Here is a 51,606-nt window from a genome sequence, read left to right on the forward strand (position 1 = left end):
GTAGCTGCTCAACCAGAAATCGTTGGCGTTGTTGGCAGCGCGCTCACCGACGTAACGCGCACCGGCGCCGGCATGCCAGGACCCGAACTCTGAAGGAATATTCAGGTGATGCGTCAGGTTAAGGCTTGCGGTGTGCTTCGGCGCGTCGGCAAGGCGGAACAGCATCCAATTGCGGTGCAATTCGTCGGGCGTGCGGCCAAGTCGTGCGACCAGGGCGTCGTCGAGCGTTGTCTGGATGACAAGCGCATCTCGAATGAGCGGCGAGCCCTCGCACGTGAAGCTGCTAAGAATGGTGTCGATAGTCGCGCCTGGTATGAGCGCCGCCATCATATGGGGCTTCTGGCGCAGGATCTCCGTTAGGGCGTCGGAAATCGTCGGATGGGCGAAGGTCCATTTTGATCCGGAAAGCTTCAGGAACGAGCCCTTCAGCTCAGCGAAACAATCCTAAACTTGGTGAGAGTGTACCCAGTCAGCTCAGCGACCGCCTGTGCGGCCGAAGCGTCATGATCGCTAGGATCGAATCCGGCCTGATGGACATACACGAGGATGAGCGCGGCCTGCAGCTGATCATCTAAGGCGTTGACGGTATCAATCAGATGCTCTGTCGGCTCCTCCATCAGGCGTACGAGTGAGCTTTCGCGCGGAGCTAGAGCCTTGGTGAAGTTTGGGTCGCCGAGACGTTCGGCGATCCCAAGGAGAAAGTCACGAACCTCAGCGACGGCGGCTAGATGCGGTTTGATGCTCGATCGCCAGCTCTGGCTCTGCTCACCGAATTTACATGATTATTGAGAATCTGCGTCTTCCCTTCGAACGTCAACTCGCCGACATCCGCTACGGCGCTGCCGTCTGCGAATTGGGCAAGGTTGCGCTGCCTAAGCCTGCGCCGCGCCGCTTCATAGATATGTTTTCGTGAAGTTAAAAGAAATCGATTGCCATGCTTGATCGCGGCTCGCAGTTTGGAGAAGGCAGACGTCCAGTCCTGCACATAATCGTCGCGGAGCACATTGGAGCCGAAGGCATCGTCGATCCAGAAGAAGCGCCCCGGATCATTAGGATTCCAACCGGCCTCAAAGTCGCGTGGGCTGGTCAGAGCAAGTACGGTGTTGTCGGGATTTTCCGATGCTATGGTCGACACGATGGCGCCAATCGCCGATTTACCGCTTGAGGGATTACCGAGTAGCAGCACTACGCCGTGCTCAGAGATCGCGTTGACAGCATCGCGATGAGCCTGGGTAGGCAAATAGGTACGAAGCTTTGGAATCCAGCTGTCTAGCAACGCCCGACTCTGCTCGCTGAGCCGCTCATCTACGATCGAGGTGAGGTCCCCCAGGCCGTAGACCTGTGAAACGAGGGCCCGGAGGCGGGCACTGCTCCTGATAACACGGACGATATACTGGCGCCCGAGAATGTGCGGCTTACGTACGCCAAAGCGCGCGAAGTTTGGCACGCATTGCGGCTGCGACGGGCGCATCTACGCTCATGTTCGTCATGAAGGCGTAGGTCTCTGCTTGGCCGGCTTTGACCAGTTCCTCGACATGAGCAATCTCGGCGGTGAGATCACTGAGCTTCAACGCCTTTGCGGCATCGGACGTATGCTTGCATTGCATGGTTCCGATCAGCAGAGCGTCGTTTTCTGCAGAAATGAGGAAGACCGCGTCCTGACCGCCGTCTTGAGCTTCGCGGAAGATTTCCACGGGCCAGCCAAGCACGACCTCGCATACCTGCGAGCATAGATCCTGAAATGCGCGCCAGCCGATGGTGTAAAGCCCTAGATCGCTCCAAGGGCCGTTTGCTCTACCTCCGGGCAGCACGGAAGACTCGATTAACACAGGCTCGTCCTTCATGCAGTGGCAACAACACGTGGAACGTCGACCGGCGCAGGAGGAATCTCTGCGTCTGTGAGGTCGCAATTTGTATCCAAATCAAGACGGTATTTATAGAAGCAGCACTTTGCCACCTATCTAGCTGACGGCAGACTATTAGGAGGATTCATGGAAAGCCCAGCGCTGCACATCACTGGGAGGCTGGCGGCGTTCATAGAGGCTAGTAGTCGAGTGATTGTCTCAGGCGTCAAGCAAACCCCCACGGAGAAATATCTCGCCTACCTGATTCAACTGCGATTTCGTCGATCCAGTTGATCGAATTAGTAGCACTCACCGTTGTTCCTCACTTTGGCTTTCTCAAAGCCCTTCTTCCCTGATCAGTGATCGAAGGAGTCATGCCGCAGCGCGTCACTCCTTGGTCTCCTCAAATCTATCCTGTCCGACCTTGATCGCATAGCCTGACTTCGGACTGCTAATCAGCAGGTACCCGCTGCGCGCTCAGAAAATCCGTTGAAGGTCGCCCGATATGCGGCATGTAAGCCTCAGGCGCAGGCGGCGGAACGCCGACCTCTAGTGCATCTAATAAGTCCGCCCAGTATTGCATCATCCTACGTCTCGGCTCGACGTATTCTGCATAATTGTATGCAGCCCGAATTTGGTTGGCATCAGCGTGTGAAAGCTGCGCCTCAATCCACTCTTCGACAAAGCCAACCTCATTGAGCGCCGTTGATATGGTGGCTCTGGTGCCATTACCGGTGAACCCTCCTTGTAACCCATCCGGCTGATGGAGGTGTTGAGGGTATTTTCGCTGATCATTTCCTGCGGTTCATATCTGTGAACCAGCAGATACCGCGCACCGCGCGCCCTTAACTGGAAAGGGTCCCCTGAGATACCAAAGCTACCTAGATCCAGAATATCCGTGGGAGTAAATGTGGGAGTAATTTTTTCGGGCATGAAAAAGCCCAACCTTTTCAGATTGGGCTAAGTCATTAAAATATGGTCGGGACGGAGTGATTCGAACACTCGACCCCTAGCACCCCATGCTGGGGACTATGGACCTGCAAGCCTTTGATTTTCTTAGATAATTGAGTCTTAACAGCTTCGCAAAACACGAGCTTTTTTGTGATTTTGCAAACGAAAATACGCCGCCTCCAGGGGAGGTTTTGCGCATCGTAATTACACGTCGACACCTCTACTGCGATCAACCTGACCCACTACAAATTCCAGCGATCAAATGTTCGGGGCCATGCTCTGCTGGGTCAATTCGGGGTCGTCGCGGCAGGCTTCAACAGGTTCGCTCGAATTAGATGAAGGCGTGCCTGATCGAACTTGCCGGAGCGCTCCAACTCAGCCGCGATCTCAAGATGCCAGTCCACCATTGCCTGAATCCTCGCTATTTGGCTCTGACTGCGTCCATTTACTTGGGGCATCCTGCCCTCCTTTATAATGTGTGATCTTGTTGTCTAGAGCATAGCCGGCGGCCTGCTGAAGCCTGGATTGGACTTTAGTCTTACGCGGAAAACTTCTCACACATGGCGCTACAGCAGCTAGAAAACGGGTGACCACCACAAGCACCGACGCGGTTTTCAAGACCGTTACGGAAAACCCAGCGGGCCGCATCCTTGGAGGTGATTGACGTTCCCATACTTTTTTAAAACCACTGGGCTACAGACCGCATTCCACGCGGGGCGAGCGTTGAGTTTCGGAACGGATTCAGCCCACTTTCAAACCCTATTTCATGTGACGCCTCGTTGAGGCTTCACCCCTCCCCGGCGTCCTGCCGATGTTCACAAAACCCTGACGAGCTTTCCTTTACAGAAACACTGCGTCCCGGGCTCAAGATTATGCTCGGGCGTACGGAACATTCCCAGAAAGTGGCCGTGCTCCAGCTCCAACAAACCCCACTCCCGCGCGGCGTCCGTAACCTCAAGCATGTCCGACAGCTCATCGGCATCAACCTGATACCGTTGATAGGCAAGCATTGCCAATTGCCGCAGCTTCGCCCGCTGGCCGTCAGGGTCGGTGACAAGGTCTTGCATGTCCTCGACCATGAGCCGCCATGTAGCCAGAGGGTCGGCGACGTGCTCATTCAAAGCGGCACCACCATGACTGAAAGTAGAACGCCTCTCCGATCTGCTCGATGCCGGAGATGGTGAACCCGTTGGTGCCCATGCTCGTCACGCCAGCGTCCAGCAACCTTGGCAGCGGATCTGGGGTGTGGCTGGCACTGTTCAAAATGAAAGCTTCACGGGTGATCCGGCCAAGGGTTGAGCATTGAGATTCGACAATCTGCACGTCGCCCCTGAACGGGGTGATTTTGCTGAGCTGGTCTTTGGGGACGGCGACGCCGAGATTGCGACGCGGGGTGATGAGGACATACATGCTTGGTCGCTTGGATTAACTGTATATATATACAGTTAATCGCAGCGCCGCCGCCGACGTCAATTACTGCCGACCGGAGGCCATCAGACCTTGCGGATGCCGAACTGCGCAACCTTCACTCTGGAGTCCTGAGCGATGCCGGCAGCCAGGTACAGCCCCATGCGTGAGGTGATGACGGTTTCCGTGACGTCGCCTGTGTAACGTTGCGTCTCCAGCACGCCCTTCCAGTTGGCCGGTAGAGTGAACGGCTCCTGGTATTTGTCCATCGAGCGGTAATAGATGGTGGTGGAAGCGCTGGACACCGGCTTGGTGATAATCAGCTCCGCTTCCCAGCCGAGGATTCCACGGCTGTTGCCTACAATCTCCGGCGCCGAAACCATCTCGATCATATCCCCTGCCAGCACATTCGACAGCGTAACGTTCGCAGCTGGCTGCACATAGATGTAGCCGCCGGCGGCGGCCATAGCACCGACCAGCTCTATGCACTGTGCCTCGCCATATGCGGCCGGCTCCTTGTACCACCGAGTAGTGATTCCGTTCAGGCCTGAGCCGGAGGCTTTATAGTTGTCCGCCAGCACCGATCCGGCCACCGGGTTTACCGATGCGCTGATGACACCGGTCGAGCCCGCCATCAACGGGTTGGCGTTCAGACAGCCGAACGGGCGAATCGCCGAGTAGAGGTCGGCGGCGTCCGTCGGCAGTGGCACGCCGAAGAACTCGAAGTTGGCATTGATGACCGGCACGCACTTAGACTGGATGAAATCTGCGCCGATCAGATTCGGGTGCAAGTCATCGACGGTCATGGCCTGGGTGAAGCCATCCCAGATGTTCACGACTGGCACGAACTGTATGACGTAGGTCAGCACCCAGTCCTTGTAAGCAATCGCGTCCGCCAGCGCCTGGCCGGTCAAAGCCTTCGCGCCGAAACGCGGCGTGCCGGTGCCGACAATCAGGTACTTCCCGGGCGTGTTCTGGAACGCCGTGATGGCCTTCATCACGTTGGCCTTGCTGTCGGCGAGCGTCATGCCGGGCGTCGTGCTGTCGTTCGTGCGCGACAGCAGCATCCACAAATCAGCCGTCGCTGAAGTCAGGCAGGATGGCAGCCTTGGCATGAACTGCCCAGAGTGGTCGCCCACCTTCCCCTGATTGTCCAGATAGCTGGGAAACAGACCTGTTTTTGCAGCGATAGCGCCGGCGTAACCGTAGGCTTCTGTGCCGTATGCCTTCGGATCAATCGTGTGGCAGTTCGCGCTGAAGCTGTCGCCCAGCAGGCCCAGCCCACGGCGAATACGTCTTTTGCTGGTAGGCGCAGCGCCTATTATCAAGGTCACTTAGCCACCTCATAAGCCGCGCCGCCTTTAGGCGTGAAGCGTGTGGGCGAGTTGCCCAAATCCAGACGCCAAGCGCCATCAGTGGCAAATGTGTCTGCGGTAACCCAGTCAGTGCCCACAGCCTTTTCCACAAGCACGCTTCCGCCATTTGCTTTCACGGACAGCGTGTGCGGTCCGTAGCTGTACTTCATCACAAATTGATCTGTACGCACTGCGCCTCCGGGGCCTTCATAGATGGGTAGGTGGTTGGTGCTGAGTGCGCGAGGCGCCAGCATTCGCCGAATGCTTAGGGCACTTCCTTAAAAAAGACGTGGTTGCCGAGCCTCAGCGTGCGTTTCGCCTTCGCCGCCCAGTCAGGCGCCTTTGGCATGGTGGTCGCGTAGTAGTGAGTCGCGCCGCCGGTGGGGTCCGGCACCTTGCCGTCGATCACCTGGTCAGCAGCAATGCGGCACTGCGCCAGTTCGCGGAATGGGATCGCACGCGCGCCGCTCAGGAACTGATAGTTGGGGTCGTTCCGGTTCCAGCAGCTGAACTGGTACGGCTTCTGGCAGACGCCGGCGTAACCCTCGCCCCACCAGGACTTGTCCCTGCCATCGTCCACGCGGTTGCGGATCGTCCACGCCACGGCCACCATCCCGGCCAAGCCCTCCCCGCGCGCTTCACCCCACAGGGTGCGCGCCAGCACGTCACGATCTCTCTCGATCACGGTCATCCAATTTCTCCAGGCAAAAAAAACCCGCTCATCGCGGACCTAACGAAACTATCTTTCTGAGGGGTTTCAATCCGCTGGAATAGGCGCGTAACCTAATGCTCCAGTCGGAGATCACAATGTCGCTGCACTTCCAAAGAATCACAGGTTCCGAGAGACCTTCGCACTTCAAAGATCGCCGTGTGGAAGTGGTCTTTAGGGTGACGTCCAGCAATGGAAACCATTTCTTTTTCGATTCGGTCTCGGAAGCTGCGCGCTGGGCCCGACAGTTACATTTCTTAGACCTCGACCCGGACTCACCAAGGCAGAAGCACCCGACAAGGGCGCGCGCCTGATAAGCCACTGCGCAGTGCAACCTTTGCGTGGTATCCGGTTTACTTGCTAAGCGTCAGGGCTGGCAATTCGGCGAGGAAGGCTTCCGGCGTCGGCTTAGGACGTTGCTTCGTCGCGATCAGCGGGATCTGAACCTGAGCATACTCCCAGACCAGCGAGCGCCATTTCCGGAAGGCGAGACCATCGTTTTGGAACTTGGCAACAACCGGCTCATCTGCGTAGCTGATGACTTCCAGCATGTTCAAATAGCCGTGAGCCACAGCGGTGTTGTTCATATACAGTTCAACTTGGCCTTTATATTCGGCAGTGATTGCTGCAATCAACTGATCAGGGTCGGCAGGAAGGACAATCCATGCTTGGTGATACTTGCCATCCTCCCTTTTTTCAATGGCGCCGGGAATTGCAGTTTCCAGCATCTGCAGGTCCGGATAGACGTCCTCGTAGATCCGAAATGCCCCATAAGGAGCCAGCATTTCGTCATCCCAGTCACTCTCAAAAGGAAACGAAACGTTTGGGTATCGCATTTTGAAATCCCAACCACTAACAACTTCCTGAGTTTCTTCGATAATTACGGCCATTTTTAGCGGTCCTTATATTTTGATCATCCGAACAGCACGGACAAGCAATTGAGTAATTTTGTTAGCGGAGCTTTGTGCCCCGGTTAGAAACTCTTGAGTGCCATTAATGTTTGTGCCTAGCTGGGTAGAGGTCCAGTAGGTCTGACCGCTACCCGCAAGAAATGCTTGAGGGCCATATGTGCCAGTGGCAAGCGTATATAAAAAATCATCAGATGCAGTCTGCGCGGGGTTGGCTGTTGTATATACAGCCCCAACAGGATCGGAGCTTGCGTTATAGCCGGATGCGGTATCGTTAGGATTGGTTTTAGGTTTCAGATTCCGATAGCAAAGTTCGAGTTGATCTTTGGCCGGGAGGAACCAGTCGGCATATCCGTTTATAGCAAGGCCGGCGCAGAACTGGGCAGCAGGATGGGTCGCGCTATCTGAAACCATCGCCGCTGTATTGCCTTGGCCGTCCCAGGCACTGGTCGCGTTCAGCGTCGGCCCGCCTGAAGGCTTTACCGCGAGCGTTGTTTCGCCTTGCGCCTTCGGTGAAACGATCAGGGCATAGCTCTGGCCACTGATCTTGATACGACCAGCATAGTAGCCACCAGCATAAGGAACGCCGGGCTTGGTCGGGACTTTTTGCTGCGATCCCAGAAGCGCCGCAGCCAATCTCATGTCGAAGCCCCCACTCGACCATACCAGTTAGCGGGTGAGCCAACAGTCGAAAAAATATACTCAACGATTTGACCAACAGTCGGCGTCTGAGGGCTGATGCCTTGCGGAGTCAACCAAGTTATATTCGACGGCCATGTAATCAGGCGAGCGGTAGAATCTTGCCGAATTCTGACCACCACCGTGATGGTTTCACCAGCAAGACTAGGGACGTTCGCAAAACTGAAAGTTGTCGCAGCGGCCAGCAAGAAGTCGAATATCGAGTAAACGCTGACGTCCAGTGTTTGCGCAGCCGCCGCGGTGCCGGTAAAGCTTCTGTCGAGATAGTTAGCAATGCTGAGGATGTTTGACCATTCATCGCTAACACCATCGGCAGACGCAACCAGTGGTTTACGAGCGTTTGCCGCGCCCGGAACCGGGCGTGTGAGTTCGCGCCAGCCAGCCCAGGAGCCACCACTGTTGCGACGAACCCATACGCGTGTCGTTGTTTCAGAAAAGAAGAACTGATTGACCCGCGCATCAGTCTGAAACGCTCGACCGGACACAAGAAGCGTGCCCCATGATTCTCCCGGCGGCCTTGAACCGGTCGAAGTATTTGCAACCCCATACCAACCATTCGTCAAATTAATAAACTCGTCCATGTTTGCAATGGTTGGCAAAACCGCAGGCCCAGCAGTCATTCCTCGCGCAAATATGGAAAGGTTATCAACCAGCGACAGACCGAGGTCGGCCTTGTTCAGAGTTACAACGCCGGTCTTGCTGTTGACGCTGGTCACCGGGCCGCTAGAAATGCTGTCCGCCGCCTGTTTGGCGCGCACGGCAGATGCCTCGGAGTTAGTGGCGCTGGTGGCCGCCGCCGTCGCGCTGTTGGCCGCTGCGATCTTCGAGGTATTCGCAGCGGTCGCAGAGTCAGCAGCGCTCGTCGCGCTGGTCGCGGCATTCGTTTTCGAGGTGTTAGCGGCACTGGCCGAGTTCGCGGCATTGGTTTCGCTGGTCTTGGCATTGGTCGCGCTGGTTCCGGCGGCGTTCTTTGAGGTGTTGGCAGCATCCGCAGCGCTCTGCGCATCAGTGGCAACCTGGTTCACCTGCACAGAAAACGTGGGCAGCTTGGTGGCGAAGAAAGCATCGACGTCGTTTTTGAACGTTGCCGCGGTCCGGTCAAGGAGCGGGAGTGGAGTAACTGCCATCAGATGAGGCCCTCGATATCAAGCGAGCAGAGGTGGTAACTGGGGTAGGAAATGTCGATGTTGAAGCTGGTGAAGAATCCGTAGATCAGCAGCGGCTCATAGCCGGCCGCCTCCGTGCCGATGTAAACGCACGGCGTTGCCCGCAGGGCCGCCAGCGTTCGATAGATCCGGTTGAAGGTGCCCAGCGTGGTCAGCATCGTGAAACTGCCGCGCTTGCTGTAGGCGCGCTTGGTGATGACCGTGTTGCCGAACGGGTCTCGCTCCTTGCGGCTGTAGTCGTCGATGCCGACCCGGGCGCCGTATTGGGTTTCACCCAGGTCGCTGATCAGCCCCGGCTTGATCACGCCAACGGACGCGCCGCCGCTGGTTGAGGTAATCGTTACAGAGAGCTCAGCGCTCGCGTATTGGCCCGGTAGGTCGGTGATGACGATGTCGGTCCGCAGATCCAGATCGCTGAAGAACCAGTCGAAGATCGTCTCGATATCGGTGACTTCGAGGTCGATCCTCTTTTGGTACACAACGACACCGCCGGTGCCGTCCTTCATCACCACATCCACGTACCGGCCGCTCAGCTCAAACAACGCCAGGCTGTCGGTGAACCCGACGCTGAGCACATAACTGAGCGGAGACGGGCCAGTCGCGAGCGTGCCCACCACATCATCGAAAGGCGCCCACTTGTTTGTCGGGCCGACATCCATCCACACCGGCGGGCTGGTGGTGTCCAGCTCGGGGGCGACTGTCCCCGCCCCCGCCACCAGCCTTTCATAAACCCGATGCACGCTGGTCCGGATCACCCGCGCGCCGAGGGCGTAGGTGGTGCCCGATGCCCACGCCGGATAGTCGTTCTCCTGAACTGACGAACTCAGCATCATCATGTCCGTGATGACGTGCGGCTTAATCACCTTCATGCAAGTTCCTTGGTAAGCATGGCGTTCCCGCCGTCAGTCACGCGATCAACGATCCTCACAAGCTTGCTGCTGTTCACCGCGCCGGCCTGGGTGTTGGCTTTGATCATCTCCAGTTCTGCGCGAATAGAGCGCAGCTCTGCCACGACGCCAGCGTCTGAGCCGCCACCGTTGAGCATTGCTGCCGTCGTGCGAGCATCGAAGATCCGGCTCGGGCCCGTTACTTCAAGCTCCGGGCCGTTCTCACCAACCAGGCGCAGACCACCGCCGAAGTTGCCGCCGGCGGCGTAGCCTGGGATTTTCACGGTTTCGCCGTTCGCCTTGCCGCCCTTGGCGATCATGTCGACCAGGTTGGCGTAGGTGACCGTCCCGTTAGCCAGGCCCGCCGTCCAGGTCGCAAGGCCGTTCCCATCCAGATCCCGACCGAGAACCTGCTTGTAAACCGATCGGATCAACGCGACGTTGTTGTCGTACGTGTTGCCGGCAGCCGCTCCCGTTTCCTGCGCCTGGAGCGCAGCCACAACGGCGGCGTTCATTTGTTGGATGGCAACGGCCACCGACTGCACCGATGTGTCGACGCCGTTCAACGCATCCAACTGCGACTGAGCAAATGCCAGTTGCGAATCGAACTGCGCGACCTGCGCGTCATACGTCTTCTTCGCCTGATCGAGCTGATCTTGCAGCGCCTTTGCCGATTTCTCGGCGCTGGTCAGCTGCTTCCCGTTCAGCAGGCTGAGCTGCGCCACCACATTGGCCGTGCGGCCCTGATCGCGGTTGAAGTCCTCAAGCGATGAATACAGGCCGGTGGTGTTGCTGGTGACCGCATTCAGCGCGTCGTCCAGGCCGCTGAAGTTCGCCAACGACCCGCCAGCTCGCGCCGTTGCCAGCGCACTTTGCAATGTCGCTTGCGCCTGGCGTCGAAGCATCTTCACTGTGTCGTCAGAAGTGCCGCGCAACGACTTCAACGCGCTATCGAGCGAGTTGCTGATCGATGTGAGATCCGAAACACGCGTGTTCGCGGTGCTGAGCATGTCGTTCAGCGATGCGACGCGAGCGTTGTAAGCATCCTCGGCCGCTTTCTGCTGGGCAGTGATTGCGCGCTGCAGTGCGGAAAAGCCATTAGTGACCGCGAGATTCAAAGCGTCCTTGATGGCTTGCGCGGCTGACTCTGCTGCCTCTTTGGCCGCCTGTGCCGCAGCGGCGGCAGCTTCGTTGGCCGCTGCGGTCTGTGCCTCAATGATGTCGAAGGCGGCATCAGCGTTGGTCGCCAGCCCGAGCAGCGAGGCAAACATCGCCTTGCCCTTCTCGGTCGTCTGGTCAATAGACGCCACCATTGCGGTGAAGCCGTCCCGGGTTGCAGGCATCGCCAAGCCCAGCGCGGCGAACTGCTGACCGACCAGCGACAACGTGTCGGCGGCTTTCTGGGTGTCAGAAGTGAACAGGCCGTAGTAGTTCGACCATGCATCTGCGGCCGCCTGTGCTGCCTCCTTGGCTGCATCCACTGCTGCCTGCGCCTGTTTGTCGATCTGCGTGTAGTAGGCGTCCGCGTTGGTTGCCAGACCCATCATCGTCGCGAACATCGCCTGTCCCGCGGTGGTCGTGACGTCAATGTCTTCAACCATCTTGCGATAGGCGGAACGCGTGTCCGGCAGCTTCAGGCCGAAGCCAGCGAACGCACCCTGCAGGCTTTTGGTCAGGTCGGCAAATTGCTCGTCGGCGCTGAAAAAAGCCTGGTAGTAGGTGCCCACGCTCTTATTGAGCGCGTCGACCTTTTCCTTCGCAGTTGCGGTGGTGGTGTCCAGATCTGCGAGCGCGCCGATCATGTTCAGGATCGCATCGGAGGCAATGAGGCCGGTGTTATCCAGCTTCAGGTTCGCGACGTTGATCAAGGACAGCGCGTCGTTCACCCCGTTGAAGCGGGTAAAGACTCCCTCGATTGCCTTGATGACCTGGTCAGCGGTGGTGTTCCAGTCATTGGCAAAGGCCGTGAACTGGGATTTGAAGTACTCCGGCAGCGACTTCGAGCTCACGATCGCCTTCGCAAGGAAAGTGCCCATGATGTCGTCATAGTCAGCGGTCAATGCCGAGGCGATGTCATTCGCCTTGAACTGCTGCTTCGCGCTGATGACCGAACCATCGTCCAACTGAACGCCGAAAGTGCTCGAATATTTCCCAGAGGTCTTGCGCTGCTGCAGGGTGCTGTAAGCCGAAACCTCCGCCCCATTGCCGAGCGCCTCATAGAGGTTGCCCAGCGTTGAGGCGAATTTGTTCAGTGTGGAAGACATGGCGTTATCGGCAGCAGGTCCATACTTCGGCGCCTTACGCTGCCAAGTGGTTGCTATGCCCTGATCCGTGTACACGCCGTTATCGTAGTGACCCGTGGCCGACGTGCTCAGGTCGGGGTACTTCTCCCCGCTGCCGAACAGCGAACTGGACGCAATCGAACCGATCACTGCGCCGATTGCCGCGCCGAGCGCAGTACCGATGACAGGGACCACTGAACCGATAGCTGCGCCGGCTGCCGCGAAACCTGCTGTTGTGGCCGCTCCCTTCGCGCCATATGCCTGGTACGACTGAATGACGGCGTACACCGCGCCGACGTAGCTCAGAGTTGCGCTTAACGCGCTGAGACTGGAGGAAGCAGCAGACGCCGAATAGGACGCGGCGGCGCCGCTGAAAGATCCTTGCGCCACCCCGGTGCCAAACTGTGCGCCATAACCAGCGTAGGAAGTGGCAAGGGTCGACGTCAGGCTTTCAGCGGTCGTGGACGCAACGGCGCTGGCAGTCGCCGAGCCCGCAGTGAAACCGCTGGCGATCGCGTCTTTGACGTAGGAAGCACCATTACCAAACGCGCCTTGGATACCGCCGACAATCCCCTCGCCTGCATTCCAGCCAGCCATGATGGACTGCCCGAAATTGCTGCTGGCGACCGAAAACACGTTTTTCGCGGTGCCGAGCCACGACGTCAGCCCGCCCCCACTACCACCAGTCAAATCTCCGAACATTCCGGAGGATTGAGCCTGCGCGCCGCCAACACCCAGCGCGCTGGCGAACTGAACCAAAATCGGCTTGGTGATCGCCATGTGAAGCATTTCCGCGAGGAACTGCCTAAAGCTGTCCTTGAGCGTGTCCATGAAATTGCCGGATTTGCTCAGAACGGACTTCCACATGTCTGCAAACGCGTCGTCGATTCGATCAATCGCCCCCTCGGTGAACTGGGCCCAGCTTGTTGCCGCATTCTTGTTTTGCTGGTACTCGAGCCCCAGCCGTTGAAGCGCATCGCGATAGGCGTCAGCTTTTTCAGGATAGAGCTCGATCGCCTTGTTCAGCGCTTCCTGCTCCTGGGTGTAATCGCGCAACAGCTTCGTCTGTGGATAAAGCCGGTCAACGATGCTGTTCGCCGCGCCGGCCTGCTCCAGCGCCTTGTTATGGTCCAGCTGCGCCCGTGTTGCCTGCAGAAGTTGGTCGTACTCTTTAGACCCGTACTCGATGCTTTTGCCAACCAGCGCCAGCTGCATAGCTTTTTGGAAATTGAAAGCCTCAAGTGCGTCCGTGCCCTCCAAGGTGGCAGTGGCTTGAGCCAGAGTCTGCGTTGCTTCCACGCGCAGATCCGCGATGTTCTTCGCCACGTCACGGCGATCTTCCGCCGTCATCTGAGCGCTTATGGCTGCCGTGACTTTTCCGCGCGCTGCAGCGCCAGTTTTGAGCAGTTCCTCTTCAACCTTCTGTTGAAGGGTGATCGCGCGGATGTTGTCGACCCCGGCAAGGTAAGCGTCTGCGAGATCGTTGGCGGCCTTGGCCGATATGGCTGATTTTGAGGTAAGTTCTTCAAGGGCTTTCTGCTGGTTTTTCAGCTCTGTAGCTGCTTCACGGGCAGCCGCGTTGCCGAGTTTGGTCTCGTCCTTCGCAGCTTTTGTCGCGGCTTTATTTACTTCAATGGCGTTCGCGGTCGAAAGGATCGCAACACGATCTGCCTCTGACAGAGTCTTGTGATCCGCGATATAGCGGTTGGCCTCCTTGATCGCATCGCCACCATCCTGCAGGCCCGCCAGCTGTTTCTGGATCGTGTCCAGATACTTCTCGCCCTCCGTGGTAAAGCCAGCCTTCGCCTGATTATTCGCCTGGGTGGCGTTCGTGTTCAGATTTAGGGCGGTGGTCAACTCATCAAGACGCGCTTTGACCTGCGCGGCTACTGCAGCGTTGTCGCTGAATGAACCTGCCAGCGTCTCCCACTGACGCAGCTGCTCCGGGGAAATCTGCCCGTTTGCTGCGGCCTCGCGCAGAATGGGGCCGAGTGCCTGACCAGATGCTCGCGCGGCGTCCATCTTTGCTAGAAGGCTTTCAAACGAGCGCACTTGTTCGGCAATCTTCGCCGGGTCAACCATATCCGGATTAGGGGGCTCTACTATCGCCGCCTGAACCGCTGCAGTGAGGCTCTTGTAAGCATTTTCAACAGCAAGCGTTGCCCCGAGCTGCTTGTCTTTCCAAGTATTGATCTGGGCGCGCTGCTGGTCCTCGTTCAGCTTATTGAACTCGGTCCGAACCTGATCCACCGACTTTCCGAGATCGCCCAAGTCGCCCATGAGCGTTTTGGACTTATCGCTGAAATCAATGAACGACAATGCTACGGCGCCAGCCATGAATGCCAGGCCGACTGGCCCGCCCAACAAGCCGAGCAGCCCCGCAGCGCCTGTTCTCAAACCGCCCCACGCCCGAGCGGCGAATGTGGCGGAAGCGGCGCTCTCATTTGCGGCGATAGTTGCTGTTTTGATCGCGAGCGTTGTTTCCGCCAGGGCGACTTTCGAAGCCGTTACCTGTGCGTTGGCCGCTTGGATTTGGGCTGAAGTCGCCACCGTCGTTGCCGCGAGCGAGCGCTCAGCCGCTTCCACCTGCTTGGTGATCGCAATCTGCGCGCCGCGAATCTCGACCATCCGTGCCAAGGCAGCATTACGACCAGTCTCAGAAATCTGCGCCTTGAGCCGCTGCTGCTCCAGCGCCAACTCCGCTGCCAAAGCGGTCTGCACAGAGCGCACGCCTGCCAGATCCGACTCTTGGCGAAGGCGGTCCGCTGCAACCTTGGTTTGGGCTGCTTGCAGCTCCTGACCAGCACGCGCTACGAGTGCACGGGCGTCCAGCTGCTTTGCCTCTGCGGCCAACAGATCCTGCTGCGCAGTCTTCGCAGCAGCGGAGAGCGCTTTCTGGTTGGCAAGCACAGATGCGCCAGACGCGGCGGTCCACTGCACCAGGCCCGCGGCCACTTTGCCGAGGGCTGCATACAGAACTACGTTCAACACCGTCGACAAGGTTTCGGCGTGCTGCGAAATGACCGCGAACGCTTCAGGGACCTTGATCTGGTCAAGCGCCCGAGATGCCTGGTTTATGGCACCAGCCAGCGAGACGCTGGTTCCGGACAGCTTGTCCGTTTCGCCGATGATTCGCGTGAAGGACGTTTGGATGCGGGTGAGCGCGGTTCCGATGGTGCTCTGCATCTGGTTGAAGAGACCGTCGACAGCGGCGGCTTGGGCTTGCAGCGCTGCCACAACAGCGGCGGAGGTCAACTTCCCTTCTGTACCCAGATTTCGAAGCTCGCCTACGGTTTTCCCCATGCCCTTAGCGATCGCTTGCGCCAGTGCTGGGGCCTGCTCCAGAACCGAGTTGAGCTCTTCGCCGCGCAGCGTCCCCGAAGCGAAAGCCTGGCCGAGTTGCACAAGGGCAGCATCCGCCGACGCAGCGGAAGCACCACTGATGACCAGGGTTTTGGAGATCGTTTCGACAATCCCGGCCACGCCTTGGCCGCTCAGCTTGAGTTCTTTCTGGTTGGTGGCGATGCGCTGATACAGTTCTGCAGTCGCGCCAAGCGGCTGCCCTGATTTTTGCGCGATACTGAAGACAGCGCTTTGTGCCTCGGTGAATTCCTTGCTGGAAGACGTCACCAGCTTCAATCGGTTGGCGACAGTGGTATATGCCTCGGCCTGATCGATGATGGCGCTTACGCTTGCGCCGCCGATCGCGAGCGACAAGGCGCCCTTGAGAATACCTGCTGCTGACTGCGCGCTTTTGGCCGCGCGATCAAACGCGGTATCCACTTTGCTCAGCTGGGCATCAATCCGCCCGGTTGCCTTCGTGACCGAGGCGTCTGCTCGTTCCATCTCTTGACGGAGTTGTGCAGTCGTCGCCTCAAGCCGGATCAGCATCCCGCGAACTTCTTGACCTGCCATGCACTTTCTCCGGGCGAAAAAAAACCGGCTGTTAAGCCGGTTCGATGTAATGAGTGGTCCCTAGGAGGGACTGGGCATGAATTGGGATAAAGAGGTAATCAGCCCCGGCCGCCACGGATTTGCGCCTTTATTCGCTGGCGCTTTTCCTCCGGCGTCTCGCCTGGAGGCGGACCGGCGGGTTGATCGGACTTGCCGAACGGGTTCGTGGCGCGCAGGAACTCCATGCGGGCCTCCCATGCCATCAGGATTTGCGGAACAGGGGTTTCCCATGCGTCGCGCGGCGACCACTGAAGGCTGCCGGTAGCGAGACAGAAAACCTCGTCCACATAGCTTCCATTGCCCGGGCGGGTTACTTTTTTGCTTTGCCCGAGCCCTCTTCCGCATCCTTCGCGAGCTCTTCTTCGCTTTTGGCGGCCGGGTTGAGCAGCGCCAGCAGGTACTGGATCAGCGGCGGCGTGACCTCGCCGATGCCGTGCTCGTAAATTTCTTCCTCCAGCGCTTCGAACTCTTTCGGCTTGAGCGTCAGGTTCGCGCCTGCCGCGATGATGGATGCCGCTACGTTCAGGCTCAGCTTCTGCACTTCCTGCAAAGCCGGGGACAGGCCGCCAAAACGACGTTCGATGTTCTTCACCGCTTTGAGGGTGAAAGCCAGGCTGTACGTTTCGGAGCCGACGATTACTTCAGTTGCGCCGTGGTCAGTCTTGGACATGGATCAGTGTTCCTTGCAGAAAGAGGAAGATTCAAAACAGGCGCCGCGATGGCGTCGCCTGGGTATCGCGTCAACCGCTCGGTTTAGGCGCCGGCGGCCGCTTGCTCGTAGATCGCAGAGTTGATCGCTACCGACACCGAAGCCTTGCGGATCGATTCAGCGGTGCCGATCTGTTTGCGGAAGCTCAGCGCCTGGCCGAGATAGAAATCGGCCGTTCCGTCGCCGTAATCGATCTGGAAGGCGAAGTTGGCGTCGCTGGACACCGCCGCTTTCACTGCTTTCTGGCCGGCATCAGTCGGGTCAGAACCCAAGGTGAACTGCTGGGTGCCAGCGTCGAAGGTGCCTTTCACTTTGCGCTTGCGGCGGTTAGCCAGCGCGGTGAAGTCAGCGGTGCTGGCCTCGTCGCCAAGCTCGCCAGCGTCTTCCACTTCGCCGATTTCGACGTAGGTCAGGGCCTTCAAGGCGGTCAGCGCAGCAGCGCGGCCGGCGGCGTCTTCGCCGTAGGTGACATTGACAGCCGGGCCGATCAGGACTCGAACGCCGGCAGAAGTTTTGATAGTCATGGTTGCCCTCCAGGGCGCGGGTGGTTTTTTGGCAATAAAAAACCCGCTCGATGGCGGGTGTTGGTGTTGCTCGGCGGTGTCAGTGCTGGGTGATGATCCGAAGCGTCACCGATCCCATGTAGGTCTTGCCGTCCGGTTCGCGGTTCGTTTCCGTGCGCAGCACACGGACCGAGACAGCCGTGCCCGTGCTCAGCGGCAGCGCAACTTCGTCCAGAGCTTCAGCAATCTCGCCGTTGATGCGTTTTACTTCGGCCTGCCCCTGATAGTCCGACCAGACCGACAGGTAGAACAGGCGGTTTTCGCGCTTCTTACCGCTGACCGGTGTCGTGTTATCGGTGACCTCATAATCCAAGGTCACATACGGATACGGCGTGCCGGTGGGCACGGCATCGAACACCGGTGCCGTCAGGCTGGCCGACAACTTCTCGAAGAGCGCCTTCTGCAGCGCGAGGCCTGGGTCACTCATTTGACCTCCGCAGCCTTGCGCAACGTGGAATCGATCGCTCTGCTGATCAGCAAGATGATCTGCTCACGGTTGAGATCGTAGGACGGACGCAGCCACGGATGCGCTGGCCTGGCCGGGATCTGCGTTTCGCCCCGGGCGTAACCCTTGGTGCCGTACTCGAGGAACTTCGTGTAGAAGTACCGCGTGTTGTTTCTCTTGCCCCTGATACCGATTTCCGCATCCAGCCCGCTTTTCGAGACGAAAGACGTCAGCGTTTCCGCCGCATCACCGGTATCCCTAGGGATGAGGAACGTCTGAGTTTGCAGCACCAGGTCAGCCGCCTGAACCATGGCCGGGCGCAGGTCGCTCTCGATCTCGTTGCCGATCCGGCGCAGCAAGCCGCGAAGCTTGATATCACCCTGAACGCTTGAGCGCCGGCCCATGGTCAGGCCTTCGGTTTGGCGGGTTTGGCTGCTTTCGGAGCCGGCTCAGGATCGGCAACAGGCTCGGCGTCAGAGCGCTCAACCAGACCGCGTGACATCAGTTCTTCAGCCTCGGCCGCGTTTACGGTGAATTCGTCGCCCGCGGCTTTCCAGCCTTGAGCAGTGGACAGGCTTGCCAGTGCTTTCACTTTCATAAGGACCTCAGGGGTGTGGAACGTTTGAACACAACAGACGGAGCATGGAGCGATCGTTGTCAGGCAGCGCTGCCTCGATGAGGTAGGTAACGCCCGAATTGACCAGGCGAACCCCGGCCACCAAATCCGCCGCGGGCCTGACCTTTATCTCTGCGGTCACCAGTGCGGTGAGCTGCTGGGAAACAGGAGACGTCCGGCCTGTAGGTGCGGTGATTTCTGCCCAGATCTTCCGGGCTTCAATCCAGCCGTCGACCCCGCCGCCCATGCCGTCAGGCACGCGCTGCTTCGTCTGCACAGAGCACTCATGCCGAAGGTTTCCTGCTCTCATCAGACCCCCATATCAACGCGGTAGGGGCTCAGCAACGAGCGGGAGCCTTGCGGCAGGTCTGAGACGCTGACGCCAACCACAACATCCTCCCGGTTGGCGTAAAGGTTGCCCAGAATGAGCAGGCACGCCGCCGTGATGGCTTTGGTGACAACGATCGGATCGTCGCCGGCCGTACCATCCAGCACGGCGGCGGCCATGGCTTCTGCATCCGCGTAGAACGAGCGATTCAGGTAGAGCGCGGCAGATTCCTCCGCCGCCTCCAGCTTCAAAAGCACGTCATCGCGATCGCCTTCCTCGGCGCGGCAATGCCGCATGGCGACGCCGATATCGATGACCGACATGTCACTCGCCCTTCGCAGGCTTTTCCGGCTTCTTGGACTTTTCAGTCTTCGCCGGAGCGGCCAACGCTGCGCTGGTCAAAACGCCAGCGCCAGCGGCATCTTCTTCGCTCAGAACAACAACGGAATCGTCGTCACCCGAGTCTGGCTCGGCGTAGCCTTTCTGGATCAGCTCGCGTCCGTGCTGCTCGATGGTTTCGAAGGACGTGCCCTCGACCAGCGTTTGTCCGCCCAGATACAGCGGTTTCAGCGTCTTCAGCTTCATGATTGCCTCCGGTGGGCCGCCTCTACGGCGGCCCGGCTTGAGTTAAGGAGTGACGGGGGCGTTGAACGCGCCGTAGATGAACGCCTCAGGGCGCTTGACCGCCAGCGCGACGCGCTCTTCGCAACGGACCGAGATCAGGTTTTTCTCGAAGTCGTCGGCGTTCTCGGTGGAGATCACCACGTTGGCATCTTCACGGTCGAACAGCTGAGCGCCGGTCTGGAAGGCGCCAGTCAGGAACTTGCCCTGGAAGCCAGCCGCTTCAGTAGCCACCACCGGAAGGCCCCACAGCACCGGACCTGCCAGACCCAGCGGGTTCGCCAGGATGTAGCGGCCAAGCGAATCTTTGGTCAGCTCGATTTTCGCCCAGTCGATGAAGTGAAGGACGTGACCGGAAGCTGGCAGACGGGCCAACTGTGCCTGCAGCATCGCCAGACGCAGGTCGTCAATCCCGGAGCGGGCCTCGACCTCAAATGCCGGGTCGAAGACAGACGCTTGAGGCACGATGCCGTGCAAATGAACGCCGGTGCCGTCGCCAAACAGAATTTCCTGCTCTTCCGCGTACTTCAAGCCGTAGCGCATTTCCACATCGATGGTGGACTGCAACTGAGCGAAGTCGTCCATGATCTGCTTGGACGCTTTGAACATGTGCGCGATCGTGGACACTCCAGTCAGCTTGGAGGCAAAGTTGATGCTCGAGTACGGCTTCGCCATGCCCTCGGCCACCACCTTCGCGGCGTTGACGAAGCCAGTCTGCTGGACCCAGAAAATAGCCGGCGACGTGGTGCGACCAGGCGCAATCAGGTCGCGGATGAACAGGCGCTGCTTCGCCGGCGTATCGATGCCAGGCAGGCGCTGCGGCTCTACGACGCCCTGCGCCACATCAGTGGACAGCAGCGCAGCACTGACGGGAATGTTGACACGCTTGCCGCCTTCAAGGCTCGCAGCGAAGGCCTTAAGCGCCTCGCTTTTGATGACGGTTTGGCCGAGGCTGTCGCGGTTCTGTGGCGCGCTGGCCGACGGCAGGCGGGCGAATTCCTGCTCAACTTCGCCCAACTTAGCCTTGAGCTGCTTCTCGGCCTCGGTCAGGGAGTTGAACTTCAGCGCCAGCTCGTCGACGGCGGCCTTGGTTTCAGCAGACAGGTTGCCTGCTTTCTTCGCTTCGGTCAGTGCCGATTCGGCCTTGATGCTGAACTCACTGGTGGCCTTCGCCAGTTCAGCGGAGACACTCTTGAGCAATTCGTTTGTATCGGACATGGGTCAAACTCCGGGTACGGTAGAGGCTGCCGACTTGAAAGAGGCCAAGGCCTTTTCGAAATCAGCGATTACAGAGGCCGAAATGGCCGGGGGTTCGGTAGCGCTCGGCGTACCAGAGCCGGCAGCGCTGGGCGTGCCGGTTTTGAGTTCTTGAATCATTGCGCGCCGCTCTGAGCGGGGCATGCCCTGCTTCGCGAGAATCACATCGAGGCGGCGCGCGGCGATCTGCTGCGGAGTGGAGGCCTTGGTTCCTTCCTTCAGCTCGGCACTGTCGAGCAGCGAGTCAGCGAAGCCCTGATCGACAGCGTCGCCGCCACTGATCCAGCTCTCGGCATCCATCAGCGTCTGCATCGCTGCGACATCCTCACCGGTGCGCGCCGCGTAGATGTTCGCCATGGCTTTGTCGAACGGCTCCAGCGTGTCTGCCATCTCGCGCAAACCAATTCGGTTGCCGGCCACGCCGACCCAGCAGTTGTGGATCATGAGGAAAGCGCCGAGGCCCATGCGGATCTCGTCGCCGGCCATGGCGATGACCGATGCGGCCGAGGCGGCGATCCCGAGAATCTTCACGGTCACCTTGCCTTTGTATTCGCGCAGGATGTTGTAGATCGCCAGGCCTTCGAACATGTCGCCGCCAGGCGAATTGATGTTCACCGTGACGTCAGCGCCGGCCAGGTTGCGCAGTACTGCGCTGACCCGCTTCGCGGTAACGCCATCGCCCGTCCAGTAGTCGTAACCGATCGGATCGAACATCGAGATGGTGCTCTCGTCGTCGGCCGCTGCGCGGATGTCCGGGTTCCAGCGCTCGAGCGCCATCGGCAGCAGATCCGAGGAAGCGCTCGCGCGCGGTCGCTCCGCCGGCGCTGCAGGCAGGGTTCTGATCGTCATGGTTACTCCGCTGGTTCGGTGATGCTGAGGCGTGAAATCGAGATAAGGGCGTGAGCCATGGTCGGGGCGTCTGGATCCCCACCATCAAGCGCGGAGCAGATGTCCTGGAGCAATTCGCGGGTTGCCTCGCGGTTGCCGTCCTTGTGCGCGTGGAGCGCCTTGGACATGAAGCGGTTGAACTTGGCCGAGATATCCTCGCCCTGCTCCAGGCTCTCCAGCGCGACCATCGCCGACTGAACGGTGTAGATATCGCCACCAGGAATAGGCGGCAGATTTTCCAAACGACGGACCTCGTTGCGGGACATCCAGCCATTCATCAGCGCGGTGTTGTACCAAGCGCCGCGGCCAGCACTGTCGGCGCGCAGCAAGCCTTCAACTGCGAACTCGGCAAAGAATTCCTCGGCATCTGCCTCGCCGATCAGGCATCGGGTGATTTCCTGCTCGATGTTGACCAGCAGCGGCCGCAAGCTGTTGGTGAGGAAGTGCAGGTTCTGCGCCTCAACACTGGCGGCCCAGCTCGACTGCTTGTCCATGTGCCCGACCATGAACGGCGGCACGCGGAACCAGCGGCAAATCTCCTCTACATTGAATGCCCGGGTTTCCAGCATCTGCGCTGCTTCCGGGTTCATGGTCACGCTCTGATACTTGAGCCCTGCTTCCAGCACCATCGTCTTGCCAGCGTTCTTGGAGCTGCTGAACGCTGCCAGGCTTTTCTTCAACTGCTCACGTTGCTTCGGTGTCAGCGTGCCGGAGCCCTGCGCAGCGCCGCCTTCGACTGTCAGGAAGCCCGATGCTTGCAGGCCGTTGGCAAACACCTTGGCGGCTGCCTCTTCCGATGACAGCGCGGTGCCGATGACGTCGCGGCCCGTGGTCACCGGAAGCATCCCGCACACACCGTCCAGGCCAAAGCCGCGGATGTGCATCAGGTTCTTTTCCGGGATGTCCCTTTCGGTGCCGTTTTCGTTGTAGGTGTACTTCAAGCGGCCATTGTCCAGGCGCTTGACCGTCATGCACTGCGGCAACAGCGGGTCGAGGGCGACGATCCGGGTGCCGATGAACTTCTTCTCGACGAAAGCGTTACCGCGCAAGCAGATGCTGGCCACGATCTGCAGCATGAAACGCTGCGGCGTCATCTCGGCATTCGGAGAGCGGCACAGCACCCTGAAAAGCGGATGATCCCGGGCGGATTCACGCGATCCGTCCGGCATCCGCCGGTAGAGCTTCAAGGGCAGCGTCGAAACGGACTCCGAAAGCAGACGAACGCACGCCCAGACGGTGGACAGCCGTACAGCGCCGTCGACCGTGACGTGCTTACCGCTGTTGGAGGTGCCGAACCACTCCTGCCAAAAAGCCTCACTGGTGAGCCCAACAGGAACACCCAGCCAGCTCTGTAGCGCGGAGCGAATGAGCCCCGGTTTGTTTTTGCTCGCCATTAGAGCCCTGCCATTATTGGGTCATCAAAGAAATCGTCGACGTTGCCCCGTGCGACGGGGTTGAGCGACAACAGGGCTACGGCGTTGAAGAACGCCATCAACGGGTCGATCTTCGCCGTCCCCGACGCTTGTTTCGTGATCAGGATCGAGTTTCCGGCCGGAACGACCTTCGCGTTACCGCAGCACCAGGACATCATCGGCTGGCCGCCGTGGACCATTCCGCCCTCCGCCAGCTTGCGTTCGGCAGTCTTGATTGAACCGCCCAGCTTCCAGCCCTGCGAAATGCCAATCACCTTGTCCTGCGGAATCTCGGCCTCGATCAGGCCGTCCAGGATGCCGCCGACACCGGCCGGGTCGACGCCGATCATGTCGAGCTTCCCGGACGCGTAGATTTCGGCCACCAGCTCGGCCACCTCGGCAACGTCCTTGCCGATGTACTCCACCAGCGTCAGGTTGCCGTCTTTGGCAAAGTCATGGAGGCGCGGGGCCTCGCTCTTGCGGCGTTCCAGCACCGAGGGATGGGCCCAGGCATGAGTCCACAGAAGCCAATTGCGTGATTCGGTCTCACGGCCCAGCACTGCGAACCCCAGCAGGTCGTCAAGACCGCCGCCGTCGATCCCGACGTCAATCACTTCGCAGCGGGCGATGAGCTGGGCGAGCGTTAGGTTCTTCGCTTTCGCCTGGGCCTGCCAGAACTCGGCGCCCGCCCACCGGTTGGCGCGCAGGTTCATACCGATTTCGACGTTTAGGTGCTTGGCGAGGAACTTGCGCTGCGCGCCTGGCTCTTTCTTCGCCTCCTTGACCATCTGGTCTTCCAGCCATTCCCGGCTGACCGACCGCCCCATGTTCGGGTTGGTGATGTAGAAGTTTTCAGGCTTCAGGTATTCCTCAGACTCCACCATTGCCTTCGGAAATTCGTACAGCACGCCCAGCGACTTCTTGTCCTGGATCTTGCCGTCTCGAACGTCGCGGTAGTAATCGAGCTTTTCCTTGAAAACCCCCGCTGGCGGCTCGTCGCTCTGGGTGGAGAGGAAAATCACGAAACCTTCATCACGCGAGATCTGGCCGCCGGTGGCTTCCATCAGCATCGCGTCAGCGTTCGGGCGCTTGCCGAACACCCAGAGCTCATCGACCAGGATCTTGCCGGACTTCTTACCGGACACAGTGTCCGAGTCGGCGGCCACCACCTTCAACGCAGCTTTGGTGGTCAAGTGCGTGATGGTCCGAATGTGATCCTGAACGTGCAGCATCTTTTCCAGACGGGGGTTGGCCCGGACCATCGCAGCGGCAGGCTTGTAACTGTTTTGCGCGACCTCGATGGTCGGCGCCAGAATCAACAGCTCTTCGTTGTCGCGCCAGTTGCGCACCAGGGCGGTGACCATGATCCCGGCGGCAATCGTTGATTTGGCGTTCTTCTTGCTGATCAGCAGGAAGTACTCGCGGATCTTCTGGTTGCCGGTATCGGAGTCGTAAGCGCCGAAGATGGCCGCCACGAAATCAAACACCCACTGCTCGCAGCACTCGCCGAAGGTCGGTTGGCCTGGGACATCGACAACCTTGAGCGACTTGAACAGCTCAAGCGCGGCATCAGCCTCAGAACGGAACAGCGGCGGAAACGGAATCAGCGATTGCCGAGAGAGAATCCGGCGCTCCCAGTCTGGGCACGCGGTAGACCACTCCACTTACTTCACCGATCTGAGTGGTGGTTTGCTCGTCCCGTACATGCCGGCCGCCGCCTCTTCCGCCGCGGTCTGCCTGTCTTCTTTCTTGCCCGACTCGCCTTTGCGCTGGTGCATGAACGGCATGAGCGCCTTCGCAGCGTCGACCCTGAGCTTTGCCTCGGCTTCCGGATCGTTCATCGCGGCAATCAGGAAGGCCTTGGGGTCGGTAAAGGTCAGCGCGCGGGCCAGGTCGAATGTCGGACCCGAGTCCTCCTCGTCCGCGTCAGGCTCGACCGGTTTTGACGCCTTAGCCTTTAGTTGGGCTTTAACATTTTTGTTAACGGCCCCGCTTGCCAGCTCGGCCAAAACGTGAGGGTCTTTTGCAAGCCGTGATCCGGCGGCCGATGCGCTGGAAGCGCTATAGCCTGCGGCTATCGCTGCTTCTTTGTTGGACGCACCTCCCCTCAAAGCGTCGGCGAATGCGCGCTTTTTGGGTGTTAAAGCCATTAACAAAAAACCTCAAAACAGGAAAAAAACTCTGAATGCGGGACCGGGTGGTCTAGAGCGCCGAGGCTCCGAACTTTCGAGGCACCCCCTGCCCTTGTTGCACGCCAGTGGCGTGCCAGACTCGACCAGCTCGGGGATTTGGCGTGCTACAGAATGCCGGCCTCTTCTCGCTGCTTCACGGACGAGTGACAGGTGGTGCACAGCGGCTGCCAGTTGGTTCGGTCCCAGAAGAGTGTCATGTCGCCCCGGTGGGGCTCGATGTGGTCAACCAGCGCTGTCGCTGTCACTCGACCCGCTGCATCACACATCACACAGAGCGGGTTATCGAGGATGAAGGCCTTGCTCGCCTTTTGCCAGGCGTAGGTGTAGCCGCGCTGGCCGGATGTGGCCTTGTCAGTGCGCCAGGAGCCCGGCTGCATGATCGGCAGTTTGTTGCCCTGCGTGCTGACCCGGTTGCCTAATGATTTAAGCCGAGACATCACCAGCCTCCCGGGCAGCCTGGGGCTGTCACTGACCAAGACTTCTTCACTGCCCGGTCCAGCCAATTTGCTTGAGCTGCGCGTTGATGGCGTTGACTTGCTGCTGGTAATAGTCGCGCAGCGGACGCTGGACATGAGCCGCTACCTCGTCACCCTGCCAAGTCCCACCGATCGACACAGCCAATCCCTTCCCTGAGGTGACGATATCCAGCAGCGACTGGAGCTTGTCTCGCTCATAGAACAGCTGCTGGGCGATGTTTATCTGCTGCCGATTCATCTATCACCCCGCTGACTATTTGCTCTTGCTACGAACGATTTGCGCATCAACCTGGTCAGCGCACGTGTCGAGCAGCTTGATGGCCTGATCTTTCAGTTCCCACACGTCGCCGTTGTCACGCAGATCGGTATCGTCTGCATTGACCCGCTCGCATGGGATCAGCTCAGGGGCTTCCAGCCTTATTGCTGTGGTCTTTGTCACCACTTGCGGCTTTGCCGCGCAGGCCGTCAGGCAAAGGCTGAGCAGCCCAATCACGAACAGGTTTGCTGTTGCGCTTGAGATCATCGAATTCCTTCTTGGCCTTTTTGGCCTTGTCTTCGCTGGCTTTAATGCGCTTGCTCAGATCGGCTGTGTATGCAGCGTTACGAGCAGCTTCAGCTTTCAGCGTGGTGATCGTGGCCTGGCTTTCCTTGTTGGCATCGACGGCAAGCTGCTTGGCGTCACGCTCAACAGTGACGGCGCCCTGCAGGCTGACCACGCGTACCTGCTGGATGGCTATAAGCAGGCTCATCACGATGACAATGACAATGCCGGCCGCAATGGCTCGCAACGTGGAACCGGCCTTTGCGACTGCGACAACGGCTTCGAGGCTCATAGTGAATCTGCCTTGCGTCCGAGGAACCGGATGATGAGTTCGCGTATGGCGGTTACGCCAATGAAGCCAATCGTTCCGCCGGCGGCGACTGACAGGCTCGACGGCCAGGCCATCCATTCGATGACGCTGCTGGCTGACAGGCTCAGCGCACCGCAGATCAGCGCCTCAAGCACGACCCGCCACTTGTTGGCCTCTTTTCCTTCGTACAGCACGCGCAGTAATGAAATGGTTGCGGCCATGATCGCTCCTTGCCAGAGCGGATTCGACAGGACGAGCCAGACCTGCGCCCAGAAGTCAGGTGATTTTTCAGGCATGTTCGTCGTAGTCCGACATCCACCCTTTCGGGATCGGAAAATGAATCGGCCCCGCAGCACTCCCAGCTCGGAGCGATGGGTGTGGCAGGGCCGAAAACGAAAAAACCCGGCGCGAGGGCCGGGTTTTTGATGTTTGTCTGTCGCCGCGTATCACCGCACGCAAGATCGACATGATGGGGTTAATTTACGGCCAAACGGCCATCATGGTCAAGCGGCATCGATGAAGATTTGTTCAGTGTCAAAGATGTGGGTCGCGTGAATGACGGCCGCCTCTTCCAGTTGTTCGAGCCGCTTGTGGATGCCTGCTCTCCAGTTGCGGCGAGTCCGCTCAGGGGAGCCATCAACGTCCCACGTGTTCATGTCGTAGAACTCAGGAGGGAGCACGATCATGTCGGTGGAGCGCTTGCCGCTCTGGACGCCCTTGAGCTTGGGGATTGCCCAGGCCGTGAGCCCCTTATAGATGAACAGCTGCGGCGCGGGCGATGAAATACGACTGACGAGACGTCCGATGGCGGCCACTTTGTTCGCCTTGTGCGTCGAGTACTTCGCGACAAGCACATCCCAGTGAGCAGCCTCAAGCTGGCGATGCAACAGCGCATAAAGGCAGCAGTCGTAATCGAACTTGTCTCGCGGCGACAGAGTGCTTCCATTTCCGCCTTGTCGCAGATCGGCGTCGATAAGCTTCTGCCATGACTGCTTCGTGCTGTTGTCGATGTTGTCGGCGGCCAGCACACGTACCAGGGTACTCATCACATCTTTGTACATGCCCATCGATCAATCCCCTGTGTAGTTCGAGCCGCCGGCACCGCGGCGGTTGTTCTGTTCGTATTGGTCGTGCGCGCCGCCTTGGCTGTGTCGCGCCCTGTTCAGCTCGGCGGTGACGCTTCGCAGCTTCAGGTTGAGCTGCTGCACCATCTCAGGCAGCGGGAGCGGATCTCCGGTGCTGGCGCAGACCCATCCAGAGGCATTGCAGTGCTCGCAATCCAGCTGATGGAAAATGCCGCGCACAACCGTGGCGCCGCGGCAGATACCGCACTCCATCAATGGCTTCATTTCCTTCCGGAAGGCAGGTCCATGGCTCTTGTTCATGGCAGTTCACGCCCCTCGCTGGCAGCGATAAAACCTTCGGCGTAGCCCTCAATAGCCGCTCCGACGAAGAACATGGCGACCACGATGGTTGCGACCCATCCCGAATCGAACAAGACCGCCACGCCCATCCCGCCAACGCTGAGCACGGTGACGTAGTGCTGCCACAGGCTGACGCTCGGCTTAAAAAGGCCCTGATTCAGCATTTTGAAACCTCGCCTATGGTTGATTCTTGAATAGGGTCGCAGGCCATATGGGCCGTGGGCTGTAGCGGTATGCTGGACTCTTTGTTTTCGACTCCCTCCAACCCGTGAATGGCGCTGAATCCCTTGGTGTCTAAATGGGCGTGCCACTTCTCCAGCGCCTCGCGCTTGCGGGTCTCAACGGTGGTGTGGATGTAGGCCTGCACGTTGTGGCCCATGGCGTGGTTGATCAGCATCTCGCCGATCAGGAAGTCGATGCCGAGGTCTGCCCATCCGGTGCGCGCCAACTTACGCAGGTCGTGGCTGGTCCACTCGCCCTTCCCGAGCTGCGTGAACACCATGCTCGCCTGCCCTTCACTCATGCCCTTGCCGTGCCGTGCCGGGAACAGGTACTGCCCCGTGTAACCGGTAGCGGCCTGACGGGCTCGGTATTGAGTCAGCAGCGCGCAAACCTGCTCGGTAAGTGGCAGCGAATGCTCGACGCGGGTTTTGGTGTGCACGGCGGGCAGATGCCACGTGCGGTCAGCCAGGCTGATGTGCGACCAGAGCGCCATGCGGGTTTCACCTACGCGCGTGCCGTGACAGAGCATCATCAAGGCCAACATGCCTTGGGCCGGGCGCCGCTCGAACGCCTCGGCCAGTTGTCCCAGCAGCCCTTCCACCTGGACGCCACGCAGGCGCGCGGATTTGGCTTTGATCTTGGTCTTCGAGAAGTCGCTGAATTTGATGCCCGCCATTGGGTTGGCCGGGATCGAGCCCAGCGTGTGAGCTTGGCGGCAGGCCAGCACCAGCAGCGCGAAGATCAGCCGCACAAATTCCAGCGACAGCGTCTCCTGCAGCGGCCACATCAGTTTCGTGTCCAACGTCGCGCGATCAATATCGCCCAGCGCCAGATCGCCAACGCGCGGTATCAGGTGGCAGGCGATGGCTGACTTGGCCGTGGCCTTCCGCTTGGATGACAGATGCCGGTCGCGGCTCATCCTGTCGCTGTACCACGCCAGCAGCTCGCCAAGGGTGGCCCACGGGGAAATCGCGGCGGTGGCCTTTGCATCGGCGGACAGGCGCTGCCGAGTTTCAGGAAGAGCGGCCAGCACCGCTTTGGCGGACAACTCAGGGTATGAGCCGATCCGCAGCCACTTCTTGCGCACCACCAGACTCCAGGTGCCGCGCGGACGCGCCTCGGTGAAGCGGAAATACAGCCCGGGGTGGCGGGGATCACGCATCAACACCGCAGCAGGGTCTTCGGCACGGCGGCGCAGCTCAGCATCGGAGAACGCGACAGTCAAAGTCATGCGGCCACCATAGTCGGAGCGAGTCGAAGGTAGGCGCAAATCTGCTCCATCGCGTCGAAGTGGCCCCGGCACACGATCGCCAGATAGCCCTGATCATTCAGCCGGCGGATCCATGCGTGCTGGCTGGCCGATACCGGAGCAGCGCCTGGCGGGGTGGCCTTGAACTCGATGTAGAGCCCGAAATAACCGCCCCGCGCCATCGGCAGCACCAAATCGGGGACACCTGCTTTGACCCCCTGCCCCTTCAGCTTGATGGCGACCAGCTTGTGACGATGCCCGCCGTTGGGTACGTGGTAGATCAAATCGGCCACAGCAGGCAGGCGCAGTTCGAGCTCCTTGATCAGCGCTGCCTGCTCCAGGCCTTCGCGGTCGACCGGCTTCGCGCGGGTGGCCTTCGGCTTGAACAGCCTCATTTCGCCGAACCGCGCAGCGGAGTGAAAGCGAAGCCGCCGCGCCCGTCATGCAGAACCTTGGCAGTGTTCAGCAGTGTTTTGAGTTGCGACCAGGTCATGGCTTTCCCCTGTAGAATTCGGCCTCAAAACCCCGTGCCGCGAGCTCCAACTCGACCTTTGCCCAACTGGCCGAGGACATGACCGCCTTGCCGTTGAACATCAGCACCGTTTCGCATGGCACCTGTTTGGCGTGGATGCGGTACCGAAGCTCCGGCCTGTTCTTCCAGTGGCACCACTTGCGCTCGGTACGCCACTTGATCGTTTTCGTAGTGGGCAGGTGCTCAGAAATAATCACTGGTACTCCGCCGAACATCATTGCTGGGCTGTTCAAGCTGCCACCGTCCCTTCGCTGACCAGAATGTCGATGGTCCGCACCATGCCTTCCATGTGCATCGTGCGAAGTTCTTCACGGCTGAAGCCGCACGACTTGCGCGCGTCGACGGCGTCGTGGCAAGCCGAGCAAGCCCAGGCGGCCTGCAGGTCATGCGGTTTGAGTCCGGTGCCGCAGCGCGTGCCGGCCATGCGCAGGTGAGCCAGCACCGTGGTTTCGGGGTCGCCGTTGCACACGCCCGGGATTCGGATCTGGCAGTCGCGGCCGCGCGCCGCCTTGGTGAACTTCGTCTGCTTGGTCATCACATCCACGCTCCGAACTGCGATTCAACTGGAGGAACAGACCCGTCGTAGCTGGCCCCCATGAAAACGATGAAGCACCGGGCGACACTGGCGAGCGCCTTGATCTTTCTCATCGTGCGACCTCCATCAGGTCGACGACTTCGAAGGTGCTGGGCCACATCAACCGGCCGAACGACTCGGCGACGCCTTTGCGATCGAATAGCGCGACAGCGGGATCTGGTGGAGTGGACAGATCGATCTTCGAGGAGCACGCGTAGACCGCGTAACGGAACGCCGCGGGGTCAGGCGCGGCAAGTCTGGTATCGCTCATGCTGATGCTCCGGCGCGGCGGGCGCGCAGTTCGGCCAAGGCCTTGTTTCCGATATCGGGAGTGCGACGGGCTTCAGCGCGGGCCGGTAGGGCCAAGGGCATCACCTGCAATGGCAGACCCTCGATCATGCGGCGGACGGTGATCACGTAGTTGCGCTCGAACAGCTTCATGGCGAGCGACGTTTCGAGGCGATTGAGCGGTTCAAAGCCGCACTCCTTCGCCGTATGCCAGACAGCCTGATGCGACCACTTGCCCTGCCCGGCCATGGATGGGTGAGCGTTGCGGCAGGCCTCGCGGAAAGCCTTCTCCAGCGATGGGATGCCGAGCATTTCCGGGGTTGGCTGGCACAGCTTGATGAACTTGCCCACGCTCGGTGCGAAGTCGGAACCAAGCTTGCGGCACTGCTCGATGCCGAAGCGGATCTGCTCGATGCGGGTGATGTTCTCGGCCATGAACGCTTTGGTCCAAGTAGCCTTGGCCGCATCGACCGCAGCCTGATCAGGCCATGCCTGCTTCCAGGCTGGGAAGATCGCCATCAGCTCGCGGAACAGAGCGTTGATGACCTGAACCGTGCCGGCGTCGATCTTGAGCGGCACGACCTCGGCAGATGGAACGTTCGGCAGTTGCTGCATGATGCTCGCGACGGACTTCATCAGAGACTCCCCATGTTTTCAGCCCAACTGGTGTCGTCAAAATCCGGGGCCTGGCCTTGGCCGGCCGCTTTGACTCGCTCCCGCTTGACCCATTGCACCAGGCGATAACACCAGCCAGGCGCAGAGTCGACAGTGCCAGGGCGTGCAGCGTAGAAACCCTTGAACGATCGGACTGCTGCATCCGGCACTGCGTCGGCAGGGATGCCGGCGATTGCGATCTGGTCGGCCAAGGCTTTGGCGTTTGGCTCCCAAGCAGCGAACATGGCGAAGCGCTGGTTCGGCGATGGGCACTCAGCGGCGGCGAGGTCTTGCTCGGCAATCTCAGCGGCCAAATCGCGCTGCAGCTGCTGCTCTTCGGTTAATTGATGGTTAAGTGATGTATTGGGTGCAGCTGCTGCACCCCGTTCTGCGTTTTCCTGCACCCCGTTCTGCTGTGAGCTGCACCCCGTGCGGTTATCTGCACCCCGCTCTTTACGGGGTGCAGCATTTGCACCCCGTTTAAGTTGGAGGTCGTACACCACTGGGCGGCGGTCACGGCGATCGATGTAGGCAGCGGCAATGGCTTGATTGCCCTCAGCGATGAAGCCCGCTTGCTCCAGCTCGTCGAGTTTCAGCCGCACAGTGCGCTCTGAAAGGCCCGTCTGGCTGGATATCCTCAGCGCAGATGGAAAGGCACCCTGACCTTCAGGACCTGCGTAGTTCGCCATGCACAGCAGCACGTGACGTGCCGCAGGATTTGGCAGGGAGTCCGTCGGTATCTTCATTGCCCACGACATTGCTTCAACACTCACAGCGCGACTCCAATATTTTTCTCGGCTAGATATGTCAGGCCTTTCGGGGTTACGAGGGGTTGATATGCGGCTCGCTCGATGCCGGTTTCAGTGTCGGGCTTGAGGGCAGTTACCTTGTGTTTTAGGAAGCCCTCACGGATACGCCGCTGCATGGCGATCCAGCGAGTCGCATCACCGCGGCGGTAGATCCAGCGGTGCTCCTGGAGCCAGTCGAAGAGCTTCGACGGAGCGATGCCGAGTTGTTTCGCAGCGTCAGTAATGCAGATCGCGCCTTCGGCAGCAGCAAGACGCTGAATGGCCGCGACCTTTGGCGCTTGAAGCTCAATCACACCAAGGAGGCGTTGGCTTTCCTTGGCTTGATCAGCAGCAACCTGCAGCGCCTCAGCGTAAGTAGCAGGGATGAGGGGCACGGTTCGCTCTCCCAGTTCACGCCAGCGACGAACAACGGCCATCCGCAGCGGCGCGCTGTATCCGGTAAGAAGGCAGTCGGTGTGCTCGCGGTCGAGCAGGTACTCGGTCTGGTTGCGGTTCTGACCGTCCAAATAGGTGCGCTCAAAACTGAGCGCATCTTTTTGCAGGTCCGCTAGCATCAACGCGATGTCTCGCTTGACGTTCTTGTGCTGCTTACCGGTCAGATCGGCGATCTCGCGAGACGACATGACCTGACGCGTCATTGCCTGCGGAAAGTGGGAAACTGACGAGTCAGGGTGGGTATTGCTCTGGGTGTTCGTGATGTGCATAATCAACCTCGCTAACGCTGTAGAAAGAGCCGACCTCGACCGTCGGCTTTTTTGTGCCTGAAATTCGGGCGCTGTGAGGGCTGACGCTTCTGCATCACTCCTCTTGCAATTGGTCAACGCCGTGGATGTGCTCCATCCAGCGCTTCGATGCGTGGATCAACATCTCGATATCGCGCTCGTTAAAGCACCGCATCTCAGCCGGAACAATCTTCAGGTCGAGCACGGCCAGGATCTGAGCGAACTGCTCAAACTTCTCCGGTTTCATGCGGCTGATCGTCGCCTCGTCGCAACCCACTGCAACCGCGACCGGCGCATTCCCCACCGATGCAAGCTTCTGCACGATGAAGTGGTAATTCTTGCGGGACCTTACAACCTGTTCTTGGCTTAATTGGTTCGTCGACATGATCAGGCCGCCATCTGGGCCCAAGGGAACGAGGGACAGAGGTCTGCCCGCTTCACTTGGCCTTGGGTCAAAGTCTCGATCTGCAACGCTCTCGCCGCTGGGATTGGTCTGTCGCCCGAACACCACTGACTAACAGTGGGCGTGCGAACAGCCAGTTGCCGGGCCAATTCGGCCTGGCTCCCGAGCAAACGAGATGCTTCTCGCACCGCTTCTGCTGGTTTCATGGGTTCACTCCAATTGATTTACAGCGCCAATATAAGGCATCAGCTAATCGAAAGACAAGCTATTGCCTAACCATCAAGTGAAAAGGCTTAATTAGGCAATGCTTACAGGTAAAGAATTAGGCGCGGCGATAGAGTCAGCGCGGATGAAAAAGGGTGTATCGAAGAAGAAGCTGGCGGATGATTTCCTTGTCGCCCCTCCTTCGGTTCAAGGCTGGGTGAAATTTGGCAGGATTGATAAGGCCAAACTCATGGACCTGATCACCTACTTCTCAGATGTCGTGCCGCCGACTCATTGGGGGCTGGATGGCTGGGCATCGCTGCAGATGAATCCCTCTATCAATGCCTCTGAGACCATCAGCGTCGAGGGCTTGCCCGCAGCATTGGCGCAGAAGATCACGAGCTATCGGTCTGTGATCGACGTTCCGCGCTACGACGTGGAAGGCTCGATGGGGCCAGGCACGGAGCCACCCGAAATGCACATGGTCGTCGAGCACATGAGCCTGGACGCCAATTGGGTGCGCCAGAACCTCACCTACACCAAAATCGACAATCTCAAGCTGATTTCTGGGCGTGGCGACAGCATGGCTCCCACGATACGAAGCGGCGATGCCGTTCTGGTTGATTCCGGGGTGACGACGGTCGAGGACGATGCGATCTACTTCTTTTTGATGCGCGGAAAACTCCAAATCAAGCGTATACAGCGGGGCCTTGACGGCCTAACGATCATCTCCGACAACACGCAATACCCCGCTATTGATGTCCCAGGTGATCGCGAATCAGATATCACGATCCTTGCCCAAATTATCTACTGGTGGACCGGCCGCAGCTTTTAAAGCAGCGTCGTATTCGGAGTTGTGGTTATGGAAAACGCTAAGCCTGCGCCACCTGTCAGGATAGGGAGATTGTTACCCGGATATGTCTGTCTTGATGACGGCGTAAACGCCCCTGTACGAGGCATGGCGGAGACCGATAGTGGCGAGATATCGGTAATCGCGAAAAAGCTGGGAGCTCGAGCCCTGGCTGTTGAAATATTGTGCGCGGTGTACGGCAGAGGCATAGGCCTGCCCATTCCCGAGCCTTTGATGATCTTTGATGATGATCTAGGGTGGCTTTATGGCAGTGTCGATGTTGGACACCCGAACCTTGCGAAATTTATCTCTACCGATAGCGCGACGATACGAGAGAAGCTATTGGCTTGGCCTGCAATCCTACCCGCTGCTTGCTTTGATGAATTACTGGTGAATTCTGACAGGCATGACGGGAATATCCTGTTCGACGGCCTGGATTTTACCTTAGTAGATCACGATATGTGTCTACCATCGGGTATGGCTTCCGGTGATGAAATGTCCCAGCACCACAGCAATACCTTGCTTGATATCCTCTTGGAGGCACTGCCTGAGGGTGATCTGGGCAAGCGAAAGCTGCTCAAGGACTCAGATGCATGGATCGCGACTAGACACCCTGAGGAGGCTTCCTCCGCCCGAGCTTCAATCGACGGAGTGTGCACAGAGGATGTTCAGAATCGGCTAACATCATTCATCAACGAACGCTTACTCGTTCTGAGCAGTCTGATGGCTATAAAGGTGAACCCGGACCAAGGGAGGCTAAATGTCTGATCTATTCAGTTTTGACTCTCTTCTCTCAAGGGTGCCGAATAAGCCGACGTACAGTGGCGCGTGGGCATCTGTCTACCTTGAGCCAATGATGTCGTCTGGGGAGCGTCTAACCGTCGCGGTAGCGGCCGTTGCGGATGATGGGGCCGTGAAGGTCTCACCAGCAATCAGGCCGCACGTGATCGAGGCAATGTTTGGCACGAGGGCCTCTGCTTTCTCGGCGCTTATCGAAATGATTGCGCGCGATCTAGAGATGCATCTTAGATCTAGTCAGCGATTTGAGGGCTGGGCACCCCCAGTTTCAGGGGTTACCGTAAGCCCTCCTCGCAGAACTGCGTCGAAGGACATGGCCGGCTTGTTGAGACAAGCAGTCGCCATGACAGCCAGTCTTGCTGCGCTTGATCTATCCCCACTGCCCGAGTCCCCGCCAGGGACTATTCTGGTTCCAGCAGACGACCGCTGGCCTAAACAGTTCGAGGCTGCGGCTGTGCAACGAGATCCGCGACTTGAGCGATTCTTCAATCAGAAATTTGTGATTTCAGAGCCTTCGAAGCCCCTGAGTTTCTTTTTCCTTAGCGAAAAGGTAGCCATGAACACCGGCCGCCTAATTCCTGGGCGCGGGCTTTCCAGTTACCTTGAGCACAATAAGGCTCGAATTCTTGACCTTCGAGTAGCCAGGGAAAAGCAACAGCTGCTGGCCAGGACTCACTTCGAGCTGGTGGTATTCCGACCAAGTTTTGACGATCCGACCTACAGCCTTAAGCAAATAGACTCTCTAAAGAGGTCAATCAACACGCTTGAGGAGGCGTGCGACGAACACAGGGTACGGGTAACTCAGGTTCAAAGCGCCATCGAGGCTGCTGAAAGGCTCTTAGCCGTCGCGTAAGCCATCCTCTATCGACCAAGCCCGCCACTGAGCGGGCTTTTTCACGCCCGAAGGAAAATAATTAGGCATTAGCTATTTACACAAATTAGGCATTGGCTTATTGTTCACCCATCGAAACGAATCAGCCCTGCCGAGGGCCTCACGGATTAGATATCGCTCTTTAAAAAACCAGCCACAACAAATCAACAGACCGCATTGCCTCTACCGGCGACCGGCGATCAGACAGGTGAACGAGGAAAGCCTGCCAACGACAGGGAAAACCCTGGACGGCTGATCGATGACGAGACGTCAGAACCGCGTGAATGACCCGGCAAGCAGTGCGCCCCGCCACCCCGGCGGTAATGGGAAAGATTTCACTGGCTGGCCTTGGAAACAGGGCCAGACGGGAAATCAACCAGAGCAAACATCATGACCACTACGCCTCTGCAAATTTCCTACCTGATCGAAGGCGAGCAGAAAGGCGCCGAGTTCGCCGGCGACCTCTACGAGGGTTTGTTTCACGCTGCCCGGCAGCTGACCGGGCAAGAACGTCTTCGGCTAATCGGCGAGCTGCTGGCCCGGCACGCCGAGATTGAGTCCGATTGGCGATAGGACAACCAGCGCCAGCGTCAGCCTGACGAAAACTGCCCGATACCCTGGAACGTTTGAACGCTGACCAGGCCGCATCGGGGTGCGATCTTGCCGGAACGTGCATACCGGTTACCTGCCAGCCCAGCACGGGGCATCAAATACGGCAGGTTGAGGGCTCGCCCTCGAAGATCGTAGCCCGATGCGGAGAGTCCACCCGTTAAGCACTGCCAATGTGCGTGGGCGAAGCACCTTGCCGCGCTATGAAGTGCTATCGCTGACGGTTGAAGCTGGATCCGGAATCCCTGTGGGTCAGCTGTACCAGTCTGTATTCCTCCTTGACCTGAGCAACGAGGTCGGAAACGGCCCTCATTGTGGTCAAGCTGGATATTGGAATGCCAGGCACGGTCAGACCCACCTCGTCCGTTGAAGGATTCACGAGCTGAATCGTCATGGTGCCGACAGTGTTGACTGTGCAGATACATTTCTGAGGCAAGAAACTTGACTCGATGATGTGGCGCAATTCGAGACTGGAGAGCATGGAGCGTTCCTTCCTAGAACATCGACCTCGGTCTGACCATCATAGCAACAGACATCAATCGGTCGCGCGACATTGCGACAACAACATCAACTAAACAGAGGATGACCGCCATGAAATAACAAATAGCAACCGGCCTACCGCATCAGGCGGCGCCGGCAAGCAAGGTTCATGTACGGAGGCGTTGTGAACCAGCGAGATGTGAGAAGCCCTGCACTGTCAGGGCTTTTTTTCACCCAGCGTTTACCCGTCAGCACTCTCCCCTGCGCCCACTCGGCATATGTCAGGCGGCCAGAGTGCTAACGAGTACACGCACAACCACAAGAGGAATCGCCATGCATCAGGCATTTCAAGACCGCATCGTCGAGCTGGGGGATTTGCTCCAGCGTTCAAGCATCGCCCGAGGAGAGTTCAGCAAGCGAACCGACCGGGCAATGCCAGGTAGCAAGATGCGCTTCCAAGTGCGGAGTAAAGCGCGCAACTGCTACAACGTGTTCGAAGTCGCGACCGGCAACTTGCTCGACACGTTCGACACCTGGAAAGAGGCTGTGAACTTCGCGCAGAAACTCGATGCGCAGCCCAACTTGAGGCTGGTGCAATGATCGGCGAGAACGTGCCGGATCAGCACAAGCAGGCCATCGCGCAACTGTCCGCCCAGATCGACCACATTCTCGCCACCGGCCATCGTATCCAGAAAATTGACCAGGGCGTCAGCGCCAACGCGCCGCTGCTGGGCACCACGAATCATCTGGAAACGCTGAAGGCCAATCGCGCGAAGCGTGCACCGCGGATTCGCGCGCTGGCCGAGGCCGGCCTTGACGCGCGCCAGATCGGCATGAAGATCGGCATCGATACCCGCACCGTCGCACTCACCGCGCGAGAGCACGACATCACATTCACCGCGGCCACATGATGCGGCGTCTATTCAAGTGCGCCAATCAGCGTCGGCGCCAGACCTGGCTAAACCTGCCAGCGCAACAGATCGGAGATCCACCCGATGGAAAAGACAGCAGCGGCGAAGCACTCGGCGGACTACCGTCGGCGCCAGAAAGAGGAGAAGGAGAAGCTCGGGATCGAAACTCTGGAGGTCGATGTTCCAGTGGGCACTCGGTCGGGCATGACGCTTGCGATGAAGGATCACGGCTACAAGCAGATCCAGGAGCTGTGGCAGGATCTGGCGCTGTCATTTCTTGCAGCACCTCGCGAAGAGCAGGCGCGCCGGCTACGCAAACCTAGCGCGTCAGATTTTGTAGTTACTCCAAGACTAGCGCGCCAGTTGAAAGCGGCCGGCAAGGCCCAGGCGGATCCGGATGCAGACGAAGAATGAACTCACCCCAGTGCAGACAGAGACCTTGGCGTTCATCGCCGGGTATATCGCTCAGCATGGCTACTCGCCGACTATCGCGGAGATCGCCAAGGCCCAGCGCGTGAACGTGAATGCGATCGGCGACCGAATCGTGAGAATGGTGAAAAAAGGCGCCCTAACCAAAACTGACGGCATTGCGCGCAGCATACGGCCCGTGACGGAGGCATAACGTTCAGCGCTGGATGTTATACATACTGAAGACCTGCGAGGACACCCGCCACGGAACAACGTTATAGCCAATCGTTGCGCGGAAAATCGAGGTGACTATCAGCAAGAGGCTTTGCGTGTAACTGCAGAATGATCCTTATATGCCAGGCGAAGTGTTGTCAGCCTTCAAAGCTGCGTGACCTCGGGCAAGGCCAGCGGCAACGGCCTGATCTTTCGTTTTGAATTCTCCTTCGCGTAAAGGCATCAATGACCTACCGCGCGCGTCGATGTCTAAGATATCCCAGCCTTTGCTTAGGCCATAGTTCGAGACCTGCACAGCGACTACGCCGTCAGACTCGCGTGATAAAACTGACATTCATTACTCCTAAGCCCGACCCCGTGCCGGGCACCACGTATAGCCTACCACCAGCCTGTTCGCCACCATGACGACAGAAACCCCTTGTCGAGCACGCGTAACATCCGTTGCTGGACGTCACGCAGACCTGACAATCAGTGGATCAACGGCAGCGCATCCGCTGCCGACTCGATTGCGCTTGAGGCCTCACCCACATCCTCTGCATCGTAGAACTGCTCGCCGTACATCGACTGAATCGCCAACTCCGTGAGCTCGTCGATATCGACACAGCATTCCTGCGCAGCAACCAGCACCGCCTTCAGCGCAATCCGTAAAACCCTTTCCCTGTCTTCGCTCATGACCGTATCCCTTCCTGTGGTGAGGTAAGCGTAGGCGATAATCCCGTTAATAAGACGCTGGGATTAATGGGTTTGCAGTGCATCGGCCGCAACTTCTATCTCGATGATAGCCATCGGCACGTGCTCGGCGTCATAGGCGCGGTACATCAAGAGTTCATCAGCGGCCGCCTCGGACAGCTCATCGAGATTCATGCCGTGCTTCCGTGACACGTTCAAAACCGCTTTCAGCGCCAGCAACAACGCCCTTTCCCTGTCTTCGCTCATGACCGTTTTCCTTCCTGTGGAGCGGTAAGCATAGGCGGAACTCAACCCAAATCACTTTTGGGGAGCTGATACGTGCGACGGAGTGCGGTGCCCTAGATGACGTGTGCTATGCCTCTAAGTAATCGGGTGCCTTTTTCAGCAGAAAACCTCTGAATCCGGCAATTGAACACGACCGTCTAAAGCGGCAACGGATCACGGGCCTAAGCCGACTTCTTCACTCTGTCTCTGGGTCGTCATAATCCAACACCTCCGCCGCCTTCTCTATCGCGTTGATGGCCAGCGCAACGGCTGGTGACACACCGTTCGGAACAACCATTAGTGACTCAATTGCAGTCTCACAGAGCTCATCGATATCGATGTGTTGAGATCGCGCCGCCGAAAGCACCGCCTCAAGCGCGATTGAATAAATCAACCTGTCGTCTTCGCTCATGACCGTATCCCTTCCTGTGGAGCGGTAAGCGTAGGCCATTTTTCCCATCGCATGGAATCGAACCATGATCCATTACCACGGCACGCCAGTCGGCGGTAAGCGCGAGGACGCTGCCAAGTTCCTCGCGGGCCGACACGCACTGGTGCCCTTCCCCCGCAAAGATGACTTAGGGGTTGTGGCTGATGTGTGCAAGTCGTTCGTCTTCGACAACGGCGCGTTCTCCGTGTGGAAGAAGGGCGGCCAGGTAGACGTCGAGGGTTACACGCGCTGGGTCGAAGACTGGCACCGACATCCTGGATTCACTTGGGCGCTCATCCCGGACGTCATCGACGGCGACGAAGAGGCCAATGATGACTTGGTTCGGCAGTGGCCGGAGGAGCTTCGCGGCGTGCCCGTCTGGCACTTGCATGAGTCGCTTGAACGACTGCAACGTCTAGCGCAGTGCTGGCGAACTGTGGCCCTGGGCAGCTCCGGACAATGGGCAGCACCCGGCACAGGCTCATGGTGGAAGCGGATGGGCGCCGCGATGGACGCCATCTGTGACGACCAAGGCCGTCCTTCATGCCGGCTGCACGGTTTACGAATGCTCGACCCGGCGATCTTCCAGCGCCTGCCCTTCGCCTCCGCCGACTCGACGAACGCTGCGGTGAACGGTGGAAGCATCAGCCGTTTCGGAATGTATGCTCCGCCAACCGCCGGCCAGCGCGCCAACGTCATCGCGGACCGGATCGAAGCGCACAACAGCTCTCCGGTGTGGCTGCGAGAAATGCAGACCGAGATGGCGCTCTAAACGCATCACCCCTTCCCAACGTCGAATCACGCCACTGGCGAGGATCCCGCATGACCACCGAACCGATTGACGATAAAAAGCTTGAGCGGGCGATCCGCAAGATCAAGCACTGCCTAGCTCTGGCCCAAAGCGCCAACGAGAACGAGGCCGCGACTGCGCTTCGCCAGGCTCAGGCGCTGATGCGGGAATACCGCCTCACGGAAATGGACGTGCAGCTGAGCGATGTGGGAGAAGTTGAGTCGGCATTTGTCCGTGTCCGGCGGCGTCCCGCTTGGGATCAGCAGCTGAGCATCGCCGTCGCCGATGCATTCAGCTGCACAACACTACGCCGCCGAAAATGGAGTCATTCGAAAGACGAATTCATTGAGTGCGCGACGTTTGTTGGCGTTTCACCCGCACAGAACATCGCGCTGTATGCATATGAAGCGTTGCTGACCAAGCTCACCCAGGCGCGCAAAGAGTATTGCTCGGGCGTAAGGGCTGGTGTTCATCGCAGCCAATATTCAGCTGCAACCGCTGGCGACCACTTCGCGTTAGCGTGGGTTTGGGAGGTTCAGTCCAAACTGAAAGCCCTTATTCCTCAAGCCGACGACGATTTGTCCGGGCGCCCCGCCACTGGCCAAGACCTCGTCTCAGTGCAAGCGCAGGACAAGGCTTTGATCAGTGAATACCTTGCTGCCCAAGACATCAGAGAGTCCCGGAAAAGCAAGGGCGTCGAGCTGGATTTAAACGCCCAGATCGCCGGGATGCTCGCGGGCCAGAGGGTCGAGCTGCACGCCGGGCTGACGCGCGGCGGTGATGAGCAGCTGGCTCTCACGGGCGCGGCCTAATCGAGGACACCCCCATGCAACGCATCTACCTCAGCGGGCCCATGACGGGCCTGCCCGATTACAACTACCCCGCATTCAATGCAGAAGCCGCCCGCCTCCGCGCCCTCGGTTACACCGTCGAGAACCCGCTGCAGGCCGACGCGCCCTGGCACATGTGCATGCGTGACGCGATCCGTCAGATGCTGACCTGCGACACAGTGGCGTTCCTTCCGGACTGGCGTCAGTCCCGCGGCGCCAACGTAGAAATTGAACTCGCCATCCATCTCGGTATGGCCGTCATTCCAGCAAACGGCATTTTTACGCCGCAGGAGGGGCTATGAGCAATCAAGCAAAGCGGTTGAGCGGTTGTCCTGCAGAGCGGCTGGCGTACTGTCGCGGCGGGGATGGCCGCGCAGTGGTGAAGGAGCGGACGCCGCAGGATTACGCGATCGAGCACGCCGGCTACCTTGCCAAAGCAGCGGACAGTGTCCACGAGGCGTACCAGGCCTATTCGCTAGCTCAAATGAATGTGGATGAACGCGGTGACGACGGCGAAGGCAAGCTCGCTGAGTTGGTTGATTCGGCCCGCGCCGACCTGCACGAGGCACTGAAGGAACTGCGCGGCATGGTGTACGAGTTCCGCAAGCGACGCGACCGCGCAATCCCGCAGTAACCCCGCCGCCCGTTCGGCTCCACCCTACCCCTAATGCCTACCGCGATTAGGCGGCAGCCTTACTGAGATGAAGGTGTAGCTCAACGAACGCTTCCTGTTGCGCGCTTACCGCCGATTTCCATTCGTGAGTACCTATTGATGATGCCGAGATCAACCCTGACATGACAGCGGTTGCGTCCTCTAGTACCAAAATCAACTGCTGCGCTGCGTTTGTGAAATTTTGAGCGGACTGCATGTGGGTATCCTCAAACGTGAAGCAACCGAAAATTGCTCTCCAATGCATCCGAGCCATCGCTGAAGCATTCATTCATCGAGTCGGATCGCCAGTCTCCCCCCTTATCCCTATTGCCTGCTGCTTATGCGGCGAGGAGACATCTGTGCGCTTGAAAAAGCTGGAGCGCGAGCAGGCCCGCATGAAATACGGCGGCCGCTGCGCATATTGCGGCATCGAACTTGGTGACCGCTGGCACGCCGACCACCTGCAAGCCGTTCGGCGCGGAACAAGTCATCGCTGGGAAGGCAAGGCCGAGCGCCCGCAGAACCACAACCTGGACAACATGATGCCAGCCTGCGTGCCTTGCAATCTGAGCAAGTCCCAAATGCCTCTGGAGGCATGGCGCACTTACCTGGTGGGCCATGTCAACAGCCTCAACCTCTACCACCCCATCTACCGACTCGCGAAGGCATACGGCCTGGTCGTCGAGACGGCGGCGCCAGTGGTGTTCTATTTCGAGAAGGAAAAGCCATGAGCCGCAGCGGATACAGCGACGATTGCGAAAACTGGAGCCTGATCTGCTGGCGGGGCGCAGTCACTTCGGCCATGAAGGGCAAGCGCGGCCAGGCGTTCCTGCTTGAACTTCGCGACGCAATGGATGCCATGCCCGAAAAGCGCTTGGTCGCTGACGTCCTGGAGGCTGATGGGCAGTTCTGCACGATCGGCGTGCTTGGGGCAAAGCGCGGCATCAACATGGAAGGCCTTGACCCTGATGATCGTGAAGACGTGGCAAAGGCGTTCGGCATCGCTCCGGCGCTTGCCGCTGAGATTGTCTTCATGAACGACGAGGGCAGCTGGAACGCGGAAACGCCTGAAGAGCGCTGGGTGCGCATGCGGGAATGGGTTGAGTCGAATATTCAGCAGGTGGCGGCGTGAGCGAACAAGCGTTCCCGGACGCTCGACGCAAGATAGTGGGCGAGACCTTCATCCACGTCGACGTCGTGGTGAAAGAAATTATCACCAAAAATACCGCGAAGTCAGTCATCCATCGAACCCGCACCCGAGCCCTGTTGCTCGAGTGCGGTCACGCAATCGAGGTCACCCGATTCAACAAGGTGCCGACACGCAACACGGTCTGCCATGTCTGCGACCTGCCCCGCGTTCAGCATGAAATGAAAAAGCTGGACGAGAAGCTGAAGCGCGCCAGCAAAGCCTAACCCCCTCCCCATCTATCAACATGCCTGCCGGTGTACGGCGGGCGGAGTACTCCCATGCCTCAGAAAAACACACCCAAGCCTTGGACTGTTCACCACCGAATGACCGATTGCGTGACGTTCGAAGGAAGGCACGGACAGGAAAACCTGTTCCTGCAGAACGTGGACGGCTATTTCGCATGTCAGAACCCGGAGGACGCCGCACTGGTATCCGCGTCGCCCGAATTGCTGACTATTGCCCAGCGCCTCATCCAGTGGGATCTGGACTACCCGGTGAACTGCAATGACGGATATGCCGGACTCAAAGCGCTGAACGAAATCATCGCAGATGGCAAGGCTGCAATCGCAAAGGCAACGAAACCACTCAACCCCGCATAGACCCCGGACGGGGAAGAGGCATCCCATGAAGCGTGAACTGATCAAGATCAGCGAATTTCAGCGGCGGCGCTGGGGCGAAAACGGAACACCGCCCTGCCCCCAGGCAATCCGCAACTACATCCGAGACGGCAAGCTTCCAGGCGAGCAGATCGGCAAACTCTGGTATATCGACTGGGCGGCATTCAACAAAGCCGCCGGCAACGATCTCGTCGCGATGGTATTGAAAGGAGCTGCATGATGGTCCCACGGCCGCGCAACAAGTCGAACAAAGGCTTGCCGCAGAACCTTTACTTGGATGACCGGCGCGGCACATACCGGTACCGGCGCCCGACTGATGGAAAGTGGTTTCAGTTCGGCTCCGACCGGGTGAAGGCTGTGGATGCGGCCAAGCAACTGAACTTAGCATTCATGCAGGGCGCCGACCTGGTCGGCGTGGTACTGGGTGAATCAGCCGAGCTGTTCACCGCCTTCCTGGATGATTACGAGAAGAACGTGCTGCCGCCGCGCGAGCTGTCGACGGGAACGCTCGGACTTTACGCCGTGCACTTCCGCAGATTCCGACGTGAGTTCGAAGGAAAGGCTGTCGATCAGATCTCGATCCGCATGATCGCGCAAATGCTCGACCTGTTGACGCCGCGCACAGCCAACCAGTGCCGGGCGCTGCTGATCGACATTTTTAATCACGCGGCGGCCAAGGGGTTGTGCCCCGACAACCCTGCGGCGAGCACCATCAATCGTATCGAGAAGAAAACCCGCAAACGGCATACAGTCGACGGCCTCAAGGCGATCAGGGAGAAGGCACCCTCCTGGTTGCAAAATGCGATCGATCTTGCACTGATCACTGCGCAGCGGCGCACCGATATCCTCGCGATGAAGTTCGAAGACGTGAAAGACGGCTATCTCTATGTGGTGCAGCAGAAGACTTCGAAGGCCAGTGACGCGGCGTGGATCAGGTTCAGGGTGACGCCCGAGCTGCAGCGAATGATCAGCCATTGCCGTGACAACGTCGTCTCCCCTTTCCTGGTGCACCGCAGACCTGATCGGAAGAAACAGAAGCAGGCTGAGACCAAAGAGCACTGGACTAAGGTTGAGGAGCGTTACTTGACGCGCGCATTCAAGGACGCCAGGGAGGCAGCGGATTGCTACAAGGGATGGAAGGAAGAAGAGATGCCAGGCTTCCACGAAGTCAGGGCACTGTCGCTGCACTTGTACAAGAAAGCCGGGAAAGATGGGCAGAAGATCGCCGGGCACGCGAGCGAGGAGATGACCAAAAACTACCAGAAGGAGCACGCTGAGGTGATCTGGTCGGAGGCCATTCCGGACCTCGATATCAGCGATATCACCGGATAGTTTTGCGCCAGTTTTGCGCGGATTTTGCGCAAGCCAAAAACGAAGAAGGGAATCGAACCGGTAAGTGGCTGATTCCCTTTGCAAAATATGGTCGGGACGGAGTGATTCGAACACTCGACCCCTAGCACCCCATGCTAGTGCGCTACCGGACTGCGCTACGCCCCGACTAGGCGTTACTCACTGCTACTTCTGTATTACGGGTTCTTGCGAAAGCGTCGAGGAATATACCCTAAGCTTTTGAATGATGGAAGTATTTCGGCTTACCACGTGAAGTCATTTACGCAGCACGACCAGCACGTCTTCCAGCTCGACAATCATCTGTTTGATCAGCTGCTTGTACTGCAGCGAATCATCCTTGACCTCATCGCTGGACATGCGCAAACGCGCGCCGCCAATGGTGAAGCCCTGATCGTAAAGCAGCGCGCGGATCTGGCGGATCATCAGCACGTCCTGTCGCTGATAATACCGGCGGTTTCCGCGGCGCTTGACCGGGTTGAGTTGAGGAAACTCCTGCTCCCAATAACGCAGAACGTGCGGTTTGACCGCGCAGAGCTCGCTGACTTCACCAATGGTGAAGTAGCGCTTGCCGGGGATAGGCGGTAGCTCGTCGTTATGACTTGGTTCCAGCATAAGCCTCAACTCGGGCCTTCAGTTTCTGCCCTGGGCGAAAGGTGACCACACGGCGAGCGGTAATCGGGATTTCTTCCCCTGTCTTGGGATTTCGACCCGGTCGCTGGCGTTTATCGCGCAGATCAAAATTGCCGAATCCGGACAATTTGACCTGCTCGTTATCTTCCAGAGCGTGCCTGATTTCCTCAAAGAACAGCTCGACCAGTTCCTTGGCTTCTCGTTTGTTCAGGCCTAGCTCTTCGTACAGACGTTCGGCCATTTCAGCTTTCGTCAGAGCCCCCATACGCTACATCCTTAACGTGGCGTTTAACCTTGCCTCTAGCGAGGTGAGAATTTGCTGCGTCGAAGCGTTTACCTCATCGTCGGTAAGAGTGCGCGATGGATGTTGCCAGGTCAAGCCGACTGCAAGGCTTTTTCTAAGCGGATCAATGCCTTTACCCTGGTAAACATCAAACAGCCTGAGGTCTGTGAGCCATTCCCCTGCATTCTCACGAATAACGTCCAGCACGGCGGTCGCGGAAACATCACGATCAGCCAGCAGCGCCAGGTCGCGACGCACTTCCGGGAAGCGTGAAAGCTCATGGAATTTCGGCAGGCGACCGGTCGCCACTTCAGCCAGAACCAGCTCGAAGACGAACACGGGACGATCAAGGCCCAGGGTCTTGGACAGTTCCGGGTGCAGTGCGCCGATGTAGCCCACTTCTCGCCCGCCACGCTCGATACGTGCGGTCTGACCCGGGTGCAACGCGGGGTGGCTTCCGGGTACGAAACGGAAATCATCTTGCGCACCGGCAAAGCCCAGCACGGCTTCAACGTCAGCCTTGACGTCGAAGAAGTCGACGACATCGCGGCCTTGCGCCCAGCCTTCCGGCAGACGGCTGCCACAGATCACGCCGGCCAGCATCGGCTCTTGCTTCAAGCCTTCCAGTTGACCGACAAAACGCAGCCCGCTCTCGAACAGGCGCACGCGGTCCTGCTGGCGATTGAGGTTGTGCTGCAGCGACTTCACCAGACCCGGCCACAGGGACGAGCGCATTGCCGACATGTCAGCCGAGATCGGATTGGCCAGCAGCAGCGGCTCAGCACCCGGGCTGAACAGCTCGAACCATTTCTGATCGATGAAGCTGTAAGTGATTGCTTCCTGATAACCGCGAGCCACCAGCAGACGACGCAACGCTGGCAGATCACTCCGAGCCTCGGCACGCGGTTGCGGTGCCAGACGCGCCTGCGGGTAACGAACCGGCAGACGGTTGTAACCATGGAGGCGGGCCAGCTCTTCAATCAGATCGACTTCGAGGGTGATATCGAAGCGGTGGCTCGGCACTTCGACGCGCCACTGCTCGATGGCGTGAGGCGCGACGGTGAGACCGAGCGCTGTGAGCAGACGCTCGATTTCCGCTGCGTCCATCTTCATGCCCAGCATCTGCTCGATACGCTCGGCACGCAGAATGATCGGCTCAACCGAAGGCAGGTGCTGATCGCTGACGGTTTCGATGACCGGACCAGCTTCACCGCCCGTGATCTCCAGAAGCAGGCCAGTGGCACGCTCCATGGCTTCACGAGCGAGCTGCCAGTCAACGCCGCGCTCATAGCGATGGGACGCGTCGGTGTGCAGGCCATAGGACCGTGCCTTGCCGGCAACGGCAATTTGATCGAAAAAAGCGCTCTCAAGGAAAATATCGCGAGTGGTCGCGGACACGCCGCTGTGCTCGCCACCCATGACACCGGCGATGGCCAGGGCACGCTGGTGATCGGCGATGACCAGAGTATCAGCGCGCAGGCTGACTTCCTGTCCATCCAGAAGCACGAGCTTTTCGCCCTCTTCCGCCATGCGCACACGAATGCCGCCGTTGATCTCGGCAAGGTCGAACGCGTGCAGCGGCTGACCCAGCTCAAGCATCACGTAGTTGGTGATGTCGACTGCGGCGTCGATGCTGCGGACGTCCGAGCGACGCAGGCGCTCAACCATCCACAACGGCGTAGGACGCGACAGGTCGACATTGCGGATGACGCGACCCAGATAACGTGGGCATGCCGCAGACGCGATCACGTCTACAGGACGCACTTCATCGTGCACGGCCGGAACCACTGCCACCTGTGGACGCGTGACGACTGCGTCATAGAGCGCCCCCACTTCACGGGCCAGACCCGCGACCGACAGGCAGTCACCGCGGTTGGGCGTCAGGTCGACCTCGATGCTCGCGTCGTCCAGTTCGAGATAAACGCGCACATCCTGACCCACCGGCGCGTCGGCCGGCAGCTCCATCAGGCCGTCATTGCCCTCACCCACCTGCAGCTCGGCTTGGGAGCACAGCATGCCGTTGGACTCGACGCCCCGCAGCTTGGCTTTCTTGATCTTGAAATCGCCCGGCAATTCGGCGCCGATCATGGCGAATGGAATCTTCAGGCCGGGACGTACGTTTGGCGCGCCACACACAACCTGAAAAGTCTCGGCGCCATTGCTGACCTGGCAAACGCGCAGCTTGTCAGCGTCCGGGTGTTGCTCGGTGCTCAACACCTCGCCCACCACAACACCGCTGAAAACGCCCGCTGCCGGGGTGACGCTGTCTACTTCAAGGCCGGCCATCGACAGACGAGCAACCAGCTCGTCGCGGGACACTTGCGGGCTTACCCAGCCACGCAGCCATTGTTCACTGAATTTCATCCTGCTCTCCTAAAGAATTCGTTACGGGCGACCTAGCGAAATTGCGCGAGGAACCGCAAGTCGTTGTCGAAGAACAGGCGCAAGTCGTTGACGCCATAGCGCAGCATCGCCAGACGCTCTACGCCCATGCCGAAGGCGAAGCCCTGGAACTCTTCCGGATCGATGCCCGACATGCGCAGCACGTTGGGGTGGACCATGCCGCAGCCCATGACTTCAAGCCAGCCGGTCTGCTTGCACACGCGGCAGCCTTTGCCGCTGCACATCACGCATTCCATGTCGACTTCGGCCGAAGGTTCGGTGAACGGGAAATACGAAGGACGGAAACGCACTGCCAGCTCTTTTTCAAAGAACACGCGCAGGAATTCCTCGATGGTGCCTTTCAGGTCGGCGAAGTTGATATCGCGGTCGACCAGCAGGCCTTCGACCTGATGGAACATCGGGGAATGGGTGATATCGGAGTCACTGCGATACACACGGCCCGGGCAGACGATGCGGATCGGAGGCTTCTGCGATTCCATGGTGCGGACCTGAACCGGCGAGGTATGGGTGCGCAGCAGCATGTTCGCATTGAAATAGAAAGTGTCATGCATCGACCGGGCCGGGTGATGGCCTGGGATGTTGAGCGCTTCGAAGTTGTGGTAATCGTCTTCTACCTCAGGGCCTTCGGCGATGCCGTAGCCGATGTGGGTGAAGAACTGCTCGATTCGTTCCAGAGTACGGGTAACCGGGTGCAGACCGCCAGTGGTCTGGCCACGGCCAGGCAGGGTCACGTCAATGGATTCGGCCGCGAGCTTGACCGCAAGATCGGCCTCCTCGAACGACGCCTTGCGCGCATTGAGAACCTCTGTGACACGCTCCTTGGCTTCGTTGATCAGCGCGCCGACCTTCGGACGCTCATCAGCAGGCAGATTCCCCAGGGTCTTCATCACCTGAGTCAATTCGCCCTTCTTGCCAAGGTACAGAACCCGGATTTGCTCCAGGGCATTGATATCTTCGGCGCTTTGCACAGCCTCAAGTGCTTGAGAGACCAGCGCGTCCAGGTTTTCCATGTACAGACTCCAGATACAAAATAGGGGAAGAGCTTACAAGGCTCTTCCCCTATTTATGACGTTTAACACCGAACCCCGAGCGGGGTCCGGTGATTGCCGGGGACTTAGGCCAAAGTGGCTTTAGCTTTCTCGACAATCGCAGCAAACGCCGCTTTTTCGTTCACTGCCAGATCAGCCAGAACCTTGCGGTCGATCTCGATCGACGCTTTTTTCAGGCCAGCGATGAAACGGCTGTAGGACAGACCGTTGATACGCGCACCAGCGTTGATACGAGCGATCCACAGAGCGCGGAACTGACGTTTTTTCTGACGACGGTCACGGTAGGCGTATTGGCCAGCCTTGATTACCGCTTGCTTGGCAACACGGAATACGCGTGAACGCGCGCCGTAGTAGCCTTTAGCAAGTTTCAGAATTTTTTTGTGACGCTTACGGGCAATGACGCCACGCTTTACACGAGCCATGAGTTAATTCCTCTGTTCTTGATCAAAATTAGCAAAGGCGCAGCATGCGCTTGACTTTTGCCACGTCGGACGGATGCAGCAAGCTGCTTCCACGCAATTGACGCTTACGCTTTGTCGACATTTTGGTCAGGATGTGGCTCTTGAAAGCGTGCTTGTGCTTGATGCCATTCGCGGTTTTCAAAAACCGTTTAGCTGCACCACTTTTAGTCTTCATCTTTGGCATGTTCGGATACTCCGCATTCAGTTGATAAACATAACCGCAAGGCCTGCCGTGCCCTGGTGGTTATTTCTTCTTTTTCGGGGCGATGACCATGATCAGCTGGCGTCCTTCCATCTTAGGATGCTGTTCGACCGAACCGTATTCGAGCAGGTCAGCTTCAACCCGCTTCAACAGCTCCATCCCCAGCTCCTGGTGGGCCATCTCACGACCGCGAAATCTCAAGGAAATCTTGGCCCTGTCCCCGTCACTCAGGAAACGTACCAGGTTGCGTAGTTTTACCTGGTAATCCCCTTCCTCCGTCCCTGGACGAAACTTGATTTCTTTAACCTGGATCTGCTTCTGATTTTTCTTGGCGGCAGCAACCTGTTTCTTCTTCTCGAAGATCGATTTGCCGTAGTCCATCAGTTTGCAAACAGGGGGTACTGCATCGGCGGAAATTTCCACCAGATCCAGTTTGGCCTCTTCAGCCTTAAGAAGCGCGTCTTCAATTGACACAATCCCAAGCTGCTCACCCTCAGCCCCAATTAAACGAACCTCACGTGCCGAGATATTCTCGTTGATCGGGGCTTTCGGTGCAGCTCGTTTATCTTGTCTCATTTCACGCTTAATAATAATTACTCCGAATCTTGGCGACCACGCCGGGAAACCGCTTGTGCAAGGAACTCCGAGAACTGGGCGACCGGCATCGAGCCAAGGTCTGCGCCTTCACGTGTACGCACAGCGACAGTTTGTGTTTCAACCTCCCGATCCCCAATCACCAGGAGATACGGAATTTTGAGCAACGTATGCTCGCGGATTTTAAAGCCGATCTTTTCATTTCTCAAGTCGGACTTGGCACGGAATCCGCTTTGCGCCAATGTTTTTTCCACCTCAAGGGCAAAATCAGCCTGTTTATCAGTGATATTCATGATCACTGCTTGAGTTGGAGCAAGCCACGCAGGGAAGGCGCCTTCGTAATGCTCAATCAGGATTCCGATGAAGCGCTCGAAGGAGCCAAGGATTGCGCGGTGCAACATGACCGGGTG

General features: G+C 58.7%; 74 protein-coding genes, 1 tRNA gene and 2 pseudogenes (2 of these 77 running past the window's edge). 18 read left to right on the top strand and 59 right to left on the bottom strand.

The features are described from left to right. The 46 genes and pseudogenes from AC07RO_RS07080 to AC07RO_RS07305 form a co-directional block, all read right to left on the bottom strand. Nucleotides 1–156, bottom strand: a pseudogene (locus AC07RO_RS07080) (TonB-dependent receptor domain-containing protein); its annotated part reaches 180 nt to the left of the window's first position; the annotation flags it as partial. Nucleotides 157–724: 568 nt separating this feature from the next. Further along, nucleotides 725–1,471: an nSTAND3 domain-containing NTPase gene (locus tag AC07RO_RS07085; RefSeq protein ID WP_495085658.1), complete on the bottom strand. Its 747-nt coding sequence runs from the start codon at nt 1,469–1,471 to the stop codon at nt 725–727. Further along, nucleotides 1,416–1,829 carry a hypothetical protein gene (locus tag AC07RO_RS07090; RefSeq protein ID WP_495085659.1) on the bottom strand — a complete coding sequence of 138 codons (414 nt, stop codon included), beginning with the start codon at nt 1,827–1,829 and terminating at the stop codon, nt 1,416–1,418. The genes AC07RO_RS07085 and AC07RO_RS07090 overlap by 56 nt, the downstream gene beginning before the upstream one ends. Nucleotides 1,830–2,295: 466 nt before the next feature. Next, nucleotides 2,296–2,696 (bottom strand): annotated as a pseudogene (locus AC07RO_RS07095) (tyrosine-type recombinase/integrase); the annotation flags it as partial. Nucleotides 2,697–3,610: 914 nt separating this feature from the next. Then, nucleotides 3,611–3,862, bottom strand: a complete 252-nt coding sequence (locus AC07RO_RS07100; protein ID WP_463581525.1) for a hypothetical protein — start codon at nt 3,860–3,862, stop codon at nt 3,611–3,613. A gap of 46 nt (nt 3,863–3,908) precedes the next feature. Continuing rightward, nucleotides 3,909–4,205: a hypothetical protein gene (locus AC07RO_RS07105; protein ID WP_495085660.1), complete on the bottom strand. Its 297-nt coding sequence runs from the start codon at nt 4,203–4,205 to the stop codon at nt 3,909–3,911. Between the two features lie 83 nt (nt 4,206–4,288). Beyond that, complete coding sequence (locus AC07RO_RS07110) at nt 4,289–5,530, bottom strand: SGNH/GDSL hydrolase family protein (protein ID WP_495085759.1); 1,242 nt, start codon at nt 5,528–5,530, stop codon at nt 4,289–4,291. Between the two features lie 2 nt (nt 5,531–5,532). After that, nucleotides 5,533–5,748, bottom strand: coding sequence for a hypothetical protein (locus AC07RO_RS07115; RefSeq protein WP_037013040.1), 216 nt, complete (start codon nt 5,746–5,748; stop codon nt 5,533–5,535). 74 nt (nt 5,749–5,822) lie between these two features. Next, complete coding sequence (locus AC07RO_RS07120; RefSeq protein ID WP_495085661.1) at nt 5,823–6,248, bottom strand: cell wall hydrolase; 426 nt, start codon at nt 6,246–6,248, stop codon at nt 5,823–5,825. Nucleotides 6,249–6,619: 371 nt separating this feature from the next. Next, nucleotides 6,620–7,156, bottom strand: a complete 537-nt coding sequence (locus tag AC07RO_RS07125) for a hypothetical protein (protein ID WP_463581522.1) — start codon at nt 7,154–7,156, stop codon at nt 6,620–6,622. A gap of 12 nt (nt 7,157–7,168) precedes the next feature. Next, nucleotides 7,169–7,816, bottom strand: a complete 648-nt coding sequence (locus tag AC07RO_RS07130) for an Lcl C-terminal domain-containing protein (RefSeq protein ID WP_495085662.1) — start codon at nt 7,814–7,816, stop codon at nt 7,169–7,171. After that, entirely contained in the window at nt 7,813–9,000 is a 1,188-nt protein-coding gene (locus tag AC07RO_RS07135) for a pyocin knob domain-containing protein (protein ID WP_495085663.1), read from the bottom strand. Before AC07RO_RS07135 ends, AC07RO_RS07130 begins: the two co-directional genes overlap by 4 nt. After that, nucleotides 9,000–9,908 carry a hypothetical protein gene (locus AC07RO_RS07140; RefSeq protein ID WP_463581519.1) on the bottom strand — a complete coding sequence of 303 codons (909 nt, stop codon included), beginning with the start codon at nt 9,906–9,908 and terminating at the stop codon, nt 9,000–9,002. Before AC07RO_RS07140 ends, AC07RO_RS07135 begins: the two co-directional genes overlap by 1 nt. Then, entirely contained in the window at nt 9,905–16,123 is a 6,219-nt protein-coding gene (locus AC07RO_RS07145) for a tape measure protein (protein ID WP_495085664.1), read from the bottom strand. The genes AC07RO_RS07140 and AC07RO_RS07145 overlap by 4 nt, the downstream gene beginning before the upstream one ends. 98 nt (nt 16,124–16,221) lie before the next feature. Continuing rightward, nucleotides 16,222–16,449, bottom strand: a complete 228-nt coding sequence (locus tag AC07RO_RS07150) for a hypothetical protein (RefSeq protein WP_495085665.1) — start codon at nt 16,447–16,449, stop codon at nt 16,222–16,224. A 23-nt stretch (nt 16,450–16,472) separates the two neighbouring features. Then, nucleotides 16,473–16,832 (bottom strand): hypothetical protein, encoded by a 360-nt coding sequence (locus AC07RO_RS07155; protein WP_463581515.1) that lies wholly within the window; start codon nt 16,830–16,832, stop codon nt 16,473–16,475. Nucleotides 16,833–16,915: 83 nt separating this feature from the next. Next, on the bottom strand, nt 16,916–17,395 hold the full coding sequence (locus AC07RO_RS07160; RefSeq protein WP_495085666.1) for a phage tail tube protein: 480 nt from the start codon (nt 17,393–17,395) through the stop codon (nt 16,916–16,918). A 79-nt stretch (nt 17,396–17,474) separates the two neighbouring features. After that, entirely contained in the window at nt 17,475–17,861 is a 387-nt protein-coding gene (locus AC07RO_RS07165; RefSeq protein WP_192133021.1) for a DUF3168 domain-containing protein, read from the bottom strand. Continuing rightward, a complete protein-coding gene (locus AC07RO_RS07170; protein ID WP_495085667.1) occupies nt 17,858–18,283 on the bottom strand; it encodes an HK97 gp10 family phage protein in 426 nt (141 codons plus the stop codon). Before AC07RO_RS07170 ends, AC07RO_RS07165 begins: the two co-directional genes overlap by 4 nt. Before the next feature lie 2 nt (nt 18,284–18,285). Then, nucleotides 18,286–18,477, bottom strand: a complete 192-nt coding sequence (locus AC07RO_RS07175; protein ID WP_463581512.1) for a hypothetical protein — start codon at nt 18,475–18,477, stop codon at nt 18,286–18,288. Nucleotides 18,478–18,484: 7 nt separating this feature from the next. Continuing rightward, entirely contained in the window at nt 18,485–18,805 is a 321-nt protein-coding gene (locus AC07RO_RS07180; RefSeq protein WP_463581511.1) for a head-tail adaptor protein, read from the bottom strand. Next, nucleotides 18,805–19,146, bottom strand: a complete 342-nt coding sequence (locus AC07RO_RS07185) for a head-tail connector protein (protein ID WP_495085668.1) — start codon at nt 19,144–19,146, stop codon at nt 18,805–18,807. Before AC07RO_RS07185 ends, AC07RO_RS07180 begins: the two co-directional genes overlap by 1 nt. A 1-nt stretch (nt 19,147) precedes the next feature. Further along, a complete protein-coding gene (locus AC07RO_RS07190; RefSeq protein ID WP_463581509.1) occupies nt 19,148–19,408 on the bottom strand; it encodes a DUF7210 family protein in 261 nt (86 codons plus the stop codon). Nucleotides 19,409–19,450: 42 nt separating this feature from the next. Next, entirely contained in the window at nt 19,451–20,662 is a 1,212-nt protein-coding gene (locus AC07RO_RS07195; protein WP_495085669.1) for a phage major capsid protein, read from the bottom strand. A 3-nt stretch (nt 20,663–20,665) separates the two neighbouring features. Continuing rightward, the gene (locus tag AC07RO_RS07200) at nt 20,666–21,550 is read right to left on the bottom strand and encodes a head maturation protease, ClpP-related (protein ID WP_495085670.1); all 885 of its coding nucleotides are present in this window, start codon (nt 21,548–21,550) and stop codon (nt 20,666–20,668) included. Between the two features lie 2 nt (nt 21,551–21,552). Next, nucleotides 21,553–22,983, bottom strand: a complete 1,431-nt coding sequence (locus AC07RO_RS07205) for a phage portal protein (RefSeq protein WP_495085671.1) — start codon at nt 22,981–22,983, stop codon at nt 21,553–21,555. Next, on the bottom strand, nt 22,983–24,665 hold the full coding sequence (locus AC07RO_RS07210; protein WP_495085672.1) for a terminase large subunit: 1,683 nt from the start codon (nt 24,663–24,665) through the stop codon (nt 22,983–22,985). The genes AC07RO_RS07205 and AC07RO_RS07210 overlap by 1 nt, the downstream gene beginning before the upstream one ends. Beyond that, nucleotides 24,666–25,151, bottom strand: a complete 486-nt coding sequence (locus AC07RO_RS07215) for a terminase small subunit (protein WP_495085673.1) — start codon at nt 25,149–25,151, stop codon at nt 24,666–24,668. It lies immediately after the preceding gene. Between the two features lie 146 nt (nt 25,152–25,297). Further along, nucleotides 25,298–25,630: an HNH endonuclease gene (locus AC07RO_RS07220; RefSeq protein ID WP_495085674.1), complete on the bottom strand. Its 333-nt coding sequence runs from the start codon at nt 25,628–25,630 to the stop codon at nt 25,298–25,300. Between the two features lie 46 nt (nt 25,631–25,676). Further along, complete coding sequence (locus tag AC07RO_RS07225) at nt 25,677–25,907, bottom strand: hypothetical protein (protein ID WP_495085675.1); 231 nt, start codon at nt 25,905–25,907, stop codon at nt 25,677–25,679. A gap of 15 nt (nt 25,908–25,922) precedes the next feature. After that, nucleotides 25,923–26,162: an Rz1-like lysis system protein LysC gene (lysC, locus tag AC07RO_RS07230; RefSeq protein ID WP_495085676.1), complete on the bottom strand. Its 240-nt coding sequence runs from the start codon at nt 26,160–26,162 to the stop codon at nt 25,923–25,925. Beyond that, entirely contained in the window at nt 26,071–26,457 is a 387-nt protein-coding gene (locus AC07RO_RS07235; protein WP_495085760.1) for a hypothetical protein, read from the bottom strand. Before AC07RO_RS07235 ends, lysC begins: the two co-directional genes overlap by 92 nt. Nucleotides 26,458–26,498: 41 nt before the next feature. Further along, nucleotides 26,499–26,816: a phage holin, lambda family gene (locus AC07RO_RS07240; RefSeq protein ID WP_074893635.1), complete on the bottom strand. Its 318-nt coding sequence runs from the start codon at nt 26,814–26,816 to the stop codon at nt 26,499–26,501. Nucleotides 26,817–27,023: 207 nt separating this feature from the next. Then, a complete protein-coding gene (locus tag AC07RO_RS07245; RefSeq protein ID WP_495085677.1) occupies nt 27,024–27,587 on the bottom strand; it encodes a hypothetical protein in 564 nt (187 codons plus the stop codon). A gap of 3 nt (nt 27,588–27,590) precedes the next feature. Then, nucleotides 27,591–27,905 carry a hypothetical protein gene (locus tag AC07RO_RS07250; RefSeq protein ID WP_495085678.1) on the bottom strand — a complete coding sequence of 105 codons (315 nt, stop codon included), beginning with the start codon at nt 27,903–27,905 and terminating at the stop codon, nt 27,591–27,593. Then, entirely contained in the window at nt 27,902–28,108 is a 207-nt protein-coding gene (locus AC07RO_RS07255) for a hypothetical protein (protein WP_495085679.1), read from the bottom strand. The genes AC07RO_RS07250 and AC07RO_RS07255 overlap by 4 nt, the downstream gene beginning before the upstream one ends. Continuing rightward, nucleotides 28,102–29,397 (bottom strand): tyrosine-type recombinase/integrase, encoded by a 1,296-nt coding sequence (locus AC07RO_RS07260; protein WP_495085680.1) that lies wholly within the window; start codon nt 29,395–29,397, stop codon nt 28,102–28,104. The genes AC07RO_RS07255 and AC07RO_RS07260 overlap by 7 nt, the downstream gene beginning before the upstream one ends. Next, entirely contained in the window at nt 29,394–29,810 is a 417-nt protein-coding gene (locus tag AC07RO_RS07265) for a VRR-NUC domain-containing protein (RefSeq protein WP_495085681.1), read from the bottom strand. Before AC07RO_RS07265 ends, AC07RO_RS07260 begins: the two co-directional genes overlap by 4 nt. A gap of 94 nt (nt 29,811–29,904) precedes the next feature. Then, nucleotides 29,905–30,180, bottom strand: coding sequence for a hypothetical protein (locus AC07RO_RS07270; protein ID WP_495085682.1), 276 nt, complete (start codon nt 30,178–30,180; stop codon nt 29,905–29,907). Continuing rightward, on the bottom strand, nt 30,177–30,482 hold the full coding sequence (locus AC07RO_RS07275; RefSeq protein ID WP_495085683.1) for a DUF1364 domain-containing protein: 306 nt from the start codon (nt 30,480–30,482) through the stop codon (nt 30,177–30,179). The genes AC07RO_RS07270 and AC07RO_RS07275 overlap by 4 nt, the downstream gene beginning before the upstream one ends. Before the next feature lie 109 nt (nt 30,483–30,591). Then, on the bottom strand, nt 30,592–30,792 hold the full coding sequence (locus tag AC07RO_RS07280; protein ID WP_495085684.1) for a hypothetical protein: 201 nt from the start codon (nt 30,790–30,792) through the stop codon (nt 30,592–30,594). After that, entirely contained in the window at nt 30,789–31,445 is a 657-nt protein-coding gene (locus tag AC07RO_RS07285; protein WP_495085685.1) for a replication protein P, read from the bottom strand. Before AC07RO_RS07285 ends, AC07RO_RS07280 begins: the two co-directional genes overlap by 4 nt. Then, complete coding sequence (locus AC07RO_RS07290; RefSeq protein ID WP_495085761.1) at nt 31,445–32,221, bottom strand: helix-turn-helix domain-containing protein; 777 nt, start codon at nt 32,219–32,221, stop codon at nt 31,445–31,447. Before AC07RO_RS07290 ends, AC07RO_RS07285 begins: the two co-directional genes overlap by 1 nt. Before the next feature lie 11 nt (nt 32,222–32,232). Continuing rightward, nucleotides 32,233–32,895: a phage antirepressor KilAC domain-containing protein gene (locus AC07RO_RS07295; RefSeq protein WP_495085762.1), complete on the bottom strand. Its 663-nt coding sequence runs from the start codon at nt 32,893–32,895 to the stop codon at nt 32,233–32,235. Between the two features lie 175 nt (nt 32,896–33,070). Then, on the bottom strand, nt 33,071–33,379 hold the full coding sequence (locus AC07RO_RS07300; RefSeq protein WP_495085686.1) for a CII family transcriptional regulator: 309 nt from the start codon (nt 33,377–33,379) through the stop codon (nt 33,071–33,073). Nucleotides 33,380–33,381: 2 nt separating this feature from the next. Next, complete coding sequence (locus tag AC07RO_RS07305) at nt 33,382–33,603, bottom strand: transcriptional regulator (RefSeq protein WP_495085687.1); 222 nt, start codon at nt 33,601–33,603, stop codon at nt 33,382–33,384. A 98-nt stretch (nt 33,604–33,701) separates the two neighbouring features. Between AC07RO_RS07305 and AC07RO_RS07310 the strand changes: the two genes are divergently transcribed. The 4 genes from AC07RO_RS07310 (at nt 33,702) to AC07RO_RS07325 (ending at nt 36,693) form a co-directional block, all read left to right on the top strand. Continuing rightward, nucleotides 33,702–34,436 (top strand): S24 family peptidase, encoded by a 735-nt coding sequence (locus AC07RO_RS07310; protein WP_495085688.1) that lies wholly within the window; start codon nt 33,702–33,704, stop codon nt 34,434–34,436. 27 nt (nt 34,437–34,463) lie between these two features. Next, nucleotides 34,464–35,219 carry a hypothetical protein gene (locus tag AC07RO_RS07315; RefSeq protein WP_495085689.1) on the top strand — a complete coding sequence of 252 codons (756 nt, stop codon included), beginning with the start codon at nt 34,464–34,466 and terminating at the stop codon, nt 35,217–35,219. Further along, entirely contained in the window at nt 35,212–36,102 is an 891-nt protein-coding gene (locus tag AC07RO_RS07320; protein ID WP_495085690.1) for a hypothetical protein, read from the top strand. The genes AC07RO_RS07315 and AC07RO_RS07320 overlap by 8 nt, the downstream gene beginning before the upstream one ends. Before the next feature lie 408 nt (nt 36,103–36,510). Further along, entirely contained in the window at nt 36,511–36,693 is a 183-nt protein-coding gene (locus tag AC07RO_RS07325) for a hypothetical protein (RefSeq protein WP_463582933.1), read from the top strand. A gap of 247 nt (nt 36,694–36,940) precedes the next feature. Here the strand turns inward: AC07RO_RS07325 and AC07RO_RS07330 are convergent, their stop codons facing one another. Further along, complete coding sequence (locus tag AC07RO_RS07330; protein WP_495085691.1) at nt 36,941–37,210, bottom strand: DUF1652 domain-containing protein; 270 nt, start codon at nt 37,208–37,210, stop codon at nt 36,941–36,943. Nucleotides 37,211–37,542: 332 nt separating this feature from the next. Between AC07RO_RS07330 and AC07RO_RS07335 the strand changes: the two genes are divergently transcribed. The 4 genes from AC07RO_RS07335 to AC07RO_RS07350 all read left to right on the top strand — a co-directional run bounded on the left by AC07RO_RS07335 (nt 37,543) and on the right by AC07RO_RS07350 (nt 38,742). Then, nucleotides 37,543–37,809 (top strand): hypothetical protein, encoded by a 267-nt coding sequence (locus AC07RO_RS07335; protein WP_495085692.1) that lies wholly within the window; start codon nt 37,543–37,545, stop codon nt 37,807–37,809. Beyond that, a complete protein-coding gene (locus AC07RO_RS07340) occupies nt 37,806–38,120 on the top strand; it encodes a hypothetical protein (protein WP_495085693.1) in 315 nt (104 codons plus the stop codon). Before AC07RO_RS07335 ends, AC07RO_RS07340 begins: the two co-directional genes overlap by 4 nt. Nucleotides 38,121–38,204: 84 nt before the next feature. Then, on the top strand, nt 38,205–38,534 hold the full coding sequence (locus AC07RO_RS07345) for a hypothetical protein (protein WP_495085694.1): 330 nt from the start codon (nt 38,205–38,207) through the stop codon (nt 38,532–38,534). Beyond that, nucleotides 38,518–38,742 carry a LexA family protein gene (locus AC07RO_RS07350; RefSeq protein WP_495085695.1) on the top strand — a complete coding sequence of 75 codons (225 nt, stop codon included), beginning with the start codon at nt 38,518–38,520 and terminating at the stop codon, nt 38,740–38,742. The genes AC07RO_RS07345 and AC07RO_RS07350 overlap by 17 nt, the downstream gene beginning before the upstream one ends. 488 nt (nt 38,743–39,230) lie before the next feature. On the opposite strand, the gene AC07RO_RS07355 is transcribed toward AC07RO_RS07350, so the two are convergent. From AC07RO_RS07355 to AC07RO_RS07365, 3 genes are all read right to left on the bottom strand, one after another. Further along, nucleotides 39,231–39,434, bottom strand: coding sequence for a hypothetical protein (locus AC07RO_RS07355; RefSeq protein WP_495085696.1), 204 nt, complete (start codon nt 39,432–39,434; stop codon nt 39,231–39,233). A gap of 63 nt (nt 39,435–39,497) precedes the next feature. Next, the gene (locus AC07RO_RS07360) at nt 39,498–39,698 is read right to left on the bottom strand and encodes a hypothetical protein (protein WP_282372629.1); all 201 of its coding nucleotides are present in this window, start codon (nt 39,696–39,698) and stop codon (nt 39,498–39,500) included. Nucleotides 39,699–39,912: 214 nt separating this feature from the next. Beyond that, nucleotides 39,913–40,128 (bottom strand): hypothetical protein, encoded by a 216-nt coding sequence (locus AC07RO_RS07365; RefSeq protein ID WP_495085697.1) that lies wholly within the window; start codon nt 40,126–40,128, stop codon nt 39,913–39,915. Between the two features lie 64 nt (nt 40,129–40,192). On the opposite strand from AC07RO_RS07365, the gene AC07RO_RS07370 reads away from it, so the two are divergent. The 10 genes from AC07RO_RS07370 (at nt 40,193) to AC07RO_RS07415 (ending at nt 45,556) form a co-directional block, all read left to right on the top strand. Then, nucleotides 40,193–40,918, top strand: a complete 726-nt coding sequence (locus tag AC07RO_RS07370; protein ID WP_495085698.1) for a hypothetical protein — start codon at nt 40,193–40,195, stop codon at nt 40,916–40,918. 50 nt (nt 40,919–40,968) lie between these two features. Then, nucleotides 40,969–41,748 carry a DUF2786 domain-containing protein gene (locus tag AC07RO_RS07375; RefSeq protein WP_495085699.1) on the top strand — a complete coding sequence of 260 codons (780 nt, stop codon included), beginning with the start codon at nt 40,969–40,971 and terminating at the stop codon, nt 41,746–41,748. Nucleotides 41,749–41,762: 14 nt separating this feature from the next. Further along, nucleotides 41,763–42,068 carry a DUF4406 domain-containing protein gene (locus AC07RO_RS07380; RefSeq protein WP_495085700.1) on the top strand — a complete coding sequence of 102 codons (306 nt, stop codon included), beginning with the start codon at nt 41,763–41,765 and terminating at the stop codon, nt 42,066–42,068. Then, nucleotides 42,065–42,400: a hypothetical protein gene (locus tag AC07RO_RS07385; RefSeq protein WP_495085701.1), complete on the top strand. Its 336-nt coding sequence runs from the start codon at nt 42,065–42,067 to the stop codon at nt 42,398–42,400. Before AC07RO_RS07380 ends, AC07RO_RS07385 begins: the two co-directional genes overlap by 4 nt. A gap of 377 nt (nt 42,401–42,777) precedes the next feature. After that, the gene (locus AC07RO_RS07390) at nt 42,778–43,149 is read left to right on the top strand and encodes an HNH endonuclease (RefSeq protein WP_495085702.1); all 372 of its coding nucleotides are present in this window, start codon (nt 42,778–42,780) and stop codon (nt 43,147–43,149) included. Further along, complete coding sequence (locus AC07RO_RS07395) at nt 43,146–43,550, top strand: hypothetical protein (protein ID WP_495085703.1); 405 nt, start codon at nt 43,146–43,148, stop codon at nt 43,548–43,550. Before AC07RO_RS07390 ends, AC07RO_RS07395 begins: the two co-directional genes overlap by 4 nt. Further along, the gene (locus AC07RO_RS07400; protein ID WP_282372622.1) at nt 43,547–43,831 is read left to right on the top strand and encodes a hypothetical protein; all 285 of its coding nucleotides are present in this window, start codon (nt 43,547–43,549) and stop codon (nt 43,829–43,831) included. Before AC07RO_RS07395 ends, AC07RO_RS07400 begins: the two co-directional genes overlap by 4 nt. A gap of 54 nt (nt 43,832–43,885) precedes the next feature. Continuing rightward, complete coding sequence (locus AC07RO_RS07405; RefSeq protein WP_495085704.1) at nt 43,886–44,206, top strand: XkdD/Y8K6 family phage-associated protein; 321 nt, start codon at nt 43,886–43,888, stop codon at nt 44,204–44,206. A 25-nt stretch (nt 44,207–44,231) separates the two neighbouring features. Further along, nucleotides 44,232–44,444, top strand: a complete 213-nt coding sequence (locus tag AC07RO_RS07410) for a hypothetical protein (protein ID WP_282372619.1) — start codon at nt 44,232–44,234, stop codon at nt 44,442–44,444. Further along, on the top strand, nt 44,444–45,556 hold the full coding sequence (locus AC07RO_RS07415; RefSeq protein WP_495085763.1) for a tyrosine-type recombinase/integrase: 1,113 nt from the start codon (nt 44,444–44,446) through the stop codon (nt 45,554–45,556). Before AC07RO_RS07410 ends, AC07RO_RS07415 begins: the two co-directional genes overlap by 1 nt. An 88-nt stretch (nt 45,557–45,644) precedes the next feature. Here AC07RO_RS07415 and AC07RO_RS07420 read toward each other — a convergent pair. The 9 genes from AC07RO_RS07420 to thrS form a co-directional block, all read right to left on the bottom strand. After that, a tRNA-Pro gene (locus AC07RO_RS07420) sits at nt 45,645–45,721 on the bottom strand. Between the two features lie 108 nt (nt 45,722–45,829). Further along, nucleotides 45,830–46,186, bottom strand: coding sequence for a MerR family transcriptional regulator (locus AC07RO_RS07425; protein ID WP_074887387.1), 357 nt, complete (start codon nt 46,184–46,186; stop codon nt 45,830–45,832). Further along, nucleotides 46,167–46,469, bottom strand: coding sequence for an integration host factor subunit alpha (ihfA, locus tag AC07RO_RS07430; protein WP_002553164.1), 303 nt, complete (start codon nt 46,467–46,469; stop codon nt 46,167–46,169). Before ihfA ends, AC07RO_RS07425 begins: the two co-directional genes overlap by 20 nt. A 3-nt stretch (nt 46,470–46,472) precedes the next feature. Beyond that, the gene (gene pheT / locus AC07RO_RS07435) at nt 46,473–48,851 is read right to left on the bottom strand and encodes a phenylalanine--tRNA ligase subunit beta (protein WP_495085705.1); all 2,379 of its coding nucleotides are present in this window, start codon (nt 48,849–48,851) and stop codon (nt 46,473–46,475) included. A 32-nt stretch (nt 48,852–48,883) separates the two neighbouring features. After that, nucleotides 48,884–49,900, bottom strand: a complete 1,017-nt coding sequence (gene pheS, locus AC07RO_RS07440; protein ID WP_192171982.1) for a phenylalanine--tRNA ligase subunit alpha — start codon at nt 49,898–49,900, stop codon at nt 48,884–48,886. Between the two features lie 104 nt (nt 49,901–50,004). Continuing rightward, nucleotides 50,005–50,361 carry a 50S ribosomal protein L20 gene (gene rplT / locus AC07RO_RS07445; RefSeq protein ID WP_007905879.1) on the bottom strand — a complete coding sequence of 119 codons (357 nt, stop codon included), beginning with the start codon at nt 50,359–50,361 and terminating at the stop codon, nt 50,005–50,007. Between the two features lie 28 nt (nt 50,362–50,389). Next, nucleotides 50,390–50,584, bottom strand: a complete 195-nt coding sequence (rpmI, locus tag AC07RO_RS07450; RefSeq protein WP_003442181.1) for a 50S ribosomal protein L35 — start codon at nt 50,582–50,584, stop codon at nt 50,390–50,392. A 60-nt stretch (nt 50,585–50,644) separates the two neighbouring features. Next, complete coding sequence (infC, locus tag AC07RO_RS07455; protein ID WP_172613086.1) at nt 50,645–51,196, bottom strand: translation initiation factor IF-3; 552 nt, start codon at nt 51,194–51,196, stop codon at nt 50,645–50,647. After that, nucleotides 51,196–51,606: the end of a threonine--tRNA ligase gene (gene thrS, locus AC07RO_RS07460; RefSeq protein ID WP_346626218.1), read on the bottom strand. The gene runs 1,512 nt beyond the window's last position; the window shows 411 of its 1,923 coding nt (coding positions 1,513–1,923); the start codon falls outside the window, past its right edge; its stop codon occupies nt 51,196–51,198. Before thrS ends, infC begins: the two co-directional genes overlap by 1 nt.

This window comes from Pseudomonas sp. GW821-FHT07F05, from assembly GCF_059418765.1.

What these genes read in the sequence shown, in the direction of transcription:
- AC07RO_RS07365 (WP_495085697.1), bottom strand. Translation starts at nt 40,128, where the DNA reads ATGAGCGAAGACGACAGGTTGATTTATTCAATCGCGCTTGAGGCGGTG.
- AC07RO_RS07355 (WP_495085696.1), bottom strand. Translation starts at nt 39,434, where the DNA reads ATGAGCGAAGACAGGGAAAGGGTTTTACGGATTGCGCTGAAGGCGGTG.
- AC07RO_RS07265 (WP_495085681.1), bottom strand. Translation starts at nt 29,810, where the DNA reads ATGAGGCTGTTCAAGCCGAAGGCCACCCGCGCGAAGCCGGTCGACCGC.
- AC07RO_RS07275 (WP_495085683.1), bottom strand. Translation starts at nt 30,482, where the DNA reads ATGACCAAGCAGACGAAGTTCACCAAGGCGGCGCGCGGCCGCGACTGC.
- AC07RO_RS07100 (WP_463581525.1), bottom strand. Translation starts at nt 3,862, where the DNA reads ATGCAAGACCTTGTCACCGACCCTGACGGCCAGCGGGCGAAGCTGCGG.
- AC07RO_RS07180 (WP_463581511.1), bottom strand. Translation starts at nt 18,805, where the DNA reads ATGAGAGCAGGAAACCTTCGGCATGAGTGCTCTGTGCAGACGAAGCAG.
- AC07RO_RS07415 (WP_495085763.1), top strand. Translation starts at nt 44,444, where the DNA reads ATGGTCCCACGGCCGCGCAACAAGTCGAACAAAGGCTTGCCGCAGAAC.
- AC07RO_RS07155 (WP_463581515.1), bottom strand. Translation starts at nt 16,832, where the DNA reads ATGTCCAAGACTGACCACGGCGCAACTGAAGTAATCGTCGGCTCCGAA.
- AC07RO_RS07250 (WP_495085678.1), bottom strand. Translation starts at nt 27,905, where the DNA reads ATGAACAAGAGCCATGGACCTGCCTTCCGGAAGGAAATGAAGCCATTG.
- AC07RO_RS07190 (WP_463581509.1), bottom strand. Translation starts at nt 19,408, where the DNA reads ATGAAGCTGAAGACGCTGAAACCGCTGTATCTGGGCGGACAAACGCTG.
- AC07RO_RS07330 (WP_495085691.1), bottom strand. Translation starts at nt 37,210, where the DNA reads ATGCTCTCCAGTCTCGAATTGCGCCACATCATCGAGTCAAGTTTCTTG.
- AC07RO_RS07360 (WP_282372629.1), bottom strand. Translation starts at nt 39,698, where the DNA reads ATGAGCGAAGACAGGGAAAGGGCGTTGTTGCTGGCGCTGAAAGCGGTT.
- AC07RO_RS07380 (WP_495085700.1), top strand. Translation starts at nt 41,763, where the DNA reads ATGCAACGCATCTACCTCAGCGGGCCCATGACGGGCCTGCCCGATTAC.
- AC07RO_RS07175 (WP_463581512.1), bottom strand. Translation starts at nt 18,477, where the DNA reads ATGAAAGTGAAAGCACTGGCAAGCCTGTCCACTGCTCAAGGCTGGAAA.
- AC07RO_RS07385 (WP_495085701.1), top strand. Translation starts at nt 42,065, where the DNA reads ATGAGCAATCAAGCAAAGCGGTTGAGCGGTTGTCCTGCAGAGCGGCTG.
- AC07RO_RS07425 (WP_074887387.1), bottom strand. Translation starts at nt 46,186, where the DNA reads ATGCTGGAACCAAGTCATAACGACGAGCTACCGCCTATCCCCGGCAAG.
- AC07RO_RS07105 (WP_495085660.1), bottom strand. Translation starts at nt 4,205, where the DNA reads ATGTATGTCCTCATCACCCCGCGTCGCAATCTCGGCGTCGCCGTCCCC.
- AC07RO_RS07305 (WP_495085687.1), bottom strand. Translation starts at nt 33,603, where the DNA reads ATGAAACCAGCAGAAGCGGTGCGAGAAGCATCTCGTTTGCTCGGGAGC.
- AC07RO_RS07165 (WP_192133021.1), bottom strand. Translation starts at nt 17,861, where the DNA reads ATGAGTGACCCAGGCCTCGCGCTGCAGAAGGCGCTCTTCGAGAAGTTG.
- AC07RO_RS07195 (WP_495085669.1), bottom strand. Translation starts at nt 20,662, where the DNA reads ATGTCCGATACAAACGAATTGCTCAAGAGTGTCTCCGCTGAACTGGCG.
- AC07RO_RS07245 (WP_495085677.1), bottom strand. Translation starts at nt 27,587, where the DNA reads ATGGGCATGTACAAAGATGTGATGAGTACCCTGGTACGTGTGCTGGCC.
- AC07RO_RS07200 (WP_495085670.1), bottom strand. Translation starts at nt 21,550, where the DNA reads ATGACGATCAGAACCCTGCCTGCAGCGCCGGCGGAGCGACCGCGCGCG.
- AC07RO_RS07145 (WP_495085664.1), bottom strand. Translation starts at nt 16,123, where the DNA reads ATGGCAGGTCAAGAAGTTCGCGGGATGCTGATCCGGCTTGAGGCGACG.
- pheT (WP_495085705.1), bottom strand. Translation starts at nt 48,851, where the DNA reads ATGAAATTCAGTGAACAATGGCTGCGTGGCTGGGTAAGCCCGCAAGTG.
- AC07RO_RS07280 (WP_495085684.1), bottom strand. Translation starts at nt 30,792, where the DNA reads ATGAGCGATACCAGACTTGCCGCGCCTGACCCCGCGGCGTTCCGTTAC.
- AC07RO_RS07260 (WP_495085680.1), bottom strand. Translation starts at nt 29,397, where the DNA reads ATGACTTTGACTGTCGCGTTCTCCGATGCTGAGCTGCGCCGCCGTGCC.
- AC07RO_RS07395 (WP_495085703.1), top strand. Translation starts at nt 43,146, where the DNA reads ATGAGCCGCAGCGGATACAGCGACGATTGCGAAAACTGGAGCCTGATC.
- pheS (WP_192171982.1), bottom strand. Translation starts at nt 49,900, where the DNA reads ATGGAAAACCTGGACGCGCTGGTCTCTCAAGCACTTGAGGCTGTGCAA.
- AC07RO_RS07285 (WP_495085685.1), bottom strand. Translation starts at nt 31,445, where the DNA reads ATGAAGTCCGTCGCGAGCATCATGCAGCAACTGCCGAACGTTCCATCT.
- AC07RO_RS07405 (WP_495085704.1), top strand. Translation starts at nt 43,886, where the DNA reads ATGCCTCAGAAAAACACACCCAAGCCTTGGACTGTTCACCACCGAATG.
- AC07RO_RS07370 (WP_495085698.1), top strand. Translation starts at nt 40,193, where the DNA reads ATGATCCATTACCACGGCACGCCAGTCGGCGGTAAGCGCGAGGACGCT.
- AC07RO_RS07335 (WP_495085692.1), top strand. Translation starts at nt 37,543, where the DNA reads ATGCATCAGGCATTTCAAGACCGCATCGTCGAGCTGGGGGATTTGCTC.
- AC07RO_RS07225 (WP_495085675.1), bottom strand. Translation starts at nt 25,907, where the DNA reads ATGAATCGGCAGCAGATAAACATCGCCCAGCAGCTGTTCTATGAGCGA.
- AC07RO_RS07295 (WP_495085762.1), bottom strand. Translation starts at nt 32,895, where the DNA reads ATGTCGTCTCGCGAGATCGCCGATCTGACCGGTAAGCAGCACAAGAAC.
- AC07RO_RS07300 (WP_495085686.1), bottom strand. Translation starts at nt 33,379, where the DNA reads ATGTCGACGAACCAATTAAGCCAAGAACAGGTTGTAAGGTCCCGCAAG.
- AC07RO_RS07410 (WP_282372619.1), top strand. Translation starts at nt 44,232, where the DNA reads ATGAAGCGTGAACTGATCAAGATCAGCGAATTTCAGCGGCGGCGCTGG.
- AC07RO_RS07240 (WP_074893635.1), bottom strand. Translation starts at nt 26,816, where the DNA reads ATGCCTGAAAAATCACCTGACTTCTGGGCGCAGGTCTGGCTCGTCCTG.
- AC07RO_RS07375 (WP_495085699.1), top strand. Translation starts at nt 40,969, where the DNA reads ATGACCACCGAACCGATTGACGATAAAAAGCTTGAGCGGGCGATCCGC.
- AC07RO_RS07290 (WP_495085761.1), bottom strand. Translation starts at nt 32,221, where the DNA reads ATGTCGTGGGCAATGAAGATACCGACGGACTCCCTGCCAAATCCTGCG.
- AC07RO_RS07160 (WP_495085666.1), bottom strand. Translation starts at nt 17,395, where the DNA reads ATGACTATCAAAACTTCTGCCGGCGTTCGAGTCCTGATCGGCCCGGCT.
- ihfA (WP_002553164.1), bottom strand. Translation starts at nt 46,469, where the DNA reads ATGGGGGCTCTGACGAAAGCTGAAATGGCCGAACGTCTGTACGAAGAG.
- AC07RO_RS07220 (WP_495085674.1), bottom strand. Translation starts at nt 25,630, where the DNA reads ATGTCTCGGCTTAAATCATTAGGCAACCGGGTCAGCACGCAGGGCAAC.
- rpmI (WP_003442181.1), bottom strand. Translation starts at nt 50,584, where the DNA reads ATGCCAAAGATGAAGACTAAAAGTGGTGCAGCTAAACGGTTTTTGAAA.
- AC07RO_RS07135 (WP_495085663.1), bottom strand. Translation starts at nt 9,000, where the DNA reads ATGGCAGTTACTCCACTCCCGCTCCTTGACCGGACCGCGGCAACGTTC.
- AC07RO_RS07320 (WP_495085690.1), top strand. Translation starts at nt 35,212, where the DNA reads ATGTCTGATCTATTCAGTTTTGACTCTCTTCTCTCAAGGGTGCCGAAT.
- AC07RO_RS07205 (WP_495085671.1), bottom strand. Translation starts at nt 22,983, where the DNA reads ATGGCGAGCAAAAACAAACCGGGGCTCATTCGCTCCGCGCTACAGAGC.
- AC07RO_RS07325 (WP_463582933.1), top strand. Translation starts at nt 36,511, where the DNA reads ATGACCACTACGCCTCTGCAAATTTCCTACCTGATCGAAGGCGAGCAG.
- AC07RO_RS07350 (WP_495085695.1), top strand. Translation starts at nt 38,518, where the DNA reads ATGCAGACGAAGAATGAACTCACCCCAGTGCAGACAGAGACCTTGGCG.
- AC07RO_RS07130 (WP_495085662.1), bottom strand. Translation starts at nt 7,816, where the DNA reads ATGAGATTGGCTGCGGCGCTTCTGGGATCGCAGCAAAAAGTCCCGACC.
- AC07RO_RS07340 (WP_495085693.1), top strand. Translation starts at nt 37,806, where the DNA reads ATGATCGGCGAGAACGTGCCGGATCAGCACAAGCAGGCCATCGCGCAA.
- AC07RO_RS07310 (WP_495085688.1), top strand. Translation starts at nt 33,702, where the DNA reads ATGCTTACAGGTAAAGAATTAGGCGCGGCGATAGAGTCAGCGCGGATG.
- rplT (WP_007905879.1), bottom strand. Translation starts at nt 50,361, where the DNA reads ATGGCTCGTGTAAAGCGTGGCGTCATTGCCCGTAAGCGTCACAAAAAA.
- AC07RO_RS07140 (WP_463581519.1), bottom strand. Translation starts at nt 9,908, where the DNA reads ATGAAGGTGATTAAGCCGCACGTCATCACGGACATGATGATGCTGAGT.
- AC07RO_RS07085 (WP_495085658.1), bottom strand. Translation starts at nt 1,471, where the DNA reads ATGCGCCCGTCGCAGCCGCAATGCGTGCCAAACTTCGCGCGCTTTGGC.
- AC07RO_RS07185 (WP_495085668.1), bottom strand. Translation starts at nt 19,146, where the DNA reads ATGTCGGTCATCGATATCGGCGTCGCCATGCGGCATTGCCGCGCCGAG.
- AC07RO_RS07315 (WP_495085689.1), top strand. Translation starts at nt 34,464, where the DNA reads ATGGAAAACGCTAAGCCTGCGCCACCTGTCAGGATAGGGAGATTGTTA.
- AC07RO_RS07120 (WP_495085661.1), bottom strand. Translation starts at nt 6,248, where the DNA reads ATGACCGTGATCGAGAGAGATCGTGACGTGCTGGCGCGCACCCTGTGG.
- AC07RO_RS07170 (WP_495085667.1), bottom strand. Translation starts at nt 18,283, where the DNA reads ATGGGCCGGCGCTCAAGCGTTCAGGGTGATATCAAGCTTCGCGGCTTG.
- AC07RO_RS07255 (WP_495085679.1), bottom strand. Translation starts at nt 28,108, where the DNA reads ATGCTGAATCAGGGCCTTTTTAAGCCGAGCGTCAGCCTGTGGCAGCAC.
- AC07RO_RS07345 (WP_495085694.1), top strand. Translation starts at nt 38,205, where the DNA reads ATGGAAAAGACAGCAGCGGCGAAGCACTCGGCGGACTACCGTCGGCGC.
- AC07RO_RS07215 (WP_495085673.1), bottom strand. Translation starts at nt 25,151, where the DNA reads ATGGCTTTAACACCCAAAAAGCGCGCATTCGCCGACGCTTTGAGGGGA.
- AC07RO_RS07125 (WP_463581522.1), bottom strand. Translation starts at nt 7,156, where the DNA reads ATGGCCGTAATTATCGAAGAAACTCAGGAAGTTGTTAGTGGTTGGGAT.